49 protein-coding genes and 4 tRNA genes (2 of these 53 only partly in view) are annotated in these 57,671 nt (G+C 64.7%); 27 read left to right on the forward strand and 26 right to left on the reverse strand.

Going from position 1 to position 57,671, the window contains the following annotated elements:
- The 3 genes in view from ygfZ to A4H34_RS00715 are tightly spaced (at most 9 nt apart) and all read right to left on the reverse strand, a layout consistent with a single transcriptional unit that may run on beyond the window.
- A protein-coding gene (ygfZ, locus tag A4H34_RS00705) for a CAF17-like 4Fe-4S cluster assembly/insertion protein YgfZ (RefSeq protein WP_064230734.1) crosses the window boundary here: on the reverse strand, positions 1-406 show its 5' portion. Its footprint begins 1,211 nt before the window's first position; only the first 406 of its 1,617 coding nucleotides appear in the window; the start codon lies at positions 404-406; the stop codon falls past the left edge of the window.
- Positions 406-978: an FABP family protein gene (locus A4H34_RS00710; RefSeq protein WP_064230735.1), complete on the reverse strand. Its 573-nt coding sequence runs from the start codon at positions 976-978 to the stop codon at positions 406-408. The genes ygfZ and A4H34_RS00710 overlap by 1 nt, the downstream gene beginning before the upstream one ends.
- Before the next feature lie 9 nt (positions 979-987).
- Positions 988-1,989, reverse strand: a complete 1,002-nt coding sequence (locus tag A4H34_RS00715) for a hypothetical protein (RefSeq protein ID WP_064230736.1) — start codon at positions 1,987-1,989, stop codon at positions 988-990.
- A gap of 668 nt (positions 1,990-2,657) precedes the next feature.
- Here A4H34_RS00715 and A4H34_RS00720 point away from each other — a divergent pair.
- The 4 genes from A4H34_RS00720 to A4H34_RS00735 all read left to right on the forward strand — a co-directional run bounded on the left by A4H34_RS00720 (position 2,658) and on the right by A4H34_RS00735 (position 6,886).
- Entirely contained in the window at positions 2,658-3,278 is a 621-nt protein-coding gene (locus A4H34_RS00720; protein ID WP_231870903.1) for a DUF47 domain-containing protein, read from the forward strand.
- Positions 3,279-3,281: 3 nt separating this feature from the next.
- Positions 3,282-4,295 carry an inorganic phosphate transporter gene (locus tag A4H34_RS00725; protein WP_064230738.1) on the forward strand — a complete coding sequence of 338 codons (1,014 nt, stop codon included), beginning with the start codon at positions 3,282-3,284 and terminating at the stop codon, positions 4,293-4,295.
- A gap of 423 nt (positions 4,296-4,718) precedes the next feature.
- Positions 4,719-5,441, forward strand: a complete 723-nt coding sequence (locus A4H34_RS00730) for a YgdI/YgdR family lipoprotein (RefSeq protein WP_009198414.1) — start codon at positions 4,719-4,721, stop codon at positions 5,439-5,441.
- A gap of 650 nt (positions 5,442-6,091) precedes the next feature.
- Positions 6,092-6,886, forward strand: a complete 795-nt coding sequence (locus A4H34_RS00735) for a hypothetical protein (RefSeq protein ID WP_231870904.1) — start codon at positions 6,092-6,094, stop codon at positions 6,884-6,886.
- Positions 6,887-6,973: 87 nt separating this feature from the next.
- Here the strand turns inward: A4H34_RS00735 and A4H34_RS10795 are convergent, their stop codons facing one another.
- From A4H34_RS10795 to A4H34_RS00750, 3 genes are all read right to left on the reverse strand, one after another.
- Positions 6,974-8,746, reverse strand: a complete 1,773-nt coding sequence (locus A4H34_RS10795) for a hypothetical protein (protein ID WP_064230740.1) — start codon at positions 8,744-8,746, stop codon at positions 6,974-6,976.
- Entirely contained in the window at positions 8,746-9,204 is a 459-nt protein-coding gene (locus A4H34_RS00745) for a hypothetical protein (RefSeq protein ID WP_064230741.1), read from the reverse strand. The genes A4H34_RS10795 and A4H34_RS00745 overlap by 1 nt, the downstream gene beginning before the upstream one ends.
- A gap of 948 nt (positions 9,205-10,152) precedes the next feature.
- Positions 10,153-10,764 (reverse strand): hypothetical protein, encoded by a 612-nt coding sequence (locus tag A4H34_RS00750; protein WP_064230742.1) that lies wholly within the window; start codon positions 10,762-10,764, stop codon positions 10,153-10,155.
- Between the two features lie 775 nt (positions 10,765-11,539).
- Between A4H34_RS00750 and A4H34_RS00755 the strand changes: the two genes are divergently transcribed.
- From A4H34_RS00755 to rbsK, 8 genes are all read left to right on the forward strand, one after another.
- Positions 11,540-12,601, forward strand: a complete 1,062-nt coding sequence (locus A4H34_RS00755) for a YeeE/YedE family protein (protein ID WP_064230743.1) — start codon at positions 11,540-11,542, stop codon at positions 12,599-12,601.
- 128 nt (positions 12,602-12,729) lie between these two features.
- Positions 12,730-13,059, forward strand: a complete 330-nt coding sequence (locus tag A4H34_RS00760; RefSeq protein ID WP_231870905.1) for a sulfurtransferase TusA family protein — start codon at positions 12,730-12,732, stop codon at positions 13,057-13,059.
- Positions 13,060-13,130: 71 nt separating this feature from the next.
- Positions 13,131-13,202, forward strand: a tRNA-Lys gene (locus A4H34_RS00765).
- Positions 13,203-13,433: 231 nt separating this feature from the next.
- The gene (locus A4H34_RS00770; protein ID WP_009198402.1) at positions 13,434-13,775 is read left to right on the forward strand and encodes an S-adenosylmethionine decarboxylase family protein; all 342 of its coding nucleotides are present in this window, start codon (positions 13,434-13,436) and stop codon (positions 13,773-13,775) included.
- On the forward strand, positions 13,775-14,632 hold the full coding sequence (locus A4H34_RS00775) for a hypothetical protein (RefSeq protein WP_064230744.1): 858 nt from the start codon (positions 13,775-13,777) through the stop codon (positions 14,630-14,632). Before A4H34_RS00770 ends, A4H34_RS00775 begins: the two co-directional genes overlap by 1 nt.
- Positions 14,633-14,721: 89 nt before the next feature.
- On the forward strand, positions 14,722-14,985 hold the full coding sequence (locus A4H34_RS00780; RefSeq protein ID WP_009198400.1) for a DUF350 domain-containing protein: 264 nt from the start codon (positions 14,722-14,724) through the stop codon (positions 14,983-14,985).
- A complete protein-coding gene (locus A4H34_RS00785; RefSeq protein WP_064230745.1) occupies positions 14,985-16,511 on the forward strand; it encodes a polyamine aminopropyltransferase in 1,527 nt (508 codons plus the stop codon). Before A4H34_RS00780 ends, A4H34_RS00785 begins: the two co-directional genes overlap by 1 nt.
- Positions 16,512-16,736: 225 nt before the next feature.
- On the forward strand, positions 16,737-17,696 hold the full coding sequence (rbsK, locus tag A4H34_RS00790; RefSeq protein ID WP_064230746.1) for a ribokinase: 960 nt from the start codon (positions 16,737-16,739) through the stop codon (positions 17,694-17,696).
- 253 nt (positions 17,697-17,949) lie between these two features.
- Here the strand turns inward: rbsK and A4H34_RS00795 are convergent, their stop codons facing one another.
- From A4H34_RS00795 to A4H34_RS00830, 8 genes are all read right to left on the reverse strand, one after another.
- On the reverse strand, positions 17,950-18,408 hold the full coding sequence (locus tag A4H34_RS00795) for a Dps family protein (protein WP_009198396.1): 459 nt from the start codon (positions 18,406-18,408) through the stop codon (positions 17,950-17,952).
- A gap of 249 nt (positions 18,409-18,657) precedes the next feature.
- Positions 18,658-20,553 carry an alpha-amylase family protein gene (locus A4H34_RS00800; RefSeq protein WP_009198395.1) on the reverse strand — a complete coding sequence of 632 codons (1,896 nt, stop codon included), beginning with the start codon at positions 20,551-20,553 and terminating at the stop codon, positions 18,658-18,660.
- 1 nt (position 20,554) lies between these two features.
- Positions 20,555-21,094, reverse strand: a complete 540-nt coding sequence (locus A4H34_RS00805; protein WP_009198394.1) for a universal stress protein — start codon at positions 21,092-21,094, stop codon at positions 20,555-20,557.
- A 5-nt stretch (positions 21,095-21,099) separates the two neighbouring features.
- Positions 21,100-22,485: an MFS transporter gene (locus A4H34_RS00810; RefSeq protein WP_064230747.1), complete on the reverse strand. Its 1,386-nt coding sequence runs from the start codon at positions 22,483-22,485 to the stop codon at positions 21,100-21,102.
- 11 nt (positions 22,486-22,496) lie between these two features.
- Complete coding sequence (locus tag A4H34_RS00815) at positions 22,497-22,967, reverse strand: SRPBCC family protein (RefSeq protein ID WP_064230748.1); 471 nt, start codon at positions 22,965-22,967, stop codon at positions 22,497-22,499.
- A gap of 397 nt (positions 22,968-23,364) precedes the next feature.
- Entirely contained in the window at positions 23,365-24,150 is a 786-nt protein-coding gene (locus A4H34_RS00820) for an endonuclease/exonuclease/phosphatase family protein (RefSeq protein WP_064230749.1), read from the reverse strand.
- A gap of 5 nt (positions 24,151-24,155) precedes the next feature.
- A complete protein-coding gene (msrB, locus tag A4H34_RS00825) occupies positions 24,156-24,560 on the reverse strand; it encodes a peptide-methionine (R)-S-oxide reductase MsrB (RefSeq protein WP_009198389.1) in 405 nt (134 codons plus the stop codon).
- A gap of 255 nt (positions 24,561-24,815) precedes the next feature.
- Positions 24,816-26,570, reverse strand: coding sequence for a mechanosensitive ion channel domain-containing protein (locus tag A4H34_RS00830; RefSeq protein WP_197480377.1), 1,755 nt, complete (start codon positions 26,568-26,570; stop codon positions 24,816-24,818).
- Between the two features lie 527 nt (positions 26,571-27,097).
- On the opposite strand from A4H34_RS00830, the gene A4H34_RS00835 reads away from it, so the two are divergent.
- The 4 genes from A4H34_RS00835 (at position 27,098) to A4H34_RS00850 (ending at position 28,930) form a co-directional block, all read left to right on the forward strand.
- Positions 27,098-27,170 (forward strand) — tRNA-Glu (locus A4H34_RS00835).
- A gap of 24 nt (positions 27,171-27,194) precedes the next feature.
- A tRNA-Asp gene (locus tag A4H34_RS00840) sits at positions 27,195-27,268 on the forward strand.
- Positions 27,269-27,305: 37 nt separating this feature from the next.
- Positions 27,306-27,378 (forward strand) — tRNA-Phe (locus A4H34_RS00845).
- A gap of 457 nt (positions 27,379-27,835) precedes the next feature.
- Entirely contained in the window at positions 27,836-28,930 is a 1,095-nt protein-coding gene (locus A4H34_RS00850; RefSeq protein WP_064230751.1) for a Fic family protein, read from the forward strand.
- 113 nt (positions 28,931-29,043) lie between these two features.
- Here A4H34_RS00850 and A4H34_RS00855 read toward each other — a convergent pair whose 3' ends face one another.
- The gene (locus A4H34_RS00855) at positions 29,044-29,451 is read right to left on the reverse strand and encodes a VOC family protein (RefSeq protein ID WP_064230752.1); all 408 of its coding nucleotides are present in this window, start codon (positions 29,449-29,451) and stop codon (positions 29,044-29,046) included.
- A 165-nt stretch (positions 29,452-29,616) separates the two neighbouring features.
- Here A4H34_RS00855 and ptsP point away from each other — a divergent pair, with 165 nt between their 5' ends.
- The 6 genes from ptsP to A4H34_RS00885 all read left to right on the forward strand — a co-directional run bounded on the left by ptsP (position 29,617) and on the right by A4H34_RS00885 (position 38,814).
- Positions 29,617-32,181, forward strand: a complete 2,565-nt coding sequence (gene ptsP / locus A4H34_RS00860; protein ID WP_009198385.1) for a phosphoenolpyruvate--protein phosphotransferase — start codon at positions 29,617-29,619, stop codon at positions 32,179-32,181.
- 10 nt (positions 32,182-32,191) lie between these two features.
- The gene (locus tag A4H34_RS00865; protein ID WP_064230753.1) at positions 32,192-34,003 is read left to right on the forward strand and encodes a PTS transporter subunit EIIB; all 1,812 of its coding nucleotides are present in this window, start codon (positions 32,192-32,194) and stop codon (positions 34,001-34,003) included.
- Positions 34,004-35,131: 1,128 nt separating this feature from the next.
- The gene (locus tag A4H34_RS00870) at positions 35,132-35,461 is read left to right on the forward strand and encodes a PadR family transcriptional regulator (RefSeq protein WP_040322573.1); all 330 of its coding nucleotides are present in this window, start codon (positions 35,132-35,134) and stop codon (positions 35,459-35,461) included.
- A complete protein-coding gene (locus A4H34_RS00875) occupies positions 35,461-36,270 on the forward strand; it encodes a permease prefix domain 1-containing protein (protein ID WP_064230754.1) in 810 nt (269 codons plus the stop codon). The genes A4H34_RS00870 and A4H34_RS00875 overlap by 1 nt, the downstream gene beginning before the upstream one ends.
- A 292-nt stretch (positions 36,271-36,562) precedes the next feature.
- Positions 36,563-37,735 carry a phosphodiester glycosidase family protein gene (locus A4H34_RS00880; protein WP_231870906.1) on the forward strand — a complete coding sequence of 391 codons (1,173 nt, stop codon included), beginning with the start codon at positions 36,563-36,565 and terminating at the stop codon, positions 37,733-37,735.
- On the forward strand, positions 37,732-38,814 hold the full coding sequence (locus tag A4H34_RS00885) for a bifunctional glycosyltransferase family 2/GtrA family protein (RefSeq protein ID WP_064230755.1): 1,083 nt from the start codon (positions 37,732-37,734) through the stop codon (positions 38,812-38,814). Before A4H34_RS00880 ends, A4H34_RS00885 begins: the two co-directional genes overlap by 4 nt.
- On the opposite strand, the gene tpx is transcribed toward A4H34_RS00885, so the two are convergent.
- Positions 38,787-39,281 carry a thiol peroxidase gene (gene tpx / locus A4H34_RS00890; protein ID WP_009198376.1) on the reverse strand — a complete coding sequence of 165 codons (495 nt, stop codon included), beginning with the start codon at positions 39,279-39,281 and terminating at the stop codon, positions 38,787-38,789. The genes A4H34_RS00885 and tpx overlap by 28 nt on opposite strands.
- A gap of 172 nt (positions 39,282-39,453) precedes the next feature.
- Here tpx and A4H34_RS10510 point away from each other — a divergent pair, with 172 nt between their 5' ends.
- The 3 genes from A4H34_RS10510 (at position 39,454) to A4H34_RS00905 (ending at position 40,744) form a co-directional block, all read left to right on the forward strand.
- Complete coding sequence (locus A4H34_RS10510; protein WP_197480378.1) at positions 39,454-40,101, forward strand: phage holin family protein; 648 nt, start codon at positions 39,454-39,456, stop codon at positions 40,099-40,101.
- The gene (locus A4H34_RS00900; protein ID WP_064230756.1) at positions 40,098-40,412 is read left to right on the forward strand and encodes a DUF3618 domain-containing protein; all 315 of its coding nucleotides are present in this window, start codon (positions 40,098-40,100) and stop codon (positions 40,410-40,412) included. The genes A4H34_RS10510 and A4H34_RS00900 overlap by 4 nt, the downstream gene beginning before the upstream one ends.
- 128 nt (positions 40,413-40,540) lie before the next feature.
- A complete protein-coding gene (locus A4H34_RS00905; RefSeq protein WP_009198372.1) occupies positions 40,541-40,744 on the forward strand; it encodes a DUF3073 domain-containing protein in 204 nt (67 codons plus the stop codon).
- Between the two features lie 139 nt (positions 40,745-40,883).
- Here the strand turns inward: A4H34_RS00905 and purM are convergent, their stop codons facing one another.
- The 4 genes from purM to A4H34_RS00925 form a co-directional block, all read right to left on the reverse strand.
- Positions 40,884-42,038: a phosphoribosylformylglycinamidine cyclo-ligase gene (gene purM / locus A4H34_RS00910; RefSeq protein ID WP_269452281.1), complete on the reverse strand. Its 1,155-nt coding sequence runs from the start codon at positions 42,036-42,038 to the stop codon at positions 40,884-40,886.
- 19 nt (positions 42,039-42,057) lie between these two features.
- Positions 42,058-43,587 (reverse strand): amidophosphoribosyltransferase, encoded by a 1,530-nt coding sequence (purF, locus tag A4H34_RS00915; RefSeq protein WP_064231628.1) that lies wholly within the window; start codon positions 43,585-43,587, stop codon positions 42,058-42,060.
- Between the two features lie 158 nt (positions 43,588-43,745).
- Positions 43,746-45,350, reverse strand: a complete 1,605-nt coding sequence (locus A4H34_RS00920) for an RNB domain-containing ribonuclease (RefSeq protein WP_064230757.1) — start codon at positions 45,348-45,350, stop codon at positions 43,746-43,748.
- Between the two features lie 31 nt (positions 45,351-45,381).
- Complete coding sequence (locus A4H34_RS00925) at positions 45,382-45,765, reverse strand: sterol carrier family protein (RefSeq protein ID WP_009198368.1); 384 nt, start codon at positions 45,763-45,765, stop codon at positions 45,382-45,384.
- A gap of 322 nt (positions 45,766-46,087) precedes the next feature.
- Between A4H34_RS00925 and A4H34_RS00930 the strand changes: the two genes are divergently transcribed.
- A complete protein-coding gene (locus A4H34_RS00930) occupies positions 46,088-47,068 on the forward strand; it encodes a 1-phosphofructokinase family hexose kinase (protein ID WP_064230758.1) in 981 nt (326 codons plus the stop codon).
- A gap of 334 nt (positions 47,069-47,402) precedes the next feature.
- Positions 47,403-49,685 (forward strand): PTS fructose transporter subunit IIABC, encoded by a 2,283-nt coding sequence (locus tag A4H34_RS00935; protein ID WP_064230759.1) that lies wholly within the window; start codon positions 47,403-47,405, stop codon positions 49,683-49,685.
- A 73-nt stretch (positions 49,686-49,758) separates the two neighbouring features.
- On the opposite strand, the gene gdhA is transcribed toward A4H34_RS00935, so the two are convergent.
- The 6 genes from gdhA to A4H34_RS00965 all read right to left on the reverse strand — a co-directional run.
- A complete protein-coding gene (gdhA, locus tag A4H34_RS00940; protein ID WP_064230760.1) occupies positions 49,759-51,096 on the reverse strand; it encodes an NADP-specific glutamate dehydrogenase in 1,338 nt (445 codons plus the stop codon).
- Between the two features lie 338 nt (positions 51,097-51,434).
- A complete protein-coding gene (locus tag A4H34_RS00945) occupies positions 51,435-52,310 on the reverse strand; it encodes an ABC transporter permease (RefSeq protein ID WP_064230761.1) in 876 nt (291 codons plus the stop codon).
- Positions 52,307-53,260 (reverse strand): ABC transporter ATP-binding protein, encoded by a 954-nt coding sequence (locus A4H34_RS00950; RefSeq protein WP_064230762.1) that lies wholly within the window; start codon positions 53,258-53,260, stop codon positions 52,307-52,309. The genes A4H34_RS00945 and A4H34_RS00950 overlap by 4 nt, the downstream gene beginning before the upstream one ends.
- Positions 53,261-53,616: 356 nt before the next feature.
- A complete protein-coding gene (locus tag A4H34_RS00955; RefSeq protein ID WP_082903121.1) occupies positions 53,617-54,357 on the reverse strand; it encodes an ABC transporter ATP-binding protein in 741 nt (246 codons plus the stop codon).
- A gap of 113 nt (positions 54,358-54,470) precedes the next feature.
- Positions 54,471-56,843, reverse strand: coding sequence for an ABC transporter permease (locus A4H34_RS00960; RefSeq protein WP_197480379.1), 2,373 nt, complete (start codon positions 56,841-56,843; stop codon positions 54,471-54,473).
- 11 nt (positions 56,844-56,854) lie between these two features.
- A protein-coding gene (locus tag A4H34_RS00965; RefSeq protein ID WP_064230765.1) for an MFS transporter crosses the window boundary here: on the reverse strand, positions 56,855-57,671 show its 3' portion. 473 nt of this gene lie beyond the right edge of the window; only the last 817 of its 1,290 coding nucleotides appear in the window; its start codon lies beyond the right edge, outside the window; its stop codon occupies positions 56,855-56,857.

Below are 57,671 nucleotides of genomic sequence, written 5' to 3' on the forward strand. Positions count from 1 at the left end.
CGCCGGGAGCGATGTCCGCGAGCGCCTGGCTCAGCAGCGAGTGCAGCCAGCGGCGCCTGTCCGCTCCGCGCACGGCGACGACGTCAAGCCCCACAACCGTGAATCCGCGCCCTTCTTCCAGCGCGCGCCACTCCCCCGCGGGGTCGCCGTAGTGGGCGGGCACGTGTGCGTCGACGCTCGCAACGGCCTCGTTTGCAACGACGTCGTCTGCAGCGCCGGCCGGAACGCCACGGCCGTCCACAACGCCGTCGCCTAAAACGCCGTCGGCGCCGCCCTCCGCGCTTTCGCCGCTAGCTGCTCCGCCGCCCGAAGAATTGTCGATGTCTCCGGGGAAGACGGCGCCTTCGAGGGCCCCGAGGGGCGCGCCTTCAAAATTCGCGAAGAAGGCCTTTTCGAACTCGCCCATCAGCCCTCGTCCCGAGAGAGCCGGCCGGCCATATACGTTCGCATCTCGTGCCCGAAGGCAGCGATGTCGTAGGCGTAGAACAGGTCAGATTGCACGAGGCCCGCGACGATCTTCGCGCCCTCGAAAGCCGCGGCCGTGGGAACTGAGGCTATCGCGTCCGCCGCGAACTGGAGGCGCGGACCGTCGATGAGGCCCGCCCATGTGATCGCGTGCCCGGCGGGGTTGGCGCTCACGGCTTCGAGAACCGTCGCGCCGTCGTGCTTTTCCGTTCCCGGAGCCGCGCGCACGAACCCGGACGAGCGCGTCCACAGCGAATCTTTTGTGAGGCGGGAGTACGCGGACAGCCCCGGTTCCTCCCTGTCGACCGCGCCGGCTTCTTCTTGTGCAAGCCACACCTGGGATTCGATGCGCAGGCAAGGGCCGCCGTCGTCGTTGTCGACCGTCAGCTCGTGGAGGTAGGCCGAAGCCTCGACGCCTTCGTACTCGAGGACGCCCGCGCCCTTCCATGAGCCGACGATCCAGGCCATGGGATACGTTTCGGGCGCGAGGCCCTCCGGGATGCTGAACACCATGGTTCCAGGTTAGGAGACGGCGAAGCTGAGGGCATAAACGATGACGCCAAGAGCGCAATGGGGGACGACGGCGAGGGCGGCGGCGCCCGCCTTCGTCGGTGCGACACGGCTTCGGGCCGCGCCGTCGGCCAATCCGGAGGTCGCGCCGAAGGCGAGAGCCATCGCTGCCAGCCAGGCAAAGGACCGGGTTTCAAAGCCGAGGCCCGTCACGTACAGGTAGATCGCTCCGCCCGCGAAAGAGTAGAAGAAACTGCGGGCAATAAGCCTGGCGGGACTGCTCGACGCGTCGGAGGCGGAGGCGTATCGGCCGAGCCCGCCGATCAGCAGGCACATGCCCGCAAGGACCACCGCCCCTGCTTCGTAATTGCGCAGCAGCAGGGGCCAAAAGCCCGAGGCGACGATCAGGATCGACCCGAGGAAAGTCGCCGAAACGCTACCCAACAGATTCTCGCGACCGTCCTTTCGAAGCATTTCCGCCATGAAACAGAGGAAAATGGAGCCGGCGGCGACGAAGGCGAGGCTCTCATACCCGGCCGACGCCGCGAGCGCGGAGGCTGCGGCGACGAGCGAAAGGACTCCGCGGGCGAGCCTCGGGTTGCGAATCCGGGCCGCTTCAGGCCATCCGCCGACGACGACGGCCGCCAACCCCAGCATGACGACGATGCCCGGGATCGACGACGGCGCCACGAGAGCGTCGCCGTTGCACACGTCGAGGTCCACCGTCCCGCAGTTCCCATCGGGGCATTGGGCGGCGCACGGGCCTTTCTCGTAGACGACGGCGGCGATTATCCCCGCGGCGCCCAGCGCCACGGCCGCGCAAAATGACGTCACAAGCGCCGCCGCCTTGGGCGTGAAGGAAATCGACGGGCGCTTCGACGATGCGCCGCCCTCGCCCTCCCGGGAAACGGCCGACGCGCCGTCCCCCGCGATCCGAGCCTTCTTGGCGCGTTCAGCCGCGGCATAGGGGCTCGACGTTACAGTCGGTTCGTCGGGATTGCTCGAATCGCTCATACTTCGAATTCTTGCACGTTAAGGCGCGCAACGTGGAACCGCGCACGCCCTGCCGCCGAAACCACAACCCGGGCGGCGCGCGGGAGTCCGGGAGGCCCGATCACGTCCCGGCCCAACCGCCGAAAGCACGCGGGCAACGCGCGTCCAATCCGGACGCGCAAGAACGTGACACACCCTACATGACCGTGTTATGCTCGTTTCAGACATCGGATCGCGAAAGCCCCGGGCTCCAACTATTGCCGCTGCGAGCGGCCTTCGCGCCGACTGGCGCTCTCAGGTCCGGTGTCCTTCATGGAGAGGGCCGCTTCTATGCGGCCCTCTCTTAATTGGCTCTTTCTGCAATTGACGACGGAGGCATCCGAGACGATGCAGCCATCCCATTGTCGGCGCAGGCGCCCGCTTGCCGGTGTATGTTCCCGCTCGACGAGGCAACATCCGCGGGCTCGGGACTCCCAGGATTCGCCGTCGGGCCTCTCCGCGTCGCGACGCGCAGGCCACAGGCTCCGCACATAGAGTTTTTCCGACATGCCAAGCCTAAAACTCTCAAACACCCCAGCCCTTCCCACCGCATTGTCCGGTCGCATTAGTCAGCAGTCCCCAATGTGTCTTATTCTGAACATTGGACCGCGTCCATACGAATGCGGCACAGGAGAATTCAGGAGATCCCAGTGTCCCCAAAGTTCAAGAAGACCGACACGCTGTTTCAGCTGCTCGCAACTCAAGCTTCCTTCCTTGTGACGGCCGCCGACAGGCTCTCGGACGTCATCAACGCCTCTCCGGCGGACCGGTCGACGTTGCAGCAGAAGCTGCACGAAGCCGAGCAAGGCGCCGACGAAGCGTGCCATTCGGTCTTAAAGCTCGTCAACCAATCGTTTGTCCTCCCTTTTGACAGGGAGGATTTGTATTCGCTCGCAGACGATCTGGACGACGTCGTCGACCTCATTGACGAAGCCGGAGACAACATCGTCCTCTACAAGCCGCTGACGCTTCCCGACGGCGCGAAGACGCAGATTGAACTGTTGCAAAGATGCGCACAGCTGACCCAGAGCCACATCGGCAACCTCGCCTCGATCAACGAGAACATCCGCGAATACTGGGTGACTCTCAACGAAATCGAGAACCAGGGCGACAAGCTCTACCGGTCAATGATCGCCGAGCTTTTCAACGGCGGGACCGACGCCCTCGAAGTGCTCAAAATCAAGGCCGTTCTCGACGCCCTCGAGGGCGCCTTGGACGCCTTCGAAGACCTCTCATCGACGGTGGAGTCGATCGCCATAAAGGAGTCCTGACGCATGGAGGGCACCCTCGCTTTAGTTTCAATCATCGTTGTGGTCGCCCTGATCTTCGACTTCACCAACGGCTTCCACGACGCCGCCAACGCAATAGCCACCGCCGTCGCCACCCGTGCCCTGACTCCTAGGCGAGCCCTCGAAATGGCCGCGGTCATGAACTTCGTCGGATCGCTTCTGGGTCAAGAAGTGGCGAAGACGATCGGGGACGGAATCGTCGAGATTTCGCCCGACGCCGGAAAGGTCGGTCTCGTCCTGGTGTTGGGCTCCCTCATAGGCGCCATCGCATGGAACCTCGTCACGTGGTGGTTCGGCTTGCCGTCGTCGTCCTCCCACGCGCTCATCGGATCCCTCGCCGGGGCGGGCTTGGCCGTGTCTTTCGCGGTTCACTGGGGCGTCATCTTCGACAAGGTCATCGTCCCGATGATCGTCTCCCCCCTTGTCGGCTTCACGATCGCCTACGTGCTGATGAAGCTGTTGCTGATGGCGATGGCCAAGGCCGCCTACCGGAAGACCATGCGCGGGTTCCGCTACGCCCAACGCCTTTCCTCGGCGGCCATCGCGCTGGGCCACGGCCTCCAGGACGCGCAGAAGACGATGGGCGTCATCGTCATTGCGCTGACCGCGGGCGGCTACCACACGTCCACCAACGCGGACATTCCCCTGTGGGTCATTCTTTCAGCGGCGGCCGCGATCTCGCTCGGCACGTACTCGGGGGGAATGCGCATCATGAAGACTCTGGGGTCGAAGATCATCGACCTCGACCCAGCGCGAGGATTCGTCGCAGAGTCGGTTTCCGCCAGCGTTCTCTACACCACAGCGTTTCTCTGGCATGCACCCATCTCGACGACGCACACCGTCACCGCCTCGATCATGGGCGTGGGCGCGACGAAGCGGCGCTCGGCCGTGCGCTGGGGCATAGCCGGCAACATCGTCACCGCCTGGGTGCTGACCTTCCCCGCTGCGGGCTTGGTCGGCTTCGTGGCGACGTGGCTAATCCAGGCTGTGGCAGTTTAGCTCTGGCCCTGACCGGCCATTGCTGCCTCAACCCGACTGTTGCCGCCCTGGTCGGCTCTGATCTGCTGCGGCTGACTCTCCGCCGCTCTGACGTGCCGCTGCCGGCTCCGGCTCGACGCTGCTCGCACTGACTCGCAGTCGCTGGCATTGGCCGCTCTCGCTAACTCTGACTTACTACTGTCGCCAGGGCAGGCCGCCATCTCTTCGTCGGCCCCAGCCCCCACTGTTGACTCCCGCTCAACACCGCTCTGACGCTGGCCGACCACTGCTGGCTCTGCGGCCAGCGTTGGGGGCTTTACCCTGTTTTGGATCGGTGCTCCGACGAGCAAGCCCTTGGCGTTAGTCTGGTGTTTGTGCTGGCCGCTTGCAGGCTTGCCCGTGGATTTGGAACGCCTATCCTTTCTGGAGTTGAGGAGATTGAATATGGCCATCCTCAGAAGACGCTTTTCCCGTCTCGTCGTCTGCTTGGCTAGCATCGTCACTTTGCTTCTGACTGGATGCAAGATCGACGGAACGGTCGAATTCCAAGCCGACGGGAGAACGAAGATCGACCTGACCTTCGAGGACTCCGACGGCAAAATGACCAAAATCCATCAAACGTGCAAAAACTTTCGTGTCATGTTCCTAGGACAGGTTAAGTTTATAAGAAATCCAAAGGTAGAAGATGTCACGCCTCCAGGGGGATACACGACTTGCAGGGTGACTTCAAACGAACCCTTTGACGGAACGATACGTTTCACTGAAAATAAAGACACGTACTCCTTTGTCGTCCCAGACATGCATAACGACAATTACAGTAAATTTCAGACGCGGATTGTGGTGACGATGCCAGGGAAGGTCATCAAAGCCAGCAAGGGCAAGATCAGCGGCAATAAGGTCATCGTCAACAGCTTCGAATTCTTTGGTCGGGGCATTTCTATTACGGCACGAAAAGGACGAGGCGCTTCTGCTGACAAGTCTGCCGGTTCTTCGGGTGGGAGGTCTGGCGTGTCGTCGTCTTCGGTCTCTGGCGGGTTTCCTGTGTGGGGGTGGGTCGGCGTCGGCACAGGAGCCGTGGCCGTTGTCGTAGTTGTCGCTTCCATAGCCGGCCGCAAGAGACGCGCAGTGAGCGGGATTTCTGGGCGGGCCGCTGTCCCGCACCAGTAGGAGACACAACTGCACAGACCGCATAAGGAGACCCGCTGAGCTCTGTTTCTGTTGCTCGGCCGCGATTGCGGTCCCCCTTTTCCTGGATTCGAGAATGCTGCGTTTCGTCAAGGGCTTTATGTCTCGTCGCGGATACGTGCCTGGCAACCGAATCCACTTACAGGCAGGGGTCTCGCCCCGTGCTGTGGACACCGGCCCGACGACCCTGTCCCGCAGGACCTAGCCAACGCCTTTCCCCCCCCCGTGTTGTGGACACGAGGGGAGTACTAGGCTGCTTGATTTAGCAGTAGTTCTTTTCTCCTAGATTGTCAGGGGTCGCGGTCGCAGAATAAGTAGCGTGTGGATAGTGTGGCGGGCGATCCAGACAACGCGTGCCGCGGCAGGCTGGTGCGGGAGTGTCCCGTGTGGCTTTGTCGGGGCGAGGTTTCGCCGTGTCAGGGCAGCGCGGAATCGGCTCGGCCAGAGCATTGTCGACAGAGGATGAAAGGATTCCCATGGAATGAAACGGCCCCGAGAATTTTGCACAAGTCGACACACCTGGCGGAATGCGTAGACTGATCGGGACTTCGCCCTCATTTTTGGACGGTTCCTTCGCCAAGCGGTTCTAGGCGTTAGGGTGGTGTTTGCACGGTCGGCTTGCAGGCTTGCCCGTGGATTTGGAACGCCTGTTCTTTCTGGAGTTGAGGAGATTCTATATGGCCGTCCTCAGAAGACGCTTTTCCCGTCTCGTCGTCTGCTTAATCGGCGTCGTCGCTTTCCTTTTGACCGGATGCAAGATCGACGGAACGGTCGAATTCCAGGCCGACGGAAGCACGAAGATCGACCTGACCTTCGAAGACTCCGACGATACTTTGACCAACGCAGATAGCACATGTGAGGGTCTTAAAGTATCTTTCGAGACAAAAGTTAGAGTCATCAAAAATCCCAAGGTTGAGAACGTTACGGAACCTGGAGGCCACCTTAAATGCAGGGTAACGTCAAACGAACCCTTTGATGGAAAGATACGTTTTACAGAGAATAAAGACACTTACTCTTTTGTTGTTCCAGACATGCATGATAGCGATGATTACAGTGACTTTCAGACGCGGATTGTGGTGACGATGCCGGGGAAGGTCATCAAGGCCAGCAAGGGCAGGATCAGCGGGAACAAGGTCATCGTCGACAGCTTCGAATTCTTTGGTCGGGGCATTTCTATTACGGCGCGAAAAGGGCAAGGCACTTCTGTTGACAAGTCTGCCGGTTCTTCGGGTCGGAGGTCTGGTGTGTCGTCTTCAGTCTCTGGCGGGTTTCCCGTGTGGGGGTGGATCGGCGTCGGCACCGGAGCCGCGGTCGTTGTCGTAGTTGTTGCTTTCATAGCCGGACGCAAAAGACGCGCAGCAGCCGGGGCGGGGCCTGCGGTCCAGCAGGGGCTTCCCCTGCGGGGTCAGGGGCCGCGACCGCACTGACAACGGCACGGCCCGATCAACGCGGAACGGGTGGGTGTGGGCACCAGTTGGCTCCCACACCCGCCTGTTTGTTGTGTTGTTTGTGCCTTATCGGGGTTGGGCGTCGTTGTTTTCTTCGCGGTGTCCGGCTTCGAGGAAGGTCACGGTCTTGTCGTCCTCGTAGGGCGAGACCGATGGGGGTGCTTCACCGTCCCGGCGGCGTGCGTTCTTTTTGTCGGGTCTGCCGGTCAGGCTCGACAGGGCCCGCGAGGACGATCCGCTGCGAGCCTGGCGGGGGCCTGAACGCGGGGCATTGCCGGCCTCGGTCTGGCGGGGGCCGGACTGGGACAACCTGCCGGACGAGTTTTGCCCTCTGGAGGGGGCAGCGGTTCGTGTTGCGCCGCCACGGCCTGTTTGCCCAGTTGGCGTGCGTTCGACCGATGAGGCGCTGCGGGCGGCCAGTCCCCCACGCGAAGAAGAGCCCGCACCTCGCGAGGCGCCTGCCCCGCGAGACGAGTCGGCTCTTTGGGAGGAGCCAGTCCCGTTGGCGGTTGGGGTACGCCCGCCGGTCAGCACACGGGCCCCCGAGCCCCGGGCCGGGGCTCGCCCGCCGGACTGCCCGGCCGAGGCAGGCGAGGTCGTCTGGGTTCGTACGGCGGTGGTCGCACCGCGAACAATACTGGCCGAGCGGCCGGAGGCTGCCGGGGTGCGCACAGCTGTGGTCGCTCCACGAACGATCCCGGCGGAACGGCCAGAGGCTGTCGAGGCGGGGCGGGCGATCCCGGTGGCACCGCCCCGCACCGCACCGGCCGGGCGACCCGCCGACCCCGTTGGGGTGCGCACAGCCGTGGTTGCGCCGCGAATGATCCCCCGTGTCGACAGGGACGAAGAGGCCGAAGGAGCGGCTCCCGCCGCCCGGACGACAGAGGCACGCGCGGCGGGCGTCTGCACAGCGCGGGCCGCGCGTGCGGCTTGGTAAGCCTTGTAGCCGGCCACTCCCGCCCCTCCCGTGATCGCCACGGCCGAGGCCAGCGGGTTGTGCACCGCAGGCGAATGCCCAACCACGCCGGTGGGCGAACCCGACGAGCCCGACGACGCGATCGCACCGGAGGACGGCGGCGCGTAGTGCGAGGCCTGCAACGAGGCGCCCCCGCCACCCGGGCCGCTCGCAGAGCCACTGCCGCCTGAGGCACCGACACCTAGGGAGTCGTGGTGCCCAGCATGACGTCCGGGGCCGCCGAGGGAAGTGTCCACCGACGCTCCCCAAGCCGCAGCCGACCGCGTCGGCAACCCTGCCTTTGACCCCGCCGCAAGGTTGCGGCCGGCCTGCCCGCCGGCCGAAGAACGGCCGACATGGTCGACAGAGGCCTGGTCGTGCAGCGGAAGCCCGTCGATGGCAGCCAGGGTCCGCTCGTTGAGCTTGGACAACGACGTCTTCGCCAACGAATCAATCTTCGCATGCGCCGCCTGACGCTGAGCTCGAAGCCTTTCAGTCGCAACAGCGGCTTCGGGTGCAGGCATCGCGTTGGCGAACTTTTCCGCTCGATCAATCGTTTTGTTGAGCTTACTGAGTTTGGCTTGGATTTCGACGCTTTCGTTTCTGGCGTCGATTCCTGCGTTGAGGACGTCGGTGGAGGATTTGACGATCTGTTTGAGCGCATCGGCTTGGGTGAGCATCCGCCCGGCCAGCCGGTCAAGACTGGCGCAGGCCGCCCGCGCGGTGGCGCATTCGAGTCCAAGGTCGGCGGCGACCTCGCGGTTGCCCGTGGCGATCTGGGTCAAGGACTGGCTGACGGACGCCAAATGCCGGTGGGAATCCTCCAGGGCGCTCGTGCGCCAGGACTCCATCTTGTACAGCCGGTCGGCGTGCGGCGTGCCCATCACTTGCCTCCCCACTGCGAAAAGACGTCGACAAGGTTGCGGGCTTGCGCATAGGCCTCAACGAACTCCTGCATCTCCTGGGGGCGTCGGTAGGTGAACTTGCCGTCCAATGCCGCCAGACGCTCCAGGTACTTGGCCCGCTCGGCCTCGTTCACGCCCTCGAAGGAGGCGACCGCCTCCCGCAGCTGGCCGATGCAGTGCTTTTGCCCGCGCGAGACCGCCTGCAGCTCGCGCTCGGAGGCAAAGAGCGTCGTGTGCAGCGGAGCGTAGAACTGGTCAAGCTCGCCGACGCCGGCGCTGTTCTGCCCGCCGGGGGCCGGGGCCGAAGCCATTGCTCCTGTGGCCGCCTGAGCCCCCAGAGCAAACTCGTTCTGGGCCTTGTCGAATGCTTCGCCGTCCTTTTCCAGACGGCTGAGCCGCTGATCGAACTTGTCCCGATCAAGACGGAATTGAGACACGCATACCACCCTTCCCGTCAGACGAACGTCGTCTATCGAAGAACACGCCGACCGCCACCCATGCGGACGACGCCGACGGCCCGCAAGCCTCGGCCCTCGGGCCAACACGACCGGGCATGCACACCCAACCCGTCGCCTCCGCCAAGACCTACAACACCGTTAAGTCCTAACGTTAGCACCCCCGCCCGCCTTGCGCACCCCTTTTTCCACAACCCACCTTCGCGCATGTATGCCACAATGACATTTCGAGCGCGTAACCCCACAGAAAACGCCGTCATGGCCGACCCAAAACTCACACCCTCGCGACCAACCAAACATGACCACGCCCACCATGCCAAACATACGCAAACAGAGATAAAAGCGTCCACCAGCGATACAATTCTTAAAGTTCACATGAAACATACATCCAACGTCGATCGACAAGAATCAAAATTAAACCATTCTTTCCGAGATGTTTTGACGATATCAACAATGAATCGGGATCATCTTCCGCACCCTACGGAAGCCGCCGCAGGCAACCGCGCCTAGGAAGCATACGCCCGCCCGACAATGTCAGCACTCCACCGGCCAACTCCCGCGGGACCGAAGCATGGCAGCCGATTTGCAAGCCCAGGTTCACCGCGCCCCGCACGCCCAGTACGGCGCACATTGCGGTCAGCATTTCGACGCACACCCGAGCAGCACAATCTTTGCACCCGGGCGGCGCAATCTTCGTACCCAGTCAGTGCAACCTTTCGGACAGACCGTCGCTTCGGACAGACGGCCGTTTCGGCCGGACCGCCGTTTTAGAACAGCCCAGCGCATCCAGCGGCGTGCCATTTCGAACAACCCGCCGCTTCGAGCGGCTTGCCGCGGCAGGCCGCTCGGACAGATCGTCGTTTTCTGGCAGCCCGCCGTTTCGGCCGGCGCACCGCGCACTGCCTAGGCAAACACGCATCCGCCAGACGGCTACTCCAAGCGCCCCTCCCGGACCAGGCCGGCGGCGGCCTCGAACTCCCGGGCCGTGGAGGCGAAGGCGTCGCGCCGCCTCGTCACCTCGGTGGCGAGAGGGTCGGAGTCCTCCGCTATCCAAACGGACTCAACACCGCCGAGAGTCGCGGCGAAGCGGGCCGAACGGTCAAGCAACACGGCGAAATCGCCCTCGTAGGAGCCCGCAAGAACAAGGTCCCATTCTTGACGCAAAGCGCCCGGCTTGGGCAGGTCCGCCTCGGCGCCCTCCGCGGCGGCGGCTTTCGCAATCTCGTAGCGCCTGGCGACGTCGTCCTTGTCCCGGCGAATCCACTCGCGCAGAAGGTAACCGCGCCAGAGGATCCCCGGCAGGCTGTTTTCGGGCGAGCGGACCCAGGTTTCGGCGACCACGTCGACGCCTTCCTCGTCCACCAAGTCGAGGACGCGGGCGACGAGGGCCCGATCTCTCTCTCGGAAATGCGTCCCCATGGGCATGAGCGCCTGCGCCGAGGTATGCGCAAGCTCGGAGTTGTAGGCGACGTCGGCGTCGCCCTCGATCGCTTCTATCTGAGCGTCTTCCAATTGAGCAGGACGTCGCGGCTGTTTGTTCATCGATTTCCTCCTTCAAGGTGACACCTCTATTGTGACGTAAATTGCATCTCAAAGGGAACTCCCTTCGCCGCTTGATCGGTCGACATTTGCGTTCCCCGACAGCGACGGCATGCGACCGGCCCTTCCGCATCGGGCCGCTGCGTGGTAAGTTCATCGGGTACATTCCATCGAACACGGGGATTCAACATGACTTTCCTCCACATGCACCGCACGTACGCGACGAACCATTCCGCGCACGCCATGTGCTGTTCGATGCGTTCGCGAATGTGTTGATTTAGGCCGTTTGGATCCGGCTCGTCGGATCCGGCTCGCCGCGTTGACTCCGGCCTTGGTCTGCTGCTGCGCGCTTTGCCTCAACAGCATTCGTATGCGATGCAGCAACGCCGGAAGCTTCCCGCAGAGACCGTCGGCACCATTCGTTGAGATTCGGCGCTGCTCGTTGAGATCCGACACCAATCATTGAGATTCGGCACAGTCATTTCGATCTGGCACCTCTAGTCGATTCTGGGACCCCTGATTGAAATTTGAGACCCTCATTGACACTTGAGGCTCCTCGCTGATCTCAAAGGCATTCCATTGGAATCCGAGATCCTTCGACGAAATCCGAGACCGCCCCTCGAAATCTGGAACCGCCCATCGAGATCCGGAGCCGCTCACCGAGAGCCAAAGCAGCCCGCCGAGATTTGAAACCGCTCGCATGCATCTTGGCACTTTCGCGCCCGCATCCGCAGGCGTTTCAAACACAGCAATTTCAATCGCAACAAAAAGGAACACCATGTTATTGACCGGTTTTGCCCTCGGCATCGTCCTGGGCTTCGTCTTCCAACGCGGCCGTTTTTGCGTCACGGGCGCCTTCCGCGACGTGTGGCTGAGCAAGTCCACCAGATGGCTCACCGCGTTCCTCGTCGCCATCGCCGTCCAAGCGGTGCTCGTCCAGCTCATAACGTCCTTCGGGTGGATCGCCCCGAAGCCGGACCAGCTCGCGATCTGGGCGGTCACAAGCGGCTCGTTCGTTTTCGGGCTCGGCATCGTGCTCGCGGGCGGCTGCGCGACGGGAACGTACTACCGAAGCGGCGAAGGCCTCATCGGCTCATGGATTGCGCTGGGTTTGTACGCTTTCACGTCGGCGGCCATGAAGCGCGGCGTCGGGAAGGGAGTCACCGACACCCTCAAAGGCGCCACGCAAGAGGCCACCACGATCCACGAGACTTTCCACGTTTCCCCATGGGTCCCCACGGCGGCGCTCGCTCTGCTCGTCGGTTGGCTCGTCGTTCGCCAGACTCAGAACGCGCAGGCGCCTATCGCCGCTCTGCCTCCGCGAAAGACGGGAATCGCCCACGTGCTCTTCGAGAAGAGATGGAATCCCAATGCGACTGCGCTCGCAGTGGGCGTGCTCGCAGCGGTCGCCTACCCGCTTTCGGCGGCGACGGGGCGCAACGCCGGGCTCGGAATCACGACGCCGTCGGCAAACGTCGTTTCCTTCCTTGCGACCGGCGATTCGTCCTTCGCGGACTGGGGCGTGTGGTTCGTCCTCGGCATCATTCCCGGCTCATTCATCGCGGCAAAGGGCTCGGGCGAATTCCGGCTGAGGGCGCCCGACGCGAGAACCGCCGTCAGAGCCGTGTGGGGCGGAATCTTCATGGGGATCGGCGCCTCGATCGCCGGCGGCTGCACGATCGGCAACTCGCTGGTCCAGTCGGCGCTGTTCTCATGGCAAGGCTGGCTCGCGTTCCTCTTCACCTTCCTCGGCGTCGGCGCGGGCGCCAAGGCATTCGTGCAATCCCATCTGAGGGCCGACGCCGTCGCGAGGGAGGTCGCGCCGGTCCCCACCCGCTAGGCAGCGCCCCAAAGTGCGCATCTGAAGGGCGACGCCGGATCACGATCGACGCGCCGTCGCAGCCGGCGCTGCGCCCCATCGAAAATGTCCGTCACATCAGACACTCCATCATTAGCGAAAGGAAGAAAATGAACTTCATCAAGATCAAGAGCAGGCGCCCCGCGGCAGTCCCCGCAACGGCCAGCCAAAGCGGCGAAGGTCGCAGCGGGGAAGAGCGCGAGGAAGGAGATTCGAAGAAGTACGTGCTCGATACGATCGGTCAGGTGTGCCCGTTCCCGCTCGTAGAGGCCAAGCGCGCCATCGGCGGGCTCCGCTCGGGCGACGAACTGCAGATCGACTTCGACTGCACCCAGGCGACGGATTCGATACCCGCGTGGGCGTCCGCTGCGGGGCACGCGGTGACCGACTTCCGGCAGATCGACAAAGCCATTTGGACGATCACGCTTCGCAAGGCTTGACCGCCGGCACGCCCGCGGGTTGGCGGCTTGACGGGTTCGACGTCGGCCGCCTCAGGCTGTAGACTACTCGCGGGCCTGTAGCTCAATGGTAGAGCCGCGGACTTTTAATCCGTTTGTTGTGGGTTCGAGTCCCACCGGGCCTACTCGCGGGGCGGGGCCGATCGGCCCCGCCCCTTTCATTCGCGGGCTTGCGTCTGCCGGTTTGCGTGCCCTCGCTTTTCGCCCCTCGTTCTTCGCCCCTCGCCTTTCGCCCCTCGCTTTTCGAGTCTCCGTTTTTCGCTCCCCGCTTTTCGAACCGCCTTTGGATCCCTCGCCCCAGTCCGACCGCCGGACGAGGATTCCTTCGCCATGGTTTGTTAAGTAGAATTGCCAGCATGTTCACGTACCAGTCCCTGGTTTTCAAAGTTCACGGGGCGTCCCACGATCTGCTCAACGCGCGCGCAACGGTGGAAAACACGCTCAGATCGATAGCCAGGCAGGCTGGTCTTCACGTCGTCGACTCGGTCACCCATCTGTTCTCCCCTCAAGGCATAAGCGCCGCGCTGCTCCTGTCCGAATCCCACGTTGCCATGCACACATGGCCGGAAGAGGGCGGCGGCTACATCACCCTCACCACATGCAAACCTGTGGACGAGCAGAACGTCGAACGAATAGAAGAAGCGATTCGGACGGCGTTTCACGCAATGAAAGTCACTAGGAAAACGGTGGATGTCTAATGTCGAAGAAAAGAGTGCGGCTGAGCCTCAATGAGAAACTGACTGGTTCACAGGGCACTTACACGGTAAGAGGAAACCTGAGTCTGAGAACGTGGGATCGCGAGGACAATCGCTACTACGACTGGGAAGAGTGGGAACTGATCTCTTTCAACAAGGGCAACGTCTGGCTCGAATGCGACCACTACAATCGCGAGGTCTCCCTTTACGAGCCCATCGGCATGCCCGAGGAGCTCCCCAATCCCGAGACGCTCACCGTCGGCGAGCGGATTCGCATCACTCTCCCCGACGGTTCCAGCGTTCGGGCGAAGGTCGAAGAGGCGGCCGTCGGCGAAATCACCGCTTCGGAAGGGACGACGCGCTACGACGCCCACGCGGGTGACAAGATCGCTTACGCGGTGCTCAGATACCACGACGACGACGGCGTCATGAGGCAACTGAACATTGAAACGTACAACGGCGCCGAGCTTGCCTGCTACACGAAAACCATCCTGAGCGAGGAGAGCCAAACTCTCCTTTTCGGCAAGAGGCTCCTTCCGCGCTCGGGCAAGTACCCCGGCATGCTTGGCGTCGTCGCTATGATCCTCGCGGTCATAGCCGTCGTCGTCATCGTCAGCTTCATCGCATCGAAGGCGACCGAGGACGAAACTGAAGGCACTTACGACAACCCTGAGACCGGCACCGAGAACACCTACGACCCAGACGGCGGCTACTATCCCTATCATCGTCCTGTCTACAGGCCAAGGTACAGCAACGGCGGCGGATACCGCCCTGTCTACAGGCCCAGGTACGGCAACGACGGCGGCGGATACCGCCCGCGCAGCGTCTACGGCGGGGGCGGAGGCGGCATAGGGAAATAATTCGCCGGCCTCTTTTCACACCCGATCCTTAACATCCGTCTGCAGCCTCTTTTACGCACCCGCAGCCTATCGCACACGAAAGGAAAACCATGTTCTCATCCACGATCCTCGCAGACGCCGTGGTGCACGACGTCGATACCTTCGGATTCGGCTGGGCCTCGATACTGAGCACGATCCTCTACGCCGTTCTCGGCTTCGCGCTGCTCATTCTCTTCGCGGTCGTCACCAATTTGCTGTTCAAACTCGACATTCGCAAGGAGCTCGTCAAGGACGACAACGTGGGAATGGGAGTGGCGATCGCGGGGCTGGCCATAGCCACTGCGATCATCATCGCGGGGACGATCAGCAGCTGATGCCCAACTCGAAGACGTCCCGCGCGGAGAACACCACCCTCTTCGCGGCCGCGTTGCTCGTCGCCATAGGCGGTTTGGTATACGAGCTGATCCTCGGGACGACGGCGTCGTACCTCATCGGCGACTCGATCACCAGCTTCAGCCTCGCGACGGGCATCACCCTCTTCGGGATGGGCATCGGCTCGCTGCTGGTCAAATACATCCACTGGCGGCCCTCCACCAGTTTCGCGGTCAACGAGATCGCCCTGGGTTTCATCGGCGGAAATTCGGTCCTCATCCTCCACCTGGCTTTCACGTTCACCAAGCTGCACTGGGTCGCCTTTTCCGCCATAAGCCTGGTGATCGGCGTCCTCATCGGCCTGGAAATCCCCCTGTTGGTGAAGATGTTCGCCGCCTTCGGCCGAAAGTCGTCGGTTGAACTGCTGAGCAAGGTGCTGGCCATCGACTACTTCGGAGCTCTTGTGGCTTCGCTCGTCTTTCCCCTGCTTTTGCTTCCCCAGCTGGGGCTCATGCGCAGCGCTTACCTCGTGGCCGCCCTCAACATCGCCGTCGCCGTCGCCATCCTTTTCAGGCTGAAGAGCTCAAAGAGGCTTCTCGCCTCGAGCATCGCCGTCGCCGTCGCGCTTCTGGGGATGTTCGCCGGCGCAAGCTACTTCGAGAAGGCGATCGACGCCGAGGCCTACCGCGACCCCGTCCTCGTTTACGAACAGTCTCCCTACCAGAAGATCGTTGTCACGAAATACGGCGAGGACCTGCGCCTCTACCTCAATCGCCAGCTGCAGTTTTCCAGCCTCGACGAGGTCCGCTACCACGAGACCTTGGCAGCCAGCGCCCTGACATCCGTCAAGGACCCGCGCAACGTCCTCGTGCTCGGCGGGGGCGACGGGCTTTTGGCTCGCGAGCTTCTCAAATACCCCGGCGTCAGGCGGGTGACCGTCGTCGACATCGACGCGAAAGTGACGGACCTTGCGAGAAACAATCGTCTGCTCAAGGAAGTCAACAAAGGGTCGCTGAGCGATCCGCGCGTCAAGGTGGTCAACGCCGACGCCTTTCGCTTCGTCGACGACGCGAAAGGCACGTACGACGCCATTCTCATCGACCTCGTCGACCCCTCGAACGAGCGGATGGCCAAGCTTTACTCGAAGCAGTTTTACCGAAACGTCTCCGAAAGGCTGAGTCCAAAGGGGGTCATGGTCACCCAGGCGACGTCGTCCTTCTTCAGCCCGCACGCATTCCACATCGTGGCCAACACGGTCCGCGCGGGCCAATCCGGATACGCCGTCTTCCCCTTCTCGCACAACATCCCCTCTTTCGGCGAATGGGGATTCGTCCTCTCGACGAAGAATCCGAGCGCGCTCCTCAAGCAGCCGCTGGCTCCGGGCACGTCCTATCAGAACAAGGAACTGCTTGCCTTCATGATCCGCACGCAGCCGCCGAAAGTACCGCACACCGAAGTTTCGACTCTGCTCGAACCGCGGATCATCGACGCCTACGAGTCCGACATGCGGCAATGGCGCTACTACTGACCTTCGGGTTGGGAAGCTTCTCTAAGACCCGTTCGGCTAGACTTTTGTCGAAAGCGGCGACGACGGCGCTCCTCCAGAGAGGCCGCGTCCGAGATCGCAGCTGCGCGACGGCTATCGGGTCTGCGGCGATTCCCCAATGCAAGCGACGCGGCAGGCCGCCGGCACACTAGCGCCGTCGCGCCTAAACGCACTCAAGCGCTGCAGCGTCTAAACGACAGGAGAAACATGGACATCGCGGTCATCGGCTCGAACAACGTCGATCTCATCACCTACATCAACCGAATGCCTCGCGAGGGCGAGACCCTCGAAGCGCCGAAGTTCCAGATGGGATGCGGAGGGAAAGGCGCAAACCAGGCGATCGCGGCCGCACGGCTCGGTTCGCGCGTGCTCATGCTCACCAGAGTCGGCAACGACGTGTTCGCGGAGAACACCGTCGCGAACTTCGCCGCAAACGGCGTGGACACCGCGCACGTGCTGAGAACCGAAGCGTCCTCCGGCGTCGCGCCGATCTTCGTGGACCCCGAAGGGCGCAACTCGATCCTCATCGTCAAGGGTGCCAACGGCCTCCTTTCGCCCGAGGACGTCGCCGACGCCGCCGAGGATCTCGCCAAAACCAAGCTCATCGTGCTCCAGCTCGAAATTCCGCTCGAAACGGTCTACGCGGCGATCGAATTCGGCAACGCCCGGGGGATACCGGTTCTCCTCAACCCCGCCCCAGCGCATCCCGAGCTGGACCTCGACCGCATCAAGGGGTGCGACTACTTCATGCCGAACGAGTCGGAGCTGGCGCTGCTGACCGGCATGCCGGTGGAAAACCCCGAACAGGCGGAGGAGGCGGCGCGCAGCCTGCTCGACGCCGGAATCCGCAACATCGTGGTCACGCTGGGCTCGCGCGGAGCCCTGTGGATTAACAAATCGCAGACGAAACGCATTCCCGCCGCCCCCGTCGCCGCCGTCGACACCACGGGCGCCGGCGACGCTTTCATCGGCTGCTTCAGCCACTGCCTCGTCACCGGCGACGATCTCAGCGGGGGTTCGGCAATCTTCGACCGCGATCTGGAGGCCCCCGGCGACGTCGAATCGGCCCTGAACGCCGCGTGCCGTTACGCGGCCGACTCCGTGACGAGGCTGGGAACCCAAACCTCGTATGCCACCCGCGAAGAATTCACGGCAAAAGCTCACTGACCGGCGTTGAGGCGCGATCACGTTAAACGAGTGCGCGCACAAACCGAAACGCACGTTAAACGCACGCATTGAAAGGCCGGGGGCGAGGTGCCCCCGGCCTTGCGGATCCTCCGGCGAGAACCGACGCCTCGCCGAACGAAAGAGCGCAAACAGTGCGATTGTGCGCCCCGGTCTCTGCGTCCTAGCGGACTTTGCGCCGTCGCGGAACTGCCTCGCCGATCGCAGCGCGTCAGCCGGTCCGCCCCACGGCAGTTCAGCCGTTGGCGGCGGCCGACCTCAGCATCCAGGCCTGCTTCTCCAGCCCCGTGGCGATGCCGATGAGCATATCGTTGCTCAGGTGGTCGACGTCGTCGACCGGGTCCAAAGTGGCCTTGATTCGGTCGGAAACCGTCATGAGCAGTTCCTCGAACTGCGAGTAGACCTCGTCCACGCTGAGATAGCTGGCGTCGAACTGCTTGAGGCCCGAGGCGGCGGCGACGGTCGCGGCGCGGGCGTCGGGAACTCCGCCGAGGGCGGCAAGGCGCTCGGCGACGTCGTCGGAAGCCACACGGACTTCGTCGACGATCTCGTCAAGCTGCAAGTGCAGCGCGCGAAAACGCGAGCCCTTGATGTTCCAGTGCGCCTGCTTGCCCAGCAGGCTGAGGTCGGTCAAATCGACGAGGGCCTGCTGAAGCGCCTTCTCGACGACGGGAGAAAGCTGCTGGTTAGTCATATTCGCTCCTCTTTCCGCGAGCGCAGGGGTCGCGCCCGCTTCTCAAACTTGAATAGTTCTAGTTTATTCTTGTTCGGTGGTTGAGTCCACCACGACACCAGGCTATCGCGTCACACCGACGCCATTTGGAGGCCGGGGCGCTCCCGCATCAGGCCGCATTCCTGCCGCGCCTCTGCACCTCGGCGGCGTTCGCCTGCCGCGTTGGCCCGCCGCATTTCAGCAACCTTCGCCCGCCGGCGGAGAACCGGCCTACAGATCCGCGATCTCCGCCGAGACGAACCAAGCGGCCTGGTACGGCGCAAAATCAATGCGCGGAAGCCGCAGATCCCAGGAATACCCGCCCAGGAGCTCTCGGGCGTCGAAGCCCAGCCGCCGGGCGAGGACGTCGTGGCGCAGCGCCACAGTCTCGCCTGTGAAGTTGTAGACCTGAACCATCGTCCCCAAGGGGTGGTCCCTTTCGAGGACCAGGAGGCGATGCTCCGGGCTTTCCACCGGGATCGAGGGAACCGAGGCGTGCAGCTGAGTGGTGGCCGCACGCACAGCCAAGATGTGGCGCAACGCGGCGTTGACGCGCCCCGCCGGGCTCTCGACGTCGGTTTCCACTCGCTTGGCGAGATCCCAATCCATGAACGGCCGGTGCGCCCACCTGTTGTCTTCGGCGTGCGCTGGGTCATCGACGTAGGACATGTCGTTGAACAGGCCCAGTTCGTCGCCCATATACAGCAGAGGGACGCCGCCGTATCCGCACACCGCGGCGTACATCAGCGCGATCCGTTTGACTGCCAGGTCGATCGCCTCGGCGTCGTTCTCCTCGACGGCTTTCTCCAGCCCGGCCAGGCTCGCGCACGAACCCGAGATACGGCGATCGCCCGTCACCGGGTTTTCTTGGAACACCAGCCCCCGGGAGAAGGATCCCGGATATCGCCCGGAATAGAAGTCCGAGAGGTAGGCACGGTGGCCGAATCCCGTCACGCCGACCATCTCGGCGTCGTGGTCGGAGATCGCCCACCCGATGTCGTCGTGGCACCTGACGTAGGTGGCCCACGTCGCCGTCGTCGGCTTGTTCGGCATCTCGGAGAGGGCCACCTGGGCCATCTCCGCCCCGCCCGTGGCAATCGAGTTCCACAGCTGGACCATGAGCTCATTGTGATAAGCCATGTCCGAGACCAAACCGTGGTGCTGACGCACGCCGAGGTAGGGCATGAGATCCTCGGGCGCGACGATGGCCTCGGCCTTGAACGCCACGGCCGGGGCGGCCACACGCAGGCACCCTCGAAGCACCTGCGTCACATCGTGGACTTCCGGCTGATTTTGACAGTTGGTTCCGAGCCTCTTCCAGATGAACGCGATCGCGTCCAGGCGGAAGACGTCCACCCCCTTGTTCGCCAGCCAGCAGATGAGCTCGACGAACTCGTAGAGCACCTCGGGGTTGGCCCAGTTGAGGTCCCACTGGTACTCGTTGAAGGTGGTCCACACCCACGCGTTCGCCGCGTCGTTCCAGGTGAAGTTGCCGGGGGCAAAATCCGGGAAGATCTCCGGGAGCGTCTTCTCGAACTCGTCGGGCATCTTCCGATCGGGGAACAGGAGGAAGTAGTCCCGATACTTCGGATCCCCCTCCCTGGCCTTTTCCGCCCATTCGTGTTCCTTGGCGACGTGGTTGAGAACGAGGTCCATCTCGAGGGAGATCCCGTTCTCCCTCAGGGTGGCCGTGAGGGCTTCCAGGTCGTCCATCGTCCCCAGATCGGGTCTGACTTGGCGGTAGTCCTGGACCGCGTACCCGCCGTCGTTCGCGCCTTCCCGGGGCTTGAGGAACGGCATGACGTGGAGGTAAGTCACCCCCAGCCCTTTGAGGTAGTCGACGTGCTCCGCAATGCCTCGAAGGCTCCCCGCGAACCGGTCCGCGTAGGCGACGTAGCCGATCATCTCAGGCTGTTGCAGCCAGTCGGGGCGCAGGATGCGCTCCTCGTCCAGCTCCCGGAGCTCAGCCGGGCGCTCCGCCATCGCGTCCTTTATGATCTTGGCCAGCCTGGTCTCGACCTCCGTCTCCCGCCCCGGATACACCTTGGCCAAAGCGGTGCGGATCTGCGGCGCGTAGCGCTTCCATCGTAGATTGAAGTCGCGCTCCGTTTCCGCGTCGAGAGGCATGTCAGACCTCCCCGGCGGCTTCCGCAGCCGGCTTCCCGGCCGCTTCTGCCGCAGCCTCCTCGTCTCCTTCTTCGGGCGGGCGGACGATGAGCACGTCCCTGTGAGCCCGCCGGACGACGTCGGAGGCCACGTTGCCCAGCAGCCGCCCGACGATCGACGTATCACGAATGGCGCCGAGAACAAGCGCATCGACTCGGTACTGCTTAGCCGCCTCGAGGAGGGCCTCGGCCGGTTCGCCGTCGACTAAGAGCGCGGCGGCGACGCGGACTCCCGTCCCTTCGGCGACGTCGACGGCCCGCTCCAGAGCGTCGGTCGCCGCGGCCACGCCGGGCACCTGGCCCATGGTCGCGTACTTCGTGGCCGCTATCTCGGGAGCCGACGCCGCATCGCGGTCGCTGATGGCCGTGTAGGCGCAGACGATCACGACGTCGGCCTCATTGGAGGCCGCGATGGAGACGGCCCGCCGAACGGTCGGCCCGGCCAGCGGACTGCCGTCGGTTCCCACAAGGATTCGGCTGTACTTCGGCATGTTTTCGGTCATTTCGCTCACTTGCTTTCCTTGAAGTCTCCGGCCACCTTCGGCGGGGCGGAAACGTCGTCCATGTCTCGGATGGTCGGGGGCTCGTTGATCCACGTCATGGCGATCGCTGCCAAGCCCATGAGAACGCCCGTGAAGGTGATCGCGTTCGTCGGATCCTTGCCCAAGAAGGTGTCATAGACGAATCCGAAGGTCACGGTCTCCAACAGCTGCGGCAGCACGATCATCATATTGAGGATGCCCATGTACACGCCGTACCTGTTCGAGGGAACCATGCGGACCGCCATGATGTACGGCACGCCCAAAAGCGACGCCCACGAGATGCCGAAGCCGATCATCGGCAAGAAAACGAGGAACTTGTTGGTGACGTGCGGAAGGATGAGAAGCGATACGAGAGCGCATATGAGGCTCGCCGTGTGGACCCACTTGGCGCCGTGCTTCTTCGCAAGAGACACGAGGCCGAAGGCCACCATGAAGGTGACGACGTTGTACGAGCCGTTCACAAGACCGGTCCACGTAGTCGCTTCCCTATACGCCTGGGACTGCGCATCGGTTGTGTTGAACACCGATTTGGCGATGGACAGAGAGATGAACTGCCAGTAGACGAACATCGCGTACCACTGGAACAGGTACACGAGCCCCAGCTTGCGCAGCTCCTTCGGCATCTCGACAATCGCGTTGCCAATATCCTTGAGCGCACCGAAACGCTCGCGGTCCTTCTTCAAGCGAAGCTGCGCAAGTTCCTCCGGCGACGGCGGAATCTCGTCCGTGGACAAAACGGAGACAAGGACGGTGGCGATGGAGCACACCGACCCCAGCATGAAGGCGCCGAAGACGTAGTAAGGCAAGCCCGAGCCGGCCACCCCGTCCCATATATGTTCGAAAAGGAACATCGAGGCATTGGCGAGGGTGATTCCCAGGCCCGCGAAGAAGGACTGGGCGAGGAAGCCCTTGGCAGTCTGACTGGGCGGGAGCCTATCGGCGATGAAGGCGCGGTACGGCTCCATTGCGGTGTTGTTCGAGGCGTCCAGCAGCCACAAAAGCAGGACGGCCATCCACAGGGCCGAGACAAATGGGAAGAGGAAGAGGCATACGGAGCAGCCGATGGCGCCGACGACGAAGAACGGCTTTCGCCTCCCCCATTTCTCGCTCCACGTCCTGTCCGACATGGCGCCGATAAGCGGCTGAATGAGAAGGCCCGTGATGGGGCCGGCCATATTGAGGATCGGCAGCTCCGACTCGTCGGCGCCCAGCATCTTGTAGATCGGGTTGATCGCGGTCTGCTGCATTCCGAAGGAATACTGAATGCCGAAGAAGCCGAGATTCATGAGGAGAATCTGCCTCATGCTCATCATCGGCTTGTGCCGAATGACCGTGGTATTTTTCTGCGTCATGGAATTCCGTTCTATGAGGCGGCGCCAGTGCCGTCGATGTATGCCTGAAGCCTGTCGAGAATGGACTCCCAAACCTTGGCGTAGTCGACCGCGGCTTGGGACTCATAGGGGCCCTGGACGACCCTCAGGAGGGTCTTGCCCTGGCCCTGCCTCGAAAACTCGACCCGCAGCTCAACGGGCCTGGAGGGATCGATCCCCTCAATTCCGGTGATCCTCTGCTGGCTCACAAGGACATCGGGGTAGAAGACCTCGGTGTATATGCCGTCGATAACCCACGTCCTTGCGGGGTCGTCGTCACGGACTTTCGTATGACGGAGGCGACCACCGAGTCGCGGATCAAGCTCGACCGACTCGGGCACAACGTGCCATCCGTCGGGCGCGAACCATTGCGCGAGCACCTTCGGCTCGGTGAAAGCCCTGAACAAAACGTTGCGCGGCTCCTCGAAGATCCGCTCAACCTCAAGGACTGTATCGGGTTCCATATCGATTCCTCTGTTGCAATCGGAGGGACATCATCATAGGTGTCCACAATGAACGCCTTCTGCACGGTCGGAGGATCGACTCCTCAGCGAGAGTAATGGATCTGACAATCGTGCGGCGGCGTCAGCCTATCAACGGCCATCCGACCACTTCCCCACCCGTCTCACATACAGGACAGCGCCCCTTCCCCCAGATCGCGCCGAATTCGACCAAATCCCGGAAAAATCGGCTAAAAACACGTCATGTGCGTTGCCTCACAACCGGCGATTGTCGGGGACTTTTGTCCCCGCGTTTTGCTAGGCCAAGCTTCACATTTCGTCGGCGGGGGCGTCGGATCGATTGCGGGGACGACGCCGGAAACCCTAGAGCCGTCAATCGACGCGACGCCCCGAGAGCCGGTCAATCGACGTCGACGGCGAGCATGCGATGATCCGAAACGGCCAGGCGCCGCGTCGTCGCTTCTCCCGCCGCCCGGAAGCCTACCCCGAGGATGTGGTCGATCTGAGAGCTGGGCTCGTCGTCGGGATAGGTCAGCGCCTGCGCGAGGACCTCGTACTCGGTCTGCTTCTGAATGTCTTCGAGGCGCGTGTTGAGGTCGCCGAGGACGATTCGGGGAGCGTCGGGGATGCCGCGGCGTCGGGCGACCCTCGCCATAAAGTCTTCGAGGCGGCGCAGCTGCTTGCGATTGTCCGGCTGTTTCGTGGTCAAGTGCGTGGCGCCGACGACGACGGGCTTCGGGGTCAGGAGCACGGCGACTATCGCCATCCTCTGCTCCTCGAGGCGGAAACGCCAGCCGAGGCGCCGGTCGGACGCCCTGCGCATCGGATTCCTCCACGAAGGCAGCCTGAGAGCCCTGATGTAATCGATGGGGTACGTCGTGGCGAAGGCGATCCCGTATCCGCGCCGCGAGCGCCGAAACATCCTAGCGATGAAGTTACTCGGCGCCCGGCGGCACGCCGCGAAGCGCCGATGCTCCATTCCCGCGCTCTCGGCGAACGCCGAGAGGATCGATCGGCCGCGATCCTCCCTGACTTCTTGCAGAGCCAGCACATCGGGTTTGAGCTGCGCGATTTCCGCAGCTGCCTCGCGAACCGCCGCGTCGTTCATGGCGTCGTCGCCCAGTACGGCGCCGCCCCAGGATTGGTTGGCCCGCCCGCTCTGGACGTTGAAGCTCACAAGGCGCATGGGGATCACTCCGCGGGCTCGAAGGACAGGCTGACCGAGTTCATGCAGTAGCGCTGCCCTGTCGGGGTCTGCGGCGCATCCGGGAACACGTGGCCGAGATGCGAGTCGCAAGAGGCGCAGCGAACCTCAGTCCGGGGATAGCCCAGCTTGTAGTCGACGTCGGTGACCACGGAATCCATCGACGAAGGATCGTAGAAGCTCGGCCAGCCGCAGCCCGAATCGAACTTCGTCTCGGAGCGGAAAAGCTCGGCCCCGCACCCGCGGCAGCGGTAGACGCCTTCGCGCCCTTCGCCCAGAAGCTCGCCGCTGAAGGGAGCTTCCGTTCCGGCCTCGCGCAGCACGTGATACTCGGCGGGAGCGAGAACTGCGCGCCATTCCTCGTCCGTTTGCGGCACAAGAGGTTTCGTCATACCACTATGCTGACTTTCGTCGCGTGACGTGTCCATCGCTCTCACTCTGAGCAGAATGGGCACGGCTGGCCACCGAGCGCAGCCGCGCGCCAGCGGCCTAGCCGCGCCAGTGACCCCGGACTCGCGTTGCGGCCAAGTTGTTTTCTTCCTTCGTTCCAGCATCGCCCCAGCGGCCGCGGGCGCACGTTACGGCGCTCATGCGCGAAGGGCGAGGCGCTGCGAAGAAGCCGCCCCACAACGCCTGACTGCAGCCGCCTATGCTTTGGCGCCGGCCTCGCTCTTGGCACCCGCGCGAATCTCCGTGGCGGGGCCTTCGCCGCCTTCCTGCGCCCCTTCACCGTCGACATCGCCTTCCGCGGGGCCCTGCGTCCCTTCCTTCTTGCGGGCGGCTTCCTCCCGCTCGCGCATGGCGTCTTCGCCGGGCCCGGCGAAGTCCTTGCCGCGCTTCTCCGCCCCTGCGGATCCGGTGAAGATCGAGGCTTCGTACCCGGTTTCCGTCAGCGGCGAGGGCGCCGTCTGGGGGGTCGGTTCGCGGTCGGCGAGAGGAACGCGCACCACCGGCGGGGACGCGGGGAACACCCTGGTACCCGTCGGGCCGAGGTCGCCGTGGCGCCGTTTGCCGTGCGGACCGGACGGGCCGCCCTGGGGGCTGGCCGAACGGAACGTCGGGCGGCTCTGGTCTTTGCCGTCGGATACTCTGACGACGTCGGGCCTGCCGGAGTTCGGAGCGTCGGGCCGGCCCGCGGGAAGAAGGGCGTCCGCCGCAGGAATTTCCTCGAGCAGCGGATCGGGCGGGTTGACGAAGCTGCGCCCGTGAGGGACCGCGTCGGGCGCGTTCGCCTGTATCCAGCGAACGAGCCGCTCGCGCACGAAGAACTTGAGATCGATGAGGTTCGAAGGCGTCACGGCGGAAACAAGCGCCGAGACTTGAATCGACGTGCTCTCGGCGGCGCGAACCTGGATGATTCCGGTGTTGCCGTCCCACAGCGTGGTTTCCTTGAGGATCCTGTCGAGTTCGGCGCGCAGAGCTGGAATCGGAACGCTCCAGTCGAGCAGCAGGTCGACGTATCCGAGCATTTCAGGCGCCCGTCGCGTCCAGTTCTCGAAGGTCTTGGTGGTCAGTTCCTTGGACGGCACGATGAGCCTTCGTCCGTCCCACACTTTGAGGACGACGTAGCTGAGGGTGATGTCCTCGACCTTCGCGTACTGGTCGTTGTTCCATATGACGATGTCGCCCATGCGGATCGAGTCGGAGAAGGCCAGTTGCAGGCCCGCGAACAGGTTGCCCAAGGTCGACTGCGCCGCAAGGCCGGCGACCACGGAGATGACTCCTGCCGAGGCAAAGACCGAGGTGCCGAACGCCCTTGCCAGCGGGAAGGTCATGAGGATGGCGGCGGCGCCCAAGATCCAGATCGAGATTCCGACCACCCTGTTGAGTACGCGGACCTGCGTCTGCACCTTCCAGTAACGCGACTGCCCGCTCGCCTTCACGCGGTTGAGGATGAGGTCTTGCACGCCCGTCGCAACCGACGAGACGAACCAGGTCAAAGCCGCGATCGTTGCGATGAGGAACGCGTGGTCGGCCCACATGCTCCAGCCGACGTCCCCGCCGTTCGTGGCCATCGGCAGCGCGACGGAGAATCCGATCCACGCCCCGATGACGGCGAAGGAGACGCCCATGGGCCTGACGACAGGATGCGAAGCCTGCCTGAGAAAAACGTGGCGCCGCAAGATGAAGCGCATAAACATCTGGATCCCGATCGAAACCAGCATGCCCACAAAAAATCCGGTGCCTATGCCCAACAGAATCGTCAGCGCGTCCACCGCAACAGAACCCGCCGTCTCCTTCGCCGGAGGCTCCGCGCGCACAGCCGCTGCCGGCGCGAACGCGGGGACGTGTGCGAGCGTGAGGGGCTGCGCGATCGCAGCCGAATGCGCCGACGTCGTAGCAGAACCCATCGACGCCGCCGCGGAAACAACTTCGTAACCGTTTGCCAAGAATACTCCCATGCCCTCAAGGCTAAGCGATGCCGTCTGAAAGTACGCCATATTCCCGCGGAATATGGCCAAGGTTATGCGTTCGGAGTTTCGCGGTGCGTGCGCTTTCGGCCTCGCAGGGCAGCACACGCCTGCGGCCTGACGGACCATGCGATTGCAGCCTGACGGACCATGCGTACCCGGCGTCGCAAGCCGGGCGCCCGCGCCATTTCACACCCGCGCCTTCGCGGCGTCGCGAACCGCCCGAACGCATCCTCCGCCGCCTGGGCGCACCTGCAGCGCCTCTTGACCGTCAGGTCAGTCGCCCCAGCCACAGGAGTATCGGCCCGGCAAACGCCGAGCGGCGGCTTTGCCTTCCAGCTGCGCAGGCCCCTCGAGGGCCGCAAGCGCACCTCGGAACAACATGCGCTCCGGGAGCCTTGGGTCAGTGAGCAAAGCCACAGCTTATCCGGTTTTGCAATGACCCTCCCCTTTCCTCTAAGCTAATCGAGTTCCACCAGCCGGCAACGGTGAGGAACGGACAAACAGACAATCGGTCCGCCCCTATCGTCTAGTGGCCTAGGACGGCGCCCTTTCACGGCGCTAACACCGGTTCGAATCCGGTTGGGGGTGCGAGAAGGTCAATGAATCTTCATTGGCCCCGTAGCGCAGTTGGTTAGCGCGCCGCCCTGTCACGGCGGAGGTCGCGGGTTCAAGTCCCGTCGGGGTCGCGGACAATCGCCCGGGAGGCCGGGCTTTCGTCTATCAGGCTCTGTAGCTCAGTTGGTAGAGCGTTCGACTGAAAATCGAAAGGTCACCGGATCGACGCCGGTCGGAGCCACTGCCTCGAATCCAGGACATGCGTACGTCCCTCCCCGCCTCCCTTTAGCTTCTCCCATGTGCGATCTCACGCGCTTCAACACGTACAAACTTACGCATGCGCTTCAACGCGTACAAACTTACGCGTGCGCTTCCCGCATACGAACTTTCGCGCTTCTACGCGCGCAGACCCTTGTTCTTCTCGCACCGCACGACTCCTAGTGCGCGAATTCTTGGTCCCTCTAAAGCAGGGGCTCAAATCCGTCGCCCCGGCAATCCTCGGCCGAGCGACGGACTAGAGACGCCTACGACGCCCCGGCTTTTTTGGCACGTTTTGGCACTTCCAACACGCGTCTCGGCCTTTCGGGGCGTGCCGAGTTCTTGTTGGCACATGTAAAGAATTTTTACACATCCCAAAAACGTGTAAAAAATTTGGCGATTCTTTTACACGTCAAGAATTCCGTGTCTAGAATTTTTCCATGTGGAAACCCGATCTTCCCTACAATGAACTCCCGTTCCCTCCCGTCGACGAACTGGAGACTCGCTCGATTCTTCGGGCGGCGGCGAACGCGCGGGCGGCGCTCGCCGGACTGGATCAGGCAGTCAAACAGATTCCCAACCCAGAGATCCTCATCTCTCCTCTCTCGCTCCTCGAAGCGCAGGCAAGCTCGGAAATCGAAAACATCGTGACCACAACCGACGACCTCTTCCGAGACGAAAACCTCAGGAGCGCCGCACCGGACCCAGCGGTAAAGGAGACTTTGCGCTACCGGGAGGCTCTGTTCGCTGGGCTCAAGGAGGTTCGCCGTCGTCCCCTCAACACGAATATCGCCCTCGAAGTAAGCTCCCACATAAGCGGCTACAACATGGAGCCGAGGTCCCTGCCCGGCACTTTCATCGGAAACCCCACGACCTTGGAAGCCCGGTACACGCCCCCCGAAGGCAAAGAGCTCATCGCCCGCAAGCTCGGGGATTGGGAGAAGATCGTCCACATCGGAGACAAACTCGACCCATTGGTCGCAATGGCGGTTGCACACTACCAGTTTGAGGCAATCCACCCTTTCACGGACAGCAACGGGCGCACGGGAAGGATCCTCAACATCCTCATGCTCATCGAAAGGAGGCTTTTGAGCGAACCGGTTCTCTACCTTTCCCGTTACATCATCGAAAACAAAAACGAGTACTACGACCGCCTCCTGGCCGTGACGCGAGACGGCGCCTGGCATGAGTGGCTTTCCTTCATGCTGAGCGCCGTGCATTCGACCTCCGAGGAGACGCTCGCAACCATCGACAGAATCCAAGGGCTTCGCCGCACGATTCGCGAGCAAATGCGCTCGAATCGGGGAAGTTCGAACGCCGACCTTCTGGACCTGCTCCTCGAACGGCCATACTGCCGAATCGCCGACGTCGAAAACGCCTGCAACGTCACGCGCCCAACGGCGACCAAACGTCTGGAAGAGCTGGTCGCCGCGGGCGTGCTGGACGACAGAAGAGTCGGCAGAGACAGACTTTTCGTCAATGTGCCGCTGATGAAGATCCTCCGCAGCCCTGGATCCGCCGCGCAGGCACGCTGAGGCTGCGAGATTGGCGCTTGCCGGGCAAGGTCCTTCTGTGGCCACGCCGCCGCGGAATGCGTTGAGCCCCTCGGATTTAAGATCGTCCGGCAGAATAGTTGCTGGCCAGGCGCCTAAAGCACCTCGACCAGCCGAATCAGGTATCCGTCGGGGTCTTGGACGACGAACTCCTTCTGCCCTTCCAAACCGGCGCCTTGGGTACCCGTTTCATACCAAATCTGCCGCAGATCCCGAAACGGCCGGACGCCCAGTGCGGCCAGCCTCGAACGTGCGGCGCCGACGTCGGAAATTTCGATTTGGAGGCCCATCCCCCGCCCCCTCGGCGCACGGACGCGGCCGGCGAACCAAGCCTCCGAATGGTCTTCTTCGAGCATGAGTTGGGCGCCGTTGAGTTCGAGGCATGCGAACAAGGGATCCTCCCTGGAAAAGAGAATCCGGAAACCGACTCCTTTGACGTAAAAGTCGAGACTCACGAAGATGTCGCCGACGGACAACTCGGGAACGAGCGGATTCCAACGCATAGCCCGATCATGGCATACGTTCTGCCCACCAATTCGTCGGACTCCGTATACTCAAGTGTGGAACCACGTACATTTCGTGGAAAACCCTCGTTAAATCGCTCGCATTCGCATAGACTTCGCGTCAAGTAGCCTCGCGGCAGAGCCCTGAAAGGAGGGACTTCCTCCATGAGTCCAAAGACGGCCCATGTCCAAGTCCTTGCCCCGTTGACCGGCGTTATGGTGCCGATCGAAAGCGTTCCCGATCCCGTCTTCGCCCAGAAGATGGTCGGCGATGGATTCTCCATCGACCCTTTCGACGGCACGGTTTTCGCTCCGGTTTCGGGAGAGATCGCCGATCTCCAAAACGCCCATCACGCCCTCACGATACGCACGCCGGAGGGGATCGAGATCCTCATCCACATCGGCCTTGAAACCGTCAGCCTGGAAGGACGCGGGTTCACGCCCCACGTCGCCAGGGGCGACAAGGTCGCCGCCGGCGACAAGCTCATAACCTTCGACGTCGACCGGGTTGCCCGCGAGGCGAAAAGCCTTCTCACCCAAGTGGTCGTCGCCAATATGGACGCGATTGCCTCGATCCGGCCCGAGACCGGAATGGTTGTCGGCGGACGGTCCTTGGCCGCCACCATCGAACTCGCCGCACCGAAGGCCCGCGCATCGGCCGGCGGCGGGGGCGAGGCCTTCGTCGGCACGGTTGTCATCCCCAACCCGACGGGCTTGCACGCGCGGCCCGCCGCAACCCTCGTCGCCCTGGCCAAGAGCTTCGAGAGCGACATTAAGCTGGCTTCCCAGGGAAACACCGCCAACGCGAAATCGATCGTCGCCATCATGGGCCTGGGCCTCGCCCACGGCCAGGAGGTCGAAGTCAGCGCCACAGGGCCCGACGCCGAGCGCGCACTCGCCGAAGTCATTGAGGCGATCAACGGCGGCCTCGGGGAAGAGCCCGTGCCCGCGGGCTCGCCGGGCTCGGCACAGGCCGCACCCGCGCAAGCCGCCCCCGCGCAAGAGCCGCCGGCCCGCCGCTCGGAGGACCCCGACGTCTACCTGGGCATTCCCGCTTCGCCGGGCCTGGCCGTTGGCGCGCTCGTCCAGCTGCGCACGCAGGAGTTCGCCATCGTCGAGGCGGGGCTCAACCCGGCCGACGAGCGGCGCACCCTGCGCGACGGGCTCAACCGCGCGCTGTGGTCTTTGGGGGAGCTGGCCGACGGTTTGCGCAAGCAAGGCGACGAGGAACGCGCCGCCATCTTCTCCGCGCACGAAGAGCTGCTGCAGGATCCGGAGCTTCTCCATCTGGCGAATGTCGCAGTAAACGAAGGAAAAAGCGCCGCTTTCGCCTGGCGCAACGCCTACACGACGTTCGCCGACCAGCTCGAGTCGCTGGGCAACGAGGTGCTTGCCGGGCGCGCCACGGACGTGCGCGACGCCGGCGTCCGCGTGCTCCAGGAGATCACCGGGCAAAAGCTCGAACGCCCGGAGCTTCCCGAAAACACGATCCTCGTGGCCGAGGAGCTGACGCCTTCGGACACTGCTCAGCTCGACCGTTCGAAGGTCGTCGGATTTGCGACCGTCACCGGCGGCGCCTCCTCCCACGTCGCGATCATCGCGCGCTCGCTCGACATTCCCGCGATCGCCGGAATTGAAGACGCCGTACTCAACCTTGAAGACGGCACTCGGGCGGTTCTCGACGGGACCTCCGGCGAGCTGCGGACGAATCTTTCCGAGGCCGACCTTTCCGCGGTTCGCAAGCGCCAGAAGCGCATCGAGGCCCGCAAGGCCGCCGAATACGCGAAGAAGGACGAGCCCGCAGTCACCTCCGACGGACGACGGGTCCAGGTGGTCGCCAACATCGGCGGGGTCGACGACGCAAAGGAGTCTCAGACGAAGGGCGCCGAAGGCGTCGGCCTTCTGCGCAGCGAATTCATCTTCCTTGGACGCGCCGACGCCCCCAGCGAGGACGAGCAGGTCGCGATCTACGCCGATTGCGCGCGCGCTTTGGCGCCCGGTCAGCCGCTCGTCATTCGCACGCTCGACGTCGGCGGAGACAAGCCGCTCGCGTACCTCCCCCTCGGAGAGGAGGACAACCCGTTCCTCGGCCTGCGCGGAGTGCGGGTGGGCTTGGACCGCCCCGACACTCTGCGCCCGCAGATCCGCGCGATCCTTCGGGCCGCGGATGAAGGGGCCAAGCTCCACGTCATGTTCCCGATGGTCGCTACGATCAGCGACTGGCGCCGCGCGAAGGCGATGTGGGACGAAGAGGCCGAGGACCTCGGGTACCGGGGCAAGGTGAGTCTGGGCATCATGATGGAGGTTCCTTCCGTCGGCGTGATGGCCAAGCAGTTCGCCGCAGAGGAGGGCCTTGACTTCTTCAGCGTCGGCTCGAACGACCTGACGAGCTACACCCTGGCCATGGACCGGGGAAACGCCAAAGTCGCCGCGCAGGTGGACGCATGCGACCCCTCGATTTTGGCTCTCATCGGCCAGGCGGCCGAGGCCCTGCACGAGAAGGGCAAGTGGATCGGGGTGTGCGGCGGCGTCGCCTCAGACCCGCAGGCGGTTCCGATCCTCGTAGGCTTGGGCGTGGACGAGCTGAGCTGCTCGATCCCGGCCATCCCTTCGATCAAAGCGAAAGTCAGGGCGTATTCTTACAGAGAGTGCAAGTCGCTCGCCGATGCGGCGCTGACGTCCGCGACCCCCGAAGAAGTCCGCGCCCTCGTCCCTCTCGACGAGGTATGAGGAGGTAACCATGAGTACCGCTTCCGAGATCGTCGCCGCCGTCGGCGGCCCTGAAAATATCTCCAGCCTCACCCATTGCGCTACTCGCCTGCGTTTCCAGCTAGTCGACGCTTCGAAAGTCGACGGCAACGTGATCGATGCGATCGACGGCGTCATGGGTTCCGTCCCCCAGTCCGGGGAACGCTATCAGATCATCATCGGCGGCGCCGTGCAGACGGTGTACAACGCCATCAACGCCCTGCCCGAGATGCAGGGCAACCGCCAGCCGACCGACGCCGAAATCAAGGCCGCGGCCCGATCCGGCGGGCCCCGGGGCAAGTCCGCGTGGCTCGACACGTTTTTCGAGTTCCTGTCGGATTCGTTCCGCCCCGTGCTCGGCGCGCTGCTCGGCGCTTCGCTCATCATCACCTTCATGTCGATCATGGCGACGCTCAAGGTTGTCGGGAATTGGTCCGACCCGAAGGTGACCCTTTCGCCCTCGTGGACGTTCGTCAACCTCATGTGGCAGTCGGTGTTCACCTTCCTGCCCCTGATGGTGGCGTACAACGCCTCGAAGAAGGCGGGCGCCGATCCGTGGGTCGGCTTCGCGATCATGGCCTTCGTCATGCTTCCGGGCTTCACGTCTTTGGGCGAGCATCCCACGCAGACCATCAAGCTCGCGGGAGGGAACAAGATTCCTATCGTGGAAGTCTTCGGCTTGCCGCTGACGGTTCCGAGCTACGGCTCGCAGGTGTTCCCGCCGCTGTTTATGGCCGTGGTCCTGGGGCTTTTGTACAAGCTGCTCAAGAGGATCGTTCCCGAGAACGTGCAGCTGGTGTTCGTGCCTTTCTTGGCCTTCGTCATCATGATCCCGCTGACGGCCTTCCTCATTGGGCCCGCTGGAATCTACGTCGGCGGCTGGATCGGCAACTCGCTCGGCGCGATCAACAGCTTCTCGCCGTTCATTTTCGCGATCATCGTTCCTCTCGCCTACCCGTTCATGGTGCCGGTCGGTCTGCACTGGCCGATCAATGCGATCATGCTCGCCAACATCGCCTCGCTGGGCCACGACTACATCCAGGGCCCGATGGGCGCATGGAACTTCGCCTGCTTCGGTGCGACGGCGGGCGTTCTGTTCCTCGCTTTCCGCGACCGCGACACACAGATGCGTCAGACGGCTACCGGCGCTTTGGCCGCCGGCCTCCTCGGAGGCATCTCCGAGCCGTCCCTTTACGGCATCCATCTGCGGTTCAAGAAGATCTACTCGCGAATGCTGCCCGGCTGCCTTGTGGGCGGGTTGATCATCGGCATCGGCGGCGGCGTGAACATCAAGGCCTTCGTCTTCACTTCGCTGTTGACGATCCCCGCCTTCGACAACATCCCGCTCTACGCGATCGCCGTGTTCGCGGCCTTCATCACGTCCTTGCTGCTGGTCGTTTTCCTCGATTACCGCACGCCTGAGGACAAGGCCGCCGCGCACGCTAAGGCTTCTGCCGATGCGGACGCCGCGACGGTGGAGGGCCCTGCCGGGGCCGACGCCGCATCCGCCGGAGCTGCGGCGGCCGGCGCCTCGCCCGCCGGGGACGCGATCGAGCAAAGTCGTGTCGAGGCCCTTTTCGCGGGTCTCGGCGGCCGCGACAACGTGGCGAAGCTCGAGAACGTCGCTTCGACGCGCCTGCGCGTCGAAGTCCGCGATTCTTCGCTGGTCGATCTCGACGTTCTCAACTCCGCCGGCATTGCGGGCGCCGCCGAGGTTGTCCCGGGGGTCTGGCATGTGATCCTCGGGCAAGAAGCGTCTGCTTTCGCAAAGGCCGCAAGCCTCGCGGAGGCACCCGCCAAGTAGCTCAACGGCCCGCTGCCGCAACAACACCCCCGGTTTGCCGCACAGTTCGCGCTGTGCGGCAAACCGTTTTCGGAGGCTTCCAAAGCCGAGGATTCGGCACTGACGCGTCCCAAGATCCGAGAACAGACGGGCTGCCCCGAAGGCGCAAGGACAGACTGCACCTCTCCGAAAGCGCACGACCGGCAGACAGGTCCCTCCTCAGGGCACGACGGCGGTCCTTCCTCAGGGAACGACGGCGGGCGAGTCCGTCATCGCTAGCTCCCCTTCGCCCTAATGCCGATCTCCGTTAGACCGTCTGAACCGAATAGTGAAAATCTGGCGCGGTACCGTATTCACTCGTCAGTTCACAAGGACGGACTCCGCCTCGACGAGGCGAAAAAGGGGTGCCTACGTCGTCGACGTAGCCGCTCCCTCAACGGGATGCGCAGCGCCAGCAACAGTAAACGAGGCTCGTTAAGCGACGGTCGACGCCTCCATTCGCCGAAGGGCAAAGGCCCGCGAAGCACAATCCCGGACAATCGCCCCCCCCGACGTTCCCAATCAAGGCATCCCCGTCGAGACACAAAGGGAGAATCGCATGAGCGACCCTCGAATCGTTTGGACACGCGTACCGAGCATCTCCGGGGTCTTTCCTGAGAAAAACTAGGCGCGTGCGACGACGAACGCCTCTGCCCCCAAGAGACAATCCTCGCCCCGAAGGCAATCTGCCGGGAAGAAGCACTCCGCTCCACACCTGCCCTCCCGCCCGCCCCAAAAATCTCGCCCCCAAAGCTCCGCTTCACCGAACCTCTCCGTCTCCGAGCCAATCCACTGCCTCAGCAATCCCCTCCGAACCAACCCGCCGTCCCAACAGCCTCGCCGCCCCAACAGCCTCGCCGCCCCAACAACTCCGCCGCCCCAACAGCCCGCCGCCAAAACGGCATCCCTCCCCGAAAGCTTCGGGAAACCAATTCCCACAACCACGTTTGCGATACTACGTCTGACGTACTACGCTTATCGAAGCATGGTCGATCGAGCCTCATGGAAGCAGGGCTGGTCGAGCCTCAAAAGCCAGCGACTTCAGGTTTGATCGCGTCCCAGCATCAGTACCTGACATACCTGCACACAACCCCGGACGAAAGGAATCCCATGATCGGCGGCGACGCCATCCGCGGATACATCGACCTCATGGTCCTTTCGATTCTGCGGGAACACGCCTCCTACCCCTACGAACTCGTCAAGACCATCACCGAAATCTCGGGCGGCGCCTACGCCATCAAGCAGACCACGCTTTACAGCGCGGTCAAGCGCCTCGAAGCCACAGGCCTCGTCGCCTCGTTTCCCGACGTCTCCGAGTCGGGAAAACCACGAACCTACTACCGAATGACCGACGAAGGGCGAGCATCCCTGCGCTCCAAAATCGCCGAGTGGAAAGCCACACGAGCCGTCGTCGATCGATTTGTGAAAGGAAGTCACTAATGGACGTCGTCTACGCCTATCTCGACACCATGTTCTCTCCCTACGCTTCCAGCCCCCGACTCGACTCGGCGAAAGAGGAACTGCGAGGGATGATGGAGGACGCCTACTCTGCCAGGGTCGCGCAAGGAAATTCGCACAACGAGGCCGTCGGGGCGGTCATCGCCGAGTTCGGCAATCTCGACGAACTCGCCGAAGTGCTCGGCATTTCAACCGAACTCAATCGCGCGAGCAGCGCACACGCCGACGACGCCGCCCGCGACGCGACATCCCCCGGCTCGGCGACGCGCGGTTCCGACGACGCCGCAGCGCGAGGCGCCAACCCCGCGGGCGCCCACGCCGCGCATGCCGCCCCCTCAGGCGCCCGCCCCCGCGCCTCCGCCGCAGACGGCTCTGCCGCAGCCCCGCCAGCCGAGGGACCGAGGGCCGGCTCATTCACGGCCGACTCATTCACGGCCGGCTCAACGAGGACCGGCTCCGCAGCCTCCGGTTTCGCGGAGACCCGCTTCATCGACCCCGACTCGGAGGCACGCCAAGCGCACAGACCGTCCGACAACAGGGACCAGTGGTGGGACTACGGGCGGAAGTGGGCAAACCGGGACGATGAGCCGGGCACTCGAGTCGACATCTTCGCCGCCGTCTTCTGGCCCGTCATCACCTCCATCTACCTTTTGTGGAGCTTCATCTGGAAAGCTTGGGCCGTCTCGTGGCTTATTTGGCCCATCGCCGGAGTCCTCTTCGGGCCTGCGGTGATCATCGCTTCGGCTTGGTCAAACCGCCGAGGCAGGCGCAAGAACGACCTAATGCCCTGAATGCCCGCAGTCCAATAACAAACAAACCGATGCTAAATCTTCACGTTCGTAAAACTTTACTCCAGTAGACTTCCAGAAAAGCTCCAGTAAATCTCCGGTCCAGGCTTTCACACTTGAAGCATGGACGACAAGACAACGCCTTTTAACAGCAACGCCACCGAGAACGGACGGGAGCGCAAAAAGGCGGCCTCCACACCGCCGCCCCCCCGCAAACGGGAGCAAACATCTCGCAAACGCCCACGAACGGCTTGCCGGCGACCAGCCCGTCGGCGGCCAGCTGACCGCCGAACGCGTGCAGCCCAGCGGCAGTTGGCCGCCGGTCGAATGCAGGCTGCCCGCAAAGGACCAGTCCGCAAGCAGCGATCCCGTCGACGGCCAGCCCGCGGGCGACGAGCCGGCCGAGGATCAGTCGGCAAGCGACCTTTCAGCAAGCGACCTTCCCGCAGAAAGGCTTTCGCGCCGGAAGCGGCGGAAGGCCGCCAAGGCGGCCAAGCGCGCGGCCAACCCCCGCAAGTACAAGCGGCGGCGGCGCATCGTCGCAGCGAGTTCGCTCTCCGTCGCGCTCGCCGTCGGAACGGGAACCGCTTGGGCGCTCAACCGCTACGTCATCGACCATGTCGAAATCTCGAACGTCAAGGAGTACGAGGCCAAGCAGCAGGCGTCCGCGTCGAACGCCGCGAAGGACTATTCGAGCAGCAATGTCAAAACGACCGTGACGGACAGCTCGTACACGGGAGCGAACGGCACGGTCAAGGTCGAACAGATTGCCACCGGCTCCGGGAACAACACTGTCACCTATTACGTCGCCACCGTGAAGCTCACGGACGCGACCGCCCTGAAGTCCGCCTTCGCCAACAACCAGTTCGGCCGCAACATCACCCAGAAGACCTCGACCATCGCCTCGAACAACAACGCGATCTTCGCGATCAACGGCGACTACTACGGCTTCAGAAGCAGCGGAATCGTCATCCGCAACGGGGTCGTCTACCGTGACGACGGCGCCCGCGCCGGCCTCGCCTTCTACCGCGACGGGTCGGTGAAGATCTACGACGAAACCAGCACGAACGGCCAGAAACTCGTCAAGGAAGGCGTGTGGAACACCCTGTCCTTCGGCCCGTCGCTCGTCAAGAACGGAAAGATCGTGGAAGGGATCGACGACGTCGAGATCGACACGAACTTCGGCAACCACTCAATCCAGGGCAACCAGCCGCGCACCCTGGTCGGCGCGAAGAAGGACGGCACGCTGGTCTTCGTCGTCGTCGATGGAAGGGACGCCGGATACTCGCGCGGCGTCACGATGACCGAAGCCGCCAAGATCATGCTCGAGCAGGGCTGCGTCACCGCCTACAACCTCGACGGCGGCGGCTCCTCGACCATGTACTTCAACGGCGAGGTCATCAACGAGCCCTCCAACGGCGGTGAGCGCGGAACGTCGGACATCCTCTACGTGGAGAAGCTGTCATGATCGTCGTCATTCCCTCGCTCGAACCCGATCGCAGGCTCCCCGACCTCGTCTGCGACATCCGCAGGGAGCTCCCGGACGCGCAAATCCTCGTGGTCGATGACGGGTCCGGCCCCGGCTATTGCCCCATCTTCCAGGAGGCGCGGGACAACGGCGCGCGGGTCATCGGATACTACAGAAACCGCGGGAAGGGCTACGCGCTGCGAACAGCCTTCCGGTGGTGCCTCGAAAACGCGCCCGGCCAGGAGGTCGTCTGCGCCGATTCGGACGGCCAGCACAGACCCGCCGACATCGCCGCGGTCGCCCGGGAGGCGCGCAGCGATCCGCAGGCGTTGGTGCTGGGAGTGCGGGCCTTCGCGGGCGACGTGCCGGCCAGGTCTCGTTTCGGCAACGCGATGAGCGCGCAGTTCTTCAGGCTGGCGTCGGGAGTGAAGGTCTCCGACACCCAGACGGGGCTCCGCGGATACGGACCCGACCAGCTCAAAGACCTGCTCGACGTTCCCGGGGACCGTTTCGAGTGGGAGCTCAACGCCTTGCTGGCGGCTGCGGACGCCAAGCGGCGAATCGTGCAGACGCCAATCGAAACCGTGTACATCGACGCGAACTCGGGTTCGCATTTCCGTCCGCTGCGGGATTCGTGGCGTGTGTTCCGCCCCCTGCTCGCCTTTGCGGGCGCGGGAGTGTTTTGCTGGGCCCTCGAGCTCGCCCTTTTCCTGGCCCTGGCGGGCCATTTCAACCTTCTGGCTGCCGTCGTCGGCTCGCGGCTGACGTCCGGCGTCGTCAACTTCGCCCTCAACAAGCTGGGAGTGTTCCGCGACCATTCGACCGACAGGACATGGAGTCAGGTCAGGCAGTACACCCTGCTGGCGCTCGTTCTCATGGCCGTGACGTACGCCGGCGTCGAGGCGCTCGGCCTGTTGCACGTGCCGCTGTGGCTGGCGAAGATCGCCACGGACGTTCTTGGGTTCGCCGTGAGCTTCGCGGTGCAGCGCCGCTTCATCTTTCGCACGCGCCCGCACGGGCGGGCGCTGAAGGAAGGTTCGGGAAGGGCTCGTCAGAGCACCGCTACGGCGGCATCGTAGTCGGGCGCGTCGGCGATGTCGGAAACGAGTTCCCGGTGGAGGACGGTTCCCTCGGCGTCGAGGACGACGACGGCGCGGGCGAGAAGCCCGGCCAGCGGAGTGTCGAGGAGGGTGACCCCGTAGTCCTTGCCGAAACTCGACCGGAACGAGGAACCGACGAGGACGTGGTCGATGCCCTCGGCCGCGCAGAAACGGCTGGCGGCAAACGGAAGGTCAGCCGAGACGCAGACCACCGCCGTGTTGTCCAAAGACGCCGCCCGCTTGTTGAACTCGCGGACCGACGCGGCGCACACGCCGGTGTCGATGCTCGGGAAGATGTTGAGGACGACGCGCTTGCCCGCGAGGGACTCGCTCGTCAGGTCGGAAAGGTCGGCGGCCGTGAGGGCAAAGGCAGGCGCGGCGGAGCCGACGGCCGGCAGTTCGCCGACGGTGTTGGCGGGTTCTCCATGGAAACGAATGGTAGACATAAGTCAATTTTCGACGCGTCGAACGCAATCGCGCAAGATGCAAAAGTATCGCTGATAACGAACCGAGGGCTGCGGGCGGGGAGGAAAACGGTGAGTGGGCTTCGCCTTTTTCGCCCTCGTGGGTGAGAATAGTTGTGCATTGTCGACCGCCGCGATACGAAGGGGAATGAGGGTGGACAATTCTAATGCGCAAGAAGAGGCGCTGCGAGCTCGCGCGCAAGCAGAGTATGCGAAGCTTCGGGAGCAGATGCGTCGGCAGGACGGAGAGTCCCTGAAGGGAGCCTCGGAGGCCGCACGCACGGCCGCTCCAGCCGCTTCGGGAGCTACCTCGGCCGCTTCCCGCCCTTCCGGCGTCGGCGGCGAGCCCGGAGGCACGACGACGCACCCTGGAGGCACGACGACGCAGCCCGGCGCCGCGGCCGCGCAACCTTCGGGCGCGGACAAGCCCACCATCGGCTCCCTCGTCGCAGACCTTTCCTCGCAGGCCTCAACCCTGGTGCGCGGGGAGCTGGAGTACGCTCAGGCGAACCTCAAGGCCAAGGTCAAGAACCTGGGGATGGGCGGAGTCCATCTGGGCATCGCCGCATTCATCGGCCTGTATGCGACGGGGATGCTTCTCGTGACTTTCGCCCTCGTCCTTGCAATATGGCTTCCCGTGTGGGCGGGCTTCCTCATCGTGACGACCGCGCTGCTTCTGCTCGCGGGAGCCTTCGCGCTTCTCGGGGCGAAGAAGCTAAAGGCGTCGCAGGCCTACAAGGTGTCCCCCGGCGACGGATTCGGCAAAGACGTCGCTGCCTTCAAGAACGGATTGAAAAAGTGAGCAACAAACCCAACGACGACGACAAAGACATCGAGCAGATCGAGGCCAATCTCGCTGCGACCCGCGAATCGATGACCGCCACGGTCAATGAGCTGGCTGCGCGGCTCAACCCCTCGACTCTGGCGGAGGACGCCAAGAAACAGGTCAAGGCCAAGGCCTCTCATGCCGCTGAGACGGTCAAGGGGGTCGTGTCCGACGCCAAGCGGGGAGACCGGCGCGCCTTGGCGATCGTCGGCGGCGCCGCGGCGGCAGTCGTCGGCGTCCTCGCCCTGAAGTTCGCGCGCCGTCGGCGGGCCAAAAAACGCGTTTGAGGGCAATCGCACGCGTTCGACGTGGCGCTGACGCACCCATGCGCGCTAAGCTATAGAACGCGAACGGATGAGTAAACCATTGGGGCGCCATCGAGCTTGCCCCGCGATGAGACGAAGGGGGTCGAGCCATGGGGCGCGGCCGTCAAAAGGCTAAGCAACGCAAAGTAGCTAGAGATCTCAAGTATTTCACCCCGGATACCGATTATGAAGCCTTGGAGCGCGAGCTCAAAGCGTCTTCAAAGAGCGACGACGAGCAGGACGACTACGACAAGTACGACGTCCCGCCCGCCACGGACGAGTGGGACGAAGACGACTGGAAGCCATCGCGCTGACGACGTCTGGCGAGGGCGGTGCGAACGGGTTCGCTCCCGTTCGCACCGCCCTCGCCAACCTCACTTGGCCGACGAATCGAGATTTCGCTTAATGGCGCTCTTTTAACGGCAGGCTCCGCAAACTCAACGGTTCGCAGATTCAACGATAGGCCCCAAAAACCCGGACGGTTCCGCCGTGCACGCCCTTCGTTCCGCCGACGACTCGCTCTGAGGCGGCGCGTGAAGCGTCCGAGCCAGCGGCCCTGCTGGCGCCCGCGTCCGAAGCTGCCCCTTGGCCCGCATCGACGTCCTCGGACACGACTCCGATCGGCCAGGCAGCGCAGCCGCGGGCCGCACTGGAGGCGACGACGGCGTCGACCTCTTCCTCCGCGAGCACGGCGACCATTCCGACTCCCATGTTGAGCGTGTCTTCAAGGTCTTCCCAAGCGACCCTGCCAAGCTCGCGCACAATCGAAAAAACCGGTGGGACTTCGATGGACGAGCGGTCGATCGAGGCACGCATCCCGGCGGGCACGACCCGCGCCAGATTGGCCGCCAGCCCGCCGCCCGTCACATGCGAGAAAGCGTGGACCCTCCCCGAAACCTCCAGGCACAGCGGAGAGTAGAGCCGCGTGGGCTCCAAGAGCTCCTCCCCCAGCGTCCGCCCGAACTCGGGCACATCGCGGTCCAAAGGCCAGCCCGATTCGGCGACGATTCGGCGCACGAGCGAGTACCCGTTGGAATGCAACCCGCTGGAGGCGATGGCGAGGACGACGTCGCCCGCTTCGACGCGCTCGGGGCCGAGGGCCTCGTCGGCCTCCACCACGCCGGTGGCCGCGCCGGCGACGTCGTAGTCGTCAGGCGCCATGAGGCCGGGGTGCTCTGCCGTTTCCCCGCCCAGAAGAGGGACGCCCACGAACTCGCACGCCCGCGCGACGCCGCGCACGACGTCGGCGATCCGCTCGGGGTCGACGCGCCCGCAGGCGATGTAGTCCGTCATGAGGAGCGGGCGCGCGCCGACCACCGCGATGTCGTCGACGACCATGCCGACGAGGTCCTGGCCGATCGTGTCGTGCACGTCGAGGGCACGGGCTATGGCGATCTTCGTTCCGACGCCGTCGGTCGACGTCGCCAGAAGGGGCCTTTGAAACTCTCTCAGGGCGGAGACGTCTACCATTCCGGCGAAGCCCCCCACTCCGCCGACGACGTCGGCGCCGAGCGTGCGCCCGACGGCGGCTTTCATGAGCTCGACGGCGCGGTCCCCGGCCTCCGTGTCGACCCCGGCCGCCGCGTAGGCGGACACCCGTTCTTTCACCGTTCCTCCAATGGTCGTTTCACTGTCTTTCCGACGGATCGCACGTGCCCGCGGGCCCGCCGAGGAGGTCGGACCCCGAAGAGGCCGCAACGCTCGCGACGTCCACGGGATAGCCTCCCGTGAAGCAAGCCGTGCACAGATCCTTCCGGGCTTGCTCGGTCGCCCGCACCATGCCGTCGAGGGATATGTACCCGAGGGTGTCGGCGCCGACGTCGTCGCAGATTTCCTCGACGCCCATCGAATTGGCGATGAGCTCGCTTCGGGTGGGGAAGTCGATCCCGAAGAAGCAGGGCCAGGTCACCGGCGGCGAGGAGATGCGGATGTGCACCTCCGCGGCCCCGGCCTCCCGCAGCATGGCGACGAGGGCGCGCTGGGTGTTGCCGCGGACGATCGAATCGTCGACGACGACGAGCCGCTTGCCCTCGATCACTTCCTTCATGGGATTGAGCTTGAGGCGGATGCCTCGCTGGCGTTGCAGCTGCGTGGGGGCGATGAAGGTTCGTCCGACGTAGGCGTTCTTCACCAGTCCTTGGCCGTAGGGGATGCCCGACCCCTGCGCGTATCCGATGGCGGCGGGCGTGCCCGAAGACGGCGTGGCGATGACGAGGTCGGCCTCGACCGGGTGCTCTTCGGCGAGGATGCGGCCCATCTCCAGGCGCGCCGAGTTGACGGACCGCCCTGCGATGGCCGTGTCCGGGCGCGCGAGGTAGACGTATTCGAAGACGCATCCCGCCTTCTTCGGCTCGGCCCACATGTGGGACTCGACGTCGTCTTCGCCGATGGCGAGGAACTCGCCGGGGCTGACCTCCCGCTCGAATTCGGCGCCGACGATGTCCAGTGCCGCGGTTTCCGACGCCACGACCCATCCGCCGTCGAGCCTACCGAGCACGAGGGGGCGGAAACCGTGCCGGTCGCGCGCGGCATAGAGGTGGGTTTCGTCCATGAAAGCAAGGGAGAAAGCCCCCTCCAGGCGCGGAAGGACGCTCAGGGCCGCATCGGCGAGGCTCTGCGCGTCGACGCAGCCGAACAGCGCGGTGAGAACCGCCGTGTCCGTGGAGGAGCCGCGGCCGAGCTCGCCCGTGAGGTCCTCGCCCGAGCGCGCACGGACCTCTTCCATCAGCTCCGCGGTGTTCGTGAGATTCCCGTTGTGGGCCAGCGCGACGGTTCCCGAATGCGCGTCGCCCGGCGCCGGGCCTGCGGACGGCGATGAAAAACGGGTGGGGCCCAGGGTCGGCTGGGCGTTCTCCCAGGCGGAGGCGCCGGTGGTCGCGTAGCGAACGTGGCCGACGCCCATGTGCCCGTTCAACGTGGACAGCGATTTTTCGTCGAACACCTGCGAGACGAGGCCCATGTCCTTGTACACGAGAATCGTCTGGCCGTTCGACACGGCGATTCCCGCCGATTCCTGCCCGCGATGCTGCAAAGCGTAGAGCCCGTAGTACGCCAGCTGAGCCACCGGCTGACCGGGTGCGTACACTCCGAAGACGCCGCATTCTTCCTGCGGTTTTTCGCCGGGGAAGAGCTCGGCGGTCAAGCGCCCATCAGCCACCACGGACCAATTGTCTCACAATGCGGGTCACTTTCATCCGTCGTTTCTCGGATGTCGGATGAGTTCGCGGCGAGCGGCCCGCCTGCGCCCTGTCGGATCAGGATCGACGACGAGGGCAGCTGGGGATTCTACGGCGGGCCCGCCTGCGCCCTGTCGGATCAGAAGCCTGCGGCGTTCGGCGCCTTTCGGGACGGCGGCGCCGCTCCCTCGTCGGATGAGGGGCCTGGGCCCCCTAAGAGACGGAATTCGACGGTCGACGTCGCAACATCGGCCTTGTGCAAAACAGCGGACACCCTCTCCCCGCGAACGAGCGGATCGCCGACGATCGTCGCCTGGACCGCGGGCTCGCGGATCATCACTTTGCCGACGCCGCGCGCATCCTCCCCGGCGGCCGGCTTGCCGCGCCGGCGAAGCACGTCGACGACGACGCCGTCGAACGCCTCCCCCTCGCGCCCGGCGAGCACGAGCGCCTCGACGGCGTCCAGGGCGCCGCGTTCGTACTGGCCGGCGATCTTGGCGGAAGCGGCCATCTCCTCGGGAAGCTTGCCGAGGCCCTCGCGAACCCACGCCGGCAGATCGTCGCCCGTGCAGATGCAGCGGCAGGTTTCGAGCGCATACCTGTCGGCGAGCCGGCGAAGCGGCGCCGTCACATGCGCGTACCTCGTCGCGAGGGCGGCGTGGTCGAGCACCGTCTCCCCGCGATGCCTGGCCTCTCCGCGGTTCTCGCCTCCGCCGCCGCCGGCGGGCAGAGCCCGGTACCCGGCTCCGCGAAACAGGCTCACGGCCTCGTTGAGGAAGGCCGCGCCGGCCGAGCTGTGCGCGCTGATCCCGCGGACGAAGTACGGGTAGCTCACGCCTTCCGGCCAGGTCAGGCCGAGAGCCCGGGCAACCGAGCGCAGACGCTCGACGTCGCGCCGCTCGGCGGGCGGCATCGTTCTGAGAATGCCGACGTTCGCGTCTCCCATGAGCCGGGCGGCGGCAATGCCCGTCACGAGGGACAGTTGCGCGTTCCATTCCTCGACGCGCGTCATCGTGCGGTAGGAGAGCCGGTACCCGCCGTTGTCGGGCTCGACCGCCTGGGCGGGCAGCGCCAGGGAGATTCCCCCGCGGGAAGCCTCGAGGATTTGGCGCTTCAAGCCGACTTCGGCGAGGAGCGCAACCTGGTCTTCCTTCACCTCCGGGGGAAGCGGAGGGCCGCCGTCGAGGGCGGATTGAACCTGGTCGTAGCTGAGCTTGGCCACTGAGCGGACGGCGGCCAGCTCGACCCACGTCCACGTGAGCTCGCCGGCGGCGTCGAGGTGGTGGTACCAGAGGTAGGCGGGGCGCCCTTCGCCGGGAAGCAGAGACGCGGCGCCGTGCGAAAGGACCTCGGGGTGGAGCGGAATCGAACCGTCGGGTCCGTAAAAGGTCTGCCCGCGGCGGTGGGTTTCCCCGTCCAGCGGCCCGCCCGGTTCGATGAACGTTCCGACGGCGGAGACTGCGTATCGAAGGAGATAGCCGTCGCCTTCGCGCTCGATGAAGAACGCCTGGTCGAGGTCAAGCGAGCCGGCCGGATCGACCGTGACGAAGGGGATGTCGCACCGATCGACGAAGCGCGCCCGGAAATCGGGGTCGCCTTTCCAGCGCGCGGCGGCGCGCTCGGCGTCGGCTGCGGCCTCCGCGGGGAAGTCGGCTGCAATTCCGAGCTTTTCCCTCAGCGCGGCGAGGGCCCCGGCGACCGCGCGGGATCCGGCGACGTTCGTTTTGATGAGACGTTGTGGCACTGACTCAGCCTATCGGCGCCAAAGGAGGCTGTCACTCCGCCCAGCGGCCTAGCGTCGCGTCGGTGAACAGCGGAAAGCACGGGCCGAGGTCCGCCCGGGCGCCCGACGCCGTGGCCTTCCCTGACCTTTCGGCATCGTTCCAGGTCATCGAGCCGACGACGAGGCCGAGGAAGACGCCGACCTCCATCTCGACGACGTTGGGCGGAGTGCCGCGCCTGTGGGCTGGCCCTCGGCCAATCTGGACCGCCCCGGCGAAGGGGACTCGCACCTCGACGCTGTGCCCCGGGCAGCGCTGCGCAAGCTCACGGAGGGCGAAGCGGGCGGCGGTGCGGGCCTGGCCCGACTCCAGGGTCTCTCCGGCCGCTGCCCTGGATAAAAGCGGCATGGCCTCATGCGGTTCGATCGTTCCCGGCATGCTCCCAAGGTTATACCCGCGCGAGGGCGATCCGGCCGCTCACCCGCCCCGCGCTCTCACATGCCGTGTATTCACCACGCAAATAAGCGCGAACAGGCGTAAACTGATAGGTAGGCGGGCGATTAGGCCGCCATCGCCGATTCGGGCGGGCATACGGGGGGCGCGCCCGGCGAGGACGTGGCGACGTGCGCCAGGGGACGTCGGCGGGCCGACGCCGAAGCGTTCCCCTCGCCGCCGTCCGCGCCAATGAGGCCCGCGCGCTGCAGCTCGTCCGCCTCGTCTGCCGCATATGCCCTCTGAAGTTCGATAAAGGTTCCGCCAGATGATCGTCACCCTCACTCCAAACCCGTCTCTCGATCGCACCGTCACACTGCCGGGCCCGCTGCTGCGCGGGGCCGTCAACCGTTTGGGCTCCGTCACGGTCGAGCCCGGCGGGAAGGGCGTCAACGTCGCCCGCGTGCTGGCCTCCTCCGGCCAGGAGGCCACGGCCCTCGTCCCCGCCGCGTCGGACGACCCGCTTCTCAGGGCGATCGATTCCCTCGGCCTGCCGGGCCTGGCCTGCCGGGCCGTTCCCGTGGCCGGGGCGGCCCGAATCAACACCGCCGTCACCGAGCCCGACGGAACGACGACGAAGCTCAACGAGTCCGGCGCGGGCCTGAGCGAGGCCGAGGTCGCAGCCGTTGAAGCCGCGCTGTCCGAGGAGCTGCGCCCCGCCTCCGACGGGCGCAGCTGGGCGGTGCTCTCCGGGTCGCTTCCGCCGGGAGCCCCAGTCGACTGGTATGTCCGCCTCGTCGGCCTGCTCCGGCCTCTGGGCGTGCGCATCGCCGTCGACACCTCGGACGCCCCCCTTGCGGCCCTGGCGGCCGGCCTTCCGGACTGCGCGCCGGACCTGATCAAGCCCAACGGGCAGGAGCTCGCCCAGCTGGCCGGCCGAGGCGCGACGGACTTGGAGGACGCCGCCGTCGCCGGCGACTTCGGCCCGGTGGCCGAGGCAGCGCGCATCCTCGTCGAGCTCGGGATCGGCGCCGTTTTGGCGACTCTGGGACCTGCGGGAGGCGTTCTGGCCACCGGCGAGGGCGCCTGGCATGCCACCGCACCCTCCGTTCCGGTCGTCTCCACCGTAGGCGCGGGAGACTCGTCCATCGCGGGATTCATCCTGGCCGATGTCCGCGGCGGCGGGCAGGCCGAGTGCCTGCGCACCGCCATGGCATACGGCTCGGCCGCGGCAAGCCTTCCCGGCACCGCCCTGCCCACGCCGCGCGACCTGCCCGCGCAGGCCTCTGAGATCGTCCGACTCAACTGAACCCGTCTATCGCGCGTCGAGGTCCCTCTGCGCTCCGTCCGGCGTCGCCAAGCACAATTCCCACTCCGGAAACAAACACATAACCCAACCCGAAAAATATAAAACAAGTCAACTTCAATTAAACACCATAACTGCATATAAAAGCACAATTTAATATAAAAAATCAACCACATGCAGATCCCATAGGACCTGCATGAAAACCTATATCCGTTCCCTAAAATCCTTTGTTCAATCCACAAACTAACCAACGTCCACCCTCAAAACAACCCCACATTTTACCCGCAAAACCAGCGAACCAACCACAGACAAGAAAACAAGCAACAAAGGAGAAACCATGGCCGAACAACAACCCAGCGAGCAGACGCCGCTCATCACTCCCGAACTCGTCGCCTTGGACGCGTCGCCAGGGTCGCACCGGAGAGACGTCATCAAATTCCTCGCGCGCAAGATCGGGGACTCCGGGCGCGCCGACGACGCCAACGGCTTGGCCGGAGACGCCCTCGCGCGCGAGGCGACCGCGCCCACCGGCATTCCCGGCGGCATGGCGATCCCGCACTGCCGCAGCGCCCACGTGCTCACCGCGAGCCTTGGCTTCGCCCGGCTGGCCGAGCCGGTGGACTTCGGGGCGGACGACGACCGGCCGGCCGACATAGTCTTCATGATCGCGGCCCCCGACGGCGCGAACGACGTCCACCTCCAGCTTCTGGCCAAACTGGCGCGCGGGCTTATGGACGACGCGTTCACAGGCGCGCTGCGCGCGGCGAAGACCCCCGAGGAGGTCGCCCGCATCGTCACCGGACAGGTTCAGCCCGAGCTGCTCGAAGCGGCTACGGAGCCGGCCGAAAGCCCGGCCGCAGGCTCGTCCGTGGGGAAGACAAGGGGCGCGGCCTCGACGTCCTCGAAGGGCGCCGCAGCCTCGACGGCGACCCCGGCCGGCGAGGCCTCCGCGTCAAAGTCCGAGGCCGCCGCGCCCTCCGCAGAGCCGGGAAAACGGGAAAAGCCAGCCGGCGGCGGGCAAGCCTCTCGGTCCGAGAAGGAGCAAGCCTCTCGGTCTGAAAAGAAGGTGATCGTCGGCGTCACATCCTGCCCCACCGGCATCGCGCACACGTTCATGGCCGCAGAGGCCCTGGAGCGCGCGGGGAGCGAGCGCGGCGTCACCGTCGCGGTCGAGGGCCAGGGGTCGGGGAAGATCGAGGCCCTCGACCCCGAGCTCGTCAAGCGGGCCGACGCGGTGGTCTTCGCCCACTCCCTTCCGATCAAAGGGATCGAGCGCTTCGCTGGAAAGCCCGTCGTCGACGTGGATGTCAAGGCCGCCGTCGACGACGCCGGAGCGCTCGTCGATCAGGCGCTGGCCGCCGCCGAAGACCCGCACGCCAAGCGAGTCCAGGCGGGCGCGCAGGCCGCGCAGGAAGCGACCGAGGAGGAGAACGTCCACTGGGCGCGCAGGCTCCAGCAAGCCGTGATGACGGGCGTGTCCTACATGATCCCCTTCGTCGCCGCCGGCGGTCTGCTCATCGCCTTGGGCTATCTCTTCGGCGGATACGACATCGGCGGCTTCGAGCACAACGGCGCCAAGGTCGAGGTGGCCAAGAACATCGTCTCCCACTCGTCTCTGTGGAACCTGCCCGACATCGCCCGGACCGTGGGCGGGAAGGCCAACACGATGTGGGCGCCCCACGCCCTGTTCGGCTCCCCCTTCTTCGCGTACCTTGGGGCCGTCTTCTACATGATCGGCACGGCCGCTATGGGCTTCCTCGTGCCCGCCCTGGCCGGTTACATCTCCTTCGGCCTGGCCGGACGCCCGGGCATCGCCCCCGGATTCGCCATGGGCGCGGTGGCCGTCGCCGTCGACTCGGGATTCATCGGCGGCCTCATCGGCGGAATACTCGCCGGATACGTCGCCTCGTGGTTCACCGGGCTGAGCACTCCGCGTTGGCTGCGCGGGCTCATGCCGGTGGTCGTGATCCCTCTGGCGACGACGCTGCTGGTCGGCTCCGTCATGTACATGCTGTTGGGACGGCCTCTGGAAGCGCTCATGCACAACCTCGAACAAGGCCTGAAGTCGATGAGCGAGGGCGGCGGCTCCGTCTTCCTGGGGATCATCCTTGGCCTCATGATGTGCTTCGACTTGGGCGGCCCGATCAACAAGTCCGCCTACCTCTTTGCCACCGCCGGCCTGGCGGCGGAGACCACCGCTTCCTACGAGATCATGGCGGCGGTCATGGCCTCGGGCATGGTTCCCCCGCTCGCCCTCGCATTGGCCACCGCGGTTCGCCCGCGCCTCTTCACGAGCGGGGAGCAGGAGAACGGCAGGGCAGCGTGGCTTCTGGGCGCCTCGTTCATCTCCGAGGGGGCGATTCCCTTCGCCGCGGCCGCACCGCTGCGGATCATCCCCGCGACCATGGTCGGCGGCGCCGTCACCGGCGCGTTGACGATGCTGATGCACGTTGGATCCCGCGCCCCGCACGGCGGGATCTTCGTCGCCTTCGCGATCGACGGATTTGCCGGATTCGCCCTGGCGATCCTGGCAGGCATGGCCGTCACGGCGGCCCTCGTCATCCTCTTGAAGAGCCTGAACAGGGAAAAGAGCCCCGGCAAGGTTCAGGCGGCCGCCTGAATCCGGCGGGCGCCTTCAACAGTTTGCGGGCGGCCGCTTCCCCGGCCGCCCGCAGACAAATTGGATCAGACAATCAGACGATGCCGTGGGCGATCATAACGTCGGCCACCCTCGTGAAACCTGCCGCGTTCGCGCCCAGCACGTAGTCTCCGGGCTTGCCGTAGAACTCGGCCGTCTCGACGCAGGCGCTGTGGATGTCCTCCATTATCCCCGCAAGCTTCTTCTCGGCGGTGGCAAAATCCCAACGCGTGCGCCCGGCGTTCTGCTCCATTTCCAGCGCGGAGGTCGCCACGCCGCCGGCGTTGGCCGCCTTTGCGGGGCCGTACAGGATTCCCGCGGCTTGGAATGCCTCGACGGCCTTCGGGGTGGACGGCATGTTCGCCCCCTCGGAGACGGCCACACAGCCGTTCTTCAACAGCGTAGCCGCGTCCTTGTCGTCAAGCTCGTTCTGGGTGGCGCAGGGGAGGGCGACGTCGACCGGAACGTCCCACACGCTTCCGTCGGCCACGAGCTTGGCGCCCGGGCGGCGGGCGACGTAGTCGGCCACGCGTCCGCGCTCGACTTCCTTGACCTGTTTGAGCAGGTCAAGGTCGATGCCGGCCTCGTCGACCACATAACCCGAGGAATCCGAGATCGTCACGGCCTTGCCCCCGAGGGCCTGGAGCTTCTCGACGGCGTAGATCGCGACGTTGCCCGAGCCGGAGACGGCGACCGTTTTGCCCTCGAGCGAGTCGCCCTTCGTGCCGAGCATCGACTGGGCGAAAAGGACCGTCCCGTAGCCCGTGGCCTCGGTGCGCGCGAGCGAGCCGCCGAATCCGAGGCCCTTGCCGGTGAGGACGCCGGCGTCGTAGCGGTTGCGAAGCCGCTTGTACTGGCCGAAAAGGTAGCCGATCTCGCGGCCGCCGACGCCGATGTCGCCGGCGGGGACGTCGGTGTTCGGGCCGATGTGCCGGGAAAGCTCGGTCATGAAGGACTGGCAGAACCGCATGACCTCGGCGTCGGACTTGCCGTGCGGATCGAAGTCCGACCCTCCCTTGGCGCCGCCGATGCCTTGGCCGGTCAGAGCGTTCTTGAAGATCTGCTCGAAGCCGAGGAACTTGATGATTCCGATGTTGACCGACGGATGGAAGCGCAGGCCGCCCTTGTAGGGGCCGAGCGCCGAGTTGAACTCGATGCGGAAGCCGCGGTTGACCTGGACGTTTCCGGCGTCGTCGATCCACGGCACGCGGAAGACGATCTGCCGTTCGGGCTCGACCAAGCGCTCCAGAAGTCCGTTCTCGGCGTACTGCGGCTGCTTCTCGATCACCGGCACGAGTGAGTCGAGCACCTCGCGCACGGCCTGGTGGAATTCGAGGTCGCCGCGGTTGCGCGCGACAACCTGCTCGTAGACTTTCTCAACCTGCGCATTCATTGTGGCTCCTATCTGCCGGGCGGCAACGTGAACCGCGCGCCCGCCCCTGGTCGGTTTTACTTCGTCCATAATTATGCGCGGGTGTTTCGTTACCAAGTAAAGAAATTTCACTATTTGAGCGGGAAAACTACGTGTTTTTGGTCACGGCTCCTTGAAAAGCCAGGAAAACAGCCGAAAAAGGGCCAGCCGCTCGCGTGAATGAGCGGCTGGCCCAGGATCCGGATTGGCCCGCGTCCGGTGCAACGGCGCCGGGCCCGACTCCGGCCCCGCCTAAGCCGCGGGCTTCGCTCCCGACCGTGAAGCATACGGCCTCGCTTCCGACGCCGCGGCGCGCAACCTCACTTTCGATGCCGCAGCGCAGTCGTCACCGCGAACAGGCCGACCACGCCCCACGCGGCGAGGACGACCCACGAGCGCCCGGGAACCGAGAAGTCCTCGGAGGCGATGCCGCCCCGCATGATCTGCGCCATCGGCTCGAAGGGGAGCCACTGATGCGCCGTTTGGAGCCATTGCGGCAGCCTTTCGACGGGGAAGGTGATGGGGGCGAAGATCATCGAGACGAAGATGCACAGCTGGCCGACGAGCATTGCGACCTGCGCCTTGAGCAAAACGGCCGCTGTGTACCCGACGGAGGCCGCGATGAGTGAGACCAGCATGGCGCCGGGAACCGCCCACCACGTGATCGACAGGTCGACGTCGAAGCGGAGCGCGCCCATGCCCGCCCCGATCACGAGCCCGGGCAGCACGACAAGGCCCCACACCAAAAGGTCGCCGAGGACGAATGCGAGCCGGCCCAGGGGCAGAGTGAGCATCCAGTCGAAGCTCCCCTCGGTTCGATACGCCCCGACGGCCTGCGTGGTCAGCGCGAAACCGAGCGTGAGGATGGACAGCGTGGGACCCGCCGTCAGAAGGTACAGGCTCTCCTGACGCCCGATGTCGCCGATGATGTAGCTGTATCCGAACACCACGGTGACGGCGATGAACAGCTGCAAAACGATGATTACCGGGATCGTGACTGATTGGCGCCTGAACTGCCACTGCATAAACAGGCCGATCTGGCCTAAAGGCCCCACCGTGCGGTTCGGCGATGCGCCGGGCGCAATGGGCTTGCCCGCTGCGGTTTTCGAGGGCCCTCCCGCGTTCGGACCGCCCGTGGAAATCGCGTTGCCCGCGGCAGCGCCGCCTTTTTCGATCATTTTGCTTCCTCCGGTCATGCCGCCTTCTCCTCTGCGTTCGCCGCGCCGCCGGTCGTCAGCGCCACGTATGCCTCTTCCAGCGAGACCGGTCCGATCTCGTACCTGGAAATCTCCCCCGCTTCGTGGGCTCTGACGGCCCAACCGGCGGCGTCGGCCACCTCGCTCTCATGGACTTTGACGCGTATGTGCGTCGGATCGACTTTCTCGACGGGCCAAGCCGAGGGAACGGCCGGTTCGCGCCCGCGCTCGACGTCGATGTCTACGTACACTCCGTCGCCGAACTGGGAGACGACCGAGGCGGGCGTTCCCGAGGCGAGAATCTTTCCGTGGTTGAGGAGCACGAGGCTATCGACGGCCCGCTCGGCCTCTCTGACGTTGTGCGTGACGAGCAGAACGGCCGCCCCGCGTTCGGCAACCCGGCGAACCTCGTCCCACAGCAGGCGCCGCCGCACAGGATCGACGTCGTTGGTCGGTTCGTCGAGGACGACGAGATCCCCCGGCTGGGCCACCGCCATGGCGAAGGCGGTCAGGCGGGCGACGCCGCCGGAGACCTTCTCCGCGAGCTTGTCCGCCCACTCCCCCATGTCGAGGACGTCGATCAGTTCGCTGGCCCGGGCGCGCATCGCCCGGCGTCGGCCCCCTCGAATCCTTCCCGTCAGCTCGATGGCTTTGCGCGGGCTGATGCCGGTGATCGGCACGTTTGCCTGCGCCTGGACGCTTACGAGCCGCCTGGCGAGCTCCGGCTCGGCCACGACGTCGACGCCGCCGACGGTGATCGAACCCGAGTGCGGTTTGTACAGCCCGACGATCTGATTGACGAGCGTCGTCTTGCCGGCGCCGTTGTGGCCGAGGACTCCGACCACCTCGCCGGCTTTTACGTCCATCGTGATTCCGTCGTTCGCCCGAACCAGGCGCGAGCCGGAGCCAAAGCGCTTGTGCAGGTCCTGGACGGCGAGAACCTCTTCCATCGCGTTTCCCTTCCTTTCGCTTCATGTCTTGCAAAGCGAATACCGTTCGGTATATGCCAAACAGATTATCACGGAATTGCCCCAACGCAAGCGAGGCGACGTCGCGGAGGCGCAGATCACGGTCCAAATGCGCCAAAATCGGGAGGTTTCGCGATTTTGACGGCGAACCGAAGGCAGGCAAGATTCGATTCCGAACGGTATGCTTTTGATCGACGAGATTGGGTGCCTCCCCAGCCGAAGCGCAGGAGAATTTCCTCCACGCGAAAGACCCATGCAGAAGGCAAGCAGTCTAGAGGGAAGCGCCGAGGGCGAGGACGGCAGGGCCTTCACAACGGTGAACAACGCCGGCGGCCTTCTCACACCCCGCGGCTGGCCAGAAGCGAGGTCACTCGCGCGGTGCGCTCGGCTGCGGCGTCGGGGCTGTAGCGGCCGAGGGCGACGTCGTCGGTTATCTTCCCGTCCACAAGCACAAGGACCCTGTCCGCCCGTACCGCGACCGTCGGGTCGTGCGTGACGAGGACAACCGTCGTGCCTCGGGCGCGGATCTCCCCCATGATATCGAGCACCTGCGCCGCCGAGGCGGAGTTGAGCGCGCCGGTCGGCTCGTCGCCGATGACTATCTCCGGGTCGTTGATGAGGGCGCGGCAGATGCTCGCCCGCTGGAGCTGGCCGCCCGAGACCTCGGCGACGTCGCTCGATTCGAGCTCCGATATTCCCATGCTCGCCATCAGCCCGCGAGCGCGGGCCACGATCTCTTCGCGGGGCTCGTCCCCGGCCAGGAATCCCGGCAGCGCGATGTTGTCGAGCAGGCAGAGCGTGCGCAGGAGGTGCGGGTTTTGGAAGACGAACCCGAGGCGGCGCAGGCGCAGCGCCGCGAGGTCCTTCTCCTTCATCCCGGTCAGTTCCTCGCCGCTCGCCTTGACGGTCCCGCCGGTGGGGCGGTCGAGGCCGGAGAGTATGTGAAGGAAGGTCGTCTTTCCCGAGCCCGAGGGGCCCATGATCGCGACGAACGATCCCGCCTCTATCGCCACGTTCAGCCCGTGGAGCACGCGCGAGTCATAGTCCTTCGTTATGTCAATGGCTTCCAAGATCGGCATCGCCGTCTCCTTTCGCAAGTCTTTCGCGTGATTGTTCGCGATCTGTTTTGTCGAGTCGTTCGAATTGGTTGAGTTGCTCGAGCTCGCCGCGTCGTCCGAGCGTGATTGGGCGGTCATTCGGCGTCCGCCATTTCTGCGGTCCGCATGCGGCGCAGGGCCAGGAGAACCGCGCCGGCCACCGTCAGGGCGAGGACGCCGGGGAGGGCGATCCATACGAGCCACGGATTGGCCACGAGGCTCAGGTTCGGGGCGCCGAGCATCCCGAGGACCGCGCCGACGGCCGCCTCGCCGAGCGTGAGCACCGCCAACGCCCCCACGGCGATTCCCATGAGGAGCACTGTGCCGAAGCGGATGAGATACTGGCCGCGCAGGCCGCGCCTGCTCGCGCCGATCGCCAGCTGGGCGGCGATCTGAGGCGTCTCGCGCTTGACGACGAGCACGGCGAAGAGCGCCGAGACGAGGAAGGCGAGAGCGGCCGAAACGACGCCCGCGAATACAGACACCGTGCGCATCTGCGAGATGGTGGCGCCCAGCGTTTGCGAGATGTAGTCCTGAATCTGCACGACGGCGACCCCGGGAAGCTTCGCGCGCAGGCCCGCCACGGCCTCGGCGGGATCGGCGGTTTCCTTGAGGTCGGCGTAGATCACCCGCTGGGCAGGCTCGCTCGTGTCGCCCGCGACGGTCTCCATCGGCGTTTTGGCCGTTTTGCCGCCGTTGGTGATGTCCTGATAGACGCCGGTCACCCGCAGTTTCCGCGAGTCGAGGCTCTGCCCGGCAGCAGGGGACGATGGCCCGTCGCCCGCCCTTCCCCGGGGAACTGTGAGCGTCACGGCGTCTCCGACGTCGGCCTTGGCCTCTTTTGCCTGGTTCGCGGAAAGGGCGATCTCATTCGGGGCGGCCGGGGCCTTCCCTCTCATGTAGTTCATCTGGAACGCCGTGTGATCGCCGCTTTCGACCAGCACCACGGTTTTCTTTCCTCCGGCGGAGGTCATGTCGTACCGATGGACGGTCATCTTGACTGCACGGGAGACGCCGGGGTCGGCTTTGACCCGAGCGAAGGCCTCGTCAAGGCCGTCGGCGCCGCCCCGCGAGGAGCCGATCTCCTTCACGTCCATGCGCACGTCGGCCCCGCCGATTCCCAGGTATGCGGCGAAGCCGGGGTTGTCCATCGTGGTGACGACGCACACCGGCAGGACCATGACGATCGTGCACACGCTGAGCACGCCGAACAAAAGCGCGTAGGCGGGCCGGAAGGCCTCGCGCACGCCCATCCACAGATGCACGGGAACGCGCCTGAAAGACGTCAGCTTCAGGCGGTGGCGCTTGGGTCGGATCTTTCCGCTGACGCCGGTGCGCAGCGCCTGGACGGCCGAAAGCTTGTCGATGCGGCGCAGAATCAGGCAGCAGAACCCGACCATCGCGAGCCCGAGCGCAATCGCCGCGGCGAGCGGAACGGCGACGTCCCACGCCCCTGCGGCGGGCTCTCCGAGGTAGAGAAGCACGGCCTTGTCGAGGGGCGCCGCCAGCGGGAAGGACAGGAGGCAGCCGACCGCCGTCCCCAGCGCCGTCAAAACGAAGTACTTGACCAGGTAAAGGCGCTTGATCCCGCGCGGCGGCGCGCCGACCGCCTTGAGCACGCTGATCTGCGGAAGGTCGTCCTCCATCGCCGCGAGGAACGTGTACCTGAGGATGAGCGATGCGACGACCACCAGCAAAACCGCGACGAGCAGCGCCACGGCTGCGATCGGAACCGTCGTCACGCCGTTCATCAGCTTGAGAATGGACGTGTCGATCGTGATTCCCTTGCTCGAAAGCCCGCTCGCCTCGAAATCGGAGATGAAAGACGAGGTCGGAGTCCCGGAGGCCAAACGGAATTCCATGAGGTACTCGGGTTCGAGATGCTTGTCGAATTCGGCGAAGTCGCTGGAATGGACGACGAGGCGCTTGGACGTGACCATCGAGGGATTCATCTGCGGGTCGCGGACGAAATCGACCACCTTGAGCTCGCGGCTCCGCGAGCCGCTTTGGACGCGGACGACGTCGCCGACCTTGGCCATGCCCTCGGCCTTGTAATGGACGGGAAGCGCTATCTCCCCCGGCCCCGGGCGCACCGGCTTTCCATTCTGGCCAAGCAGAAGGTCGAAGCGTTCGGGGGCGGTGACGAAGGCCGGCTCCAGCACCGAATCGGCCTGGCTCTTGCCCGCGATCGTCAGCTGCCGCACGGGCACGGGCAGGGAGCGCATGAGGTGATAGTCCTTGACGTCCGAACGCCCGCCGACCCATTTTGCGACGCCCTTCGCGTCGGGCGTCCCGGCGTACATGTGCACGACGTCGGGCGGCACTGCCTCCCTCCACAGGGAGTTGACCGCGGAGCCGGCGCGTATTCCGAGTGCCGCGCTCATGGCGACGAGGGCGACGGCCAGGGACATCAGAACCGTCAGGGCGGCGGATTGCGCGACGCCGCGGCGCAGGTCTGCGCGGAGCATGCGGAGCAGCATCAGTGATCGCCCGCCTTTCCATGAGCGGAGAAATCCTCGGTTCCCCTGACTATGTCCGCACGCTTGGCGTGCACCGCGGCGGCGACGCCGACGAGGGCGATCCCCATGGCCGTCACCAACAGAGCGGTTCCGCGCCCCTGCCCGGTTCCGAACACCGTGCCGACCGATCCCGCCAGGGGTCCGTCGGTGCGCAGCAGGGGTTCGAAAACCTTGTCCGCCAGCGGACCGGCGAGAACGAAGGCCGCGACGTACCCGAGCTGGGAGACCATGCCGATCGTCCCCCACGCCCGAGCCTGCTGCTCGTTGGGGATGGACGAGCGGATGATCACCTCGGCCCCCGCGTTGCACAGGGCGAGCGAAGCGAAAAGGACGAAGCCGGCGGCAGCGGCCCACCAGGCGACGGGACGAATCGGCAAAAGCGTCATGGCTGCCCCCGCGCCGAGCATGCCCGCGGCAAGCAGGGCCGCCGGCCGCGCATTCTTCGCCATGCCGACGACCGCGGCGCCCGCGAACATCCCCACGGAGGCGATCGTTTCGACCGTGCCCTCCGTTGTCGTTCCCACGTACGGCAGGAGAATCGGCTTAAGGAGAGTTTGAAGGAAGCCGATGACGAAGACCGCCATCGTCATGAGGCCGAGCACGATGCGCACGTTTCTCCGCGAAGCCACCGCGCGCCAGCCGGCCAGCAGCTGGGACATAAATCCCTCTTCCTCAGCACCCCCACTCGTGCTTCCGGCAGCTTTGCGGACGACGAGGCTGCAGCCAACCGTGACCAAGCAGGTGCTCGCGTCAACTAGGAGCAGCGCCCGAAGCCCG

The organism is Peptidiphaga gingivicola (genome assembly GCF_001652275.1).
Classification (GTDB): Bacteria; Actinomycetota; Actinomycetes; order Actinomycetales; family Actinomycetaceae; genus Peptidiphaga; species Peptidiphaga gingivicola.

Coding starts and splice junctions, on each gene's coding strand:
- A4H34_RS10795 (WP_064230740.1), bottom strand. CDS start 8,746: ATGGGCACGCCGCACGCCGACCGGCTGTACAAGATGGAGTCCTGGCGC.
- A4H34_RS00870 (WP_040322573.1), top strand. CDS start 35,132: ATGATCGGCGGCGACGCCATCCGCGGATACATCGACCTCATGGTCCTT.
- A4H34_RS00795 (WP_009198396.1), bottom strand. CDS start 18,408: ATGACTAACCAGCAGCTTTCTCCCGTCGTCGAGAAGGCGCTTCAGCAG.
- A4H34_RS00850 (WP_064230751.1), top strand. CDS start 27,836: ATGTGGAAACCCGATCTTCCCTACAATGAACTCCCGTTCCCTCCCGTC.
- A4H34_RS00770 (WP_009198402.1), top strand. CDS start 13,434: ATGTTCACGTACCAGTCCCTGGTTTTCAAAGTTCACGGGGCGTCCCAC.
- A4H34_RS00855 (WP_064230752.1), bottom strand. CDS start 29,451: ATGCGTTGGAATCCGCTCGTTCCCGAGTTGTCCGTCGGCGACATCTTC.
- A4H34_RS00830 (WP_197480377.1), bottom strand. CDS start 26,570: ATGGGAGTATTCTTGGCAAACGGTTACGAAGTTGTTTCCGCGGCGGCG.
- A4H34_RS00775 (WP_064230744.1), top strand. CDS start 13,775: ATGTCGAAGAAAAGAGTGCGGCTGAGCCTCAATGAGAAACTGACTGGT.
- A4H34_RS00875 (WP_064230754.1), top strand. CDS start 35,461: ATGGACGTCGTCTACGCCTATCTCGACACCATGTTCTCTCCCTACGCT.
- A4H34_RS00715 (WP_064230736.1), bottom strand. CDS start 1,989: ATGAGCGATTCGAGCAATCCCGACGAACCGACTGTAACGTCGAGCCCC.
- A4H34_RS00905 (WP_009198372.1), top strand. CDS start 40,541: ATGGGGCGCGGCCGTCAAAAGGCTAAGCAACGCAAAGTAGCTAGAGAT.
- A4H34_RS00755 (WP_064230743.1), top strand. CDS start 11,540: ATGTTATTGACCGGTTTTGCCCTCGGCATCGTCCTGGGCTTCGTCTTC.
- A4H34_RS00935 (WP_064230759.1), top strand. CDS start 47,403: ATGGCCGAACAACAACCCAGCGAGCAGACGCCGCTCATCACTCCCGAA.
- A4H34_RS00805 (WP_009198394.1), bottom strand. CDS start 21,094: ATGACCGAAAACATGCCGAAGTACAGCCGAATCCTTGTGGGAACCGAC.
- rbsK (WP_064230746.1), top strand. CDS start 16,737: ATGGACATCGCGGTCATCGGCTCGAACAACGTCGATCTCATCACCTAC.
- A4H34_RS00960 (WP_197480379.1), bottom strand. CDS start 56,843: ATGCTCCGCGCAGACCTGCGCCGCGGCGTCGCGCAATCCGCCGCCCTG.
- A4H34_RS00815 (WP_064230748.1), bottom strand. CDS start 22,967: ATGGAACCCGATACAGTCCTTGAGGTTGAGCGGATCTTCGAGGAGCCG.
- gdhA (WP_064230760.1), bottom strand. CDS start 51,096: ATGAATGCGCAGGTTGAGAAAGTCTACGAGCAGGTTGTCGCGCGCAAC.
- A4H34_RS00925 (WP_009198368.1), bottom strand. CDS start 45,765: ATGCCGGGAACGATCGAACCGCATGAGGCCATGCCGCTTTTATCCAGG.
- A4H34_RS00955 (WP_082903121.1), bottom strand. CDS start 54,357: ATGCCGATCTTGGAAGCCATTGACATAACGAAGGACTATGACTCGCGC.
- A4H34_RS00730 (WP_009198414.1), top strand. CDS start 4,719: ATGGCCATCCTCAGAAGACGCTTTTCCCGTCTCGTCGTCTGCTTGGCT.
- tpx (WP_009198376.1), bottom strand. CDS start 39,281: ATGTCTACCATTCGTTTCCATGGAGAACCCGCCAACACCGTCGGCGAA.
- A4H34_RS00760 (WP_231870905.1), top strand. CDS start 12,730: ATGAACTTCATCAAGATCAAGAGCAGGCGCCCCGCGGCAGTCCCCGCA.
- A4H34_RS00820 (WP_064230749.1), bottom strand. CDS start 24,150: ATGCGCCTTGTGAGCTTCAACGTCCAGAGCGGGCGGGCCAACCAATCC.
- A4H34_RS00930 (WP_064230758.1), top strand. CDS start 46,088: ATGATCGTCACCCTCACTCCAAACCCGTCTCTCGATCGCACCGTCACA.
- msrB (WP_009198389.1), bottom strand. CDS start 24,560: ATGACGAAACCTCTTGTGCCGCAAACGGACGAGGAATGGCGCGCAGTT.
- A4H34_RS00810 (WP_064230747.1), bottom strand. CDS start 22,485: ATGACGCAGAAAAATACCACGGTCATTCGGCACAAGCCGATGATGAGC.
- A4H34_RS00865 (WP_064230753.1), top strand. CDS start 32,192: ATGAGTACCGCTTCCGAGATCGTCGCCGCCGTCGGCGGCCCTGAAAAT.
- A4H34_RS00710 (WP_064230735.1), bottom strand. CDS start 978: ATGGTGTTCAGCATCCCGGAGGGCCTCGCGCCCGAAACGTATCCCATG.
- A4H34_RS00750 (WP_064230742.1), bottom strand. CDS start 10,764: ATGAACAAACAGCCGCGACGTCCTGCTCAATTGGAAGACGCTCAGATA.
- A4H34_RS00885 (WP_064230755.1), top strand. CDS start 37,732: ATGATCGTCGTCATTCCCTCGCTCGAACCCGATCGCAGGCTCCCCGAC.
- A4H34_RS00800 (WP_009198395.1), bottom strand. CDS start 20,553: ATGCCTCTCGACGCGGAAACGGAGCGCGACTTCAATCTACGATGGAAG.
- A4H34_RS00725 (WP_064230738.1), top strand. CDS start 3,282: ATGGAGGGCACCCTCGCTTTAGTTTCAATCATCGTTGTGGTCGCCCTG.
- ptsP (WP_009198385.1), top strand. CDS start 29,617: ATGAGTCCAAAGACGGCCCATGTCCAAGTCCTTGCCCCGTTGACCGGC.
- A4H34_RS00780 (WP_009198400.1), top strand. CDS start 14,722: ATGTTCTCATCCACGATCCTCGCAGACGCCGTGGTGCACGACGTCGAT.
- A4H34_RS00950 (WP_064230762.1), bottom strand. CDS start 53,260: ATGGAAGAGGTTCTCGCCGTCCAGGACCTGCACAAGCGCTTTGGCTCC.
- A4H34_RS00945 (WP_064230761.1), bottom strand. CDS start 52,310: ATGACCGGAGGAAGCAAAATGATCGAAAAAGGCGGCGCTGCCGCGGGC.
- A4H34_RS00785 (WP_064230745.1), top strand. CDS start 14,985: ATGCCCAACTCGAAGACGTCCCGCGCGGAGAACACCACCCTCTTCGCG.